This is a genomic window from Hymenobacter sp. GOD-10R (assembly GCF_035609205.1).
In the GTDB taxonomy this organism is placed as follows: Bacteria; Bacteroidota; Bacteroidia; order Cytophagales; family Hymenobacteraceae; genus Hymenobacter.
Genome location: NZ_CP141184.1, coordinates 1,266,211 through 1,323,881 on the forward strand (window position 1 = coordinate 1,266,211; position 57,671 = coordinate 1,323,881).

The window sequence follows — 57,671 nt, forward strand, 5'->3', positions numbered from 1 at the left end:
GTCTGGCTCGCGCTTATAACACGGTGCAGCCGGCTTCGGGCAAGATTCTATCGGGTGGTGTAGACGCCAACGCGTTGCACAAGCCGAAGCGCTTCTTTGGTGCAGCTCGTAACGTCGAGAATGGTGGTTCGCTCACCATCATTGCCACGGCGCTGATCGAGACCGGCTCGAAGATGGATGAAGTTATCTTTGAGGAATTTAAAGGTACCGGTAACATGGAATTGCAGCTTGACCGCAAGCTGGCTAACAAGCGCGTGTTCCCGGCCATTGATATTCCAGCTTCTGGCACTCGCCGCGAAGATCTGCTCATGGGCAAGGACGAACTCAGCCGTATTTGGGTACTGCGCAAGTTCATGTCGGACATGACCGCCATTGAGGCCATGGAATTCCTGAAAGACCGCATCAAAGGCACGAAGAGCAACGAAGAGTTCTTGGTGTCGATGAACGGCTAGGTTCTATAAGCTACTTGATACGCAGAAGCGCTACCCTATTCTCTAGGGTAGCGCTTCTTGTTTTTTGTGTTTACCTGTAAGCACAAGGCGTTCTAACCTTTTGCCTTTTTTCTAGTTTCTGGCTCATGGAACCTGAAATCGACCTACCCGACCTTCTGTACATCTACGACCCACTGTGCAGCTGGTGCTACGGCATGACGCCCGTAGTACAGCGCATTCAGGCGGAGTTCGAAGGGCGTGTAAACGTGTCGATACTTAACGGCGGCATGATGGTAGGCGAGCAAGTGGGCCCCATCCGCACGAACTGGCCGACCATAAAAGCTAACCTAGCTACGATAGAGAAAGTAACGGGTGTACGCTTCAGCAGGGCGTTTCGTCAGCTAGGGGAGGAGGGCAGCTACGTTCAAGATTCGGATTTGCCATGTCGTGCCTTAGCTGTTTTCCGCCAGCTAGATGTCACTCAGAAGCGCGCGCTCAATTTCGCGCATGTTATCCAGCGTGCATTGTTTGAAGATGGCAAAGACCTAAACAATCCATCAACTTATGATGCGTTAGTTACACCCTTTGGCATCGAGACAAAAACCTTCCAGCAACTGCTAGCTACTGCACAAAAAGCGGTGCGGCAAGAGTTTGCGGCGGTGGCGCAAATTGGCGTGAAAGGTTTCCCAACCTCCATCTTGCGCATGGGTAGTCAGGGCTACTTGTTAGCGCGAGGCTTTCAGCGCTACGAGGTGTTTGCCTCGGGTTTGGAAATAGCTTTGTTGCAGGCCAGCGAAGAGTAAAAGCGCCTAGCCGCCGGTGCTGCCTAGCTTTACGACTTGTTTCTTGAGTGGCGACCACGCAATACGCCGGGTTTCTTCCTTGCCTACTAGGTAGCGAAAGCTAGTCGCATCGGGTCGACGCTGTAGGTCGTCCCAGGTGGCGCGGTCGAGCTGGCCAGGTTGATACCGCTCCGACTTAGCTAGAGCGGGCTTCTGGAAGTTCTTATCAGCGAAGAATTCCTCCATTCGCTTCTTTACAAAAGCTTCGCGCTCGGCTTGGGTGGCCGAACTACCTTGCATTTCATACACCATCGACGCTTCCAAATCGGGGGCGGTGAGCACTTCGCGGAAGATAACCTGTCCGCTGGCATCCGTAATGGTGAAGCTAGCTTCGGCACTGAGCAGATTCGTCCCGCGGAGCGTGAGCATGAACTGATCAGGAGAGGAAGGGGAGGAGAACAGGTGCTTGCGCCGTACTACCTTCAATGTATCCGATTGGGCATTCACCTTGGTGGCCCGAGCGGTGTCCATCGGTTCGGCCGCCGTATTCGTATCAGTCGCGGCGGATGTTGTGCTCGTAGCTTGGCGAGTATCGGGCGACGACGAGCAGGCGGCAAACAGCGGTAAGGCAAAGAAGAAGGTAAAACGCATGAGCTGACAACGTTAAGAATGCAACAGTTGAGCTGAAGAGCTAGGTGCTACAAACGAAACACAAGCGCACAAGTTGCGAATCGGACTAAAGGCAAAAATCCCTTCCGCCGGGTGGCAGAAGGGATTGTAGGCCGGAGTTGGGTGGAAAGCGTTTGCTTCTGTTTATTGCAACGGGTCGAAGGAACCGCCGGGCCAACCTAGAGTCTGCTTCAAGCTGGGATTGTTATCGATGGCCTGCTGAGGCAGACCAAAGAAGTAGTACTTCGAATCCCATTTCAGAGTTGTTCTGGTGTCTATGTCCTTAAGGGTAACATCAAAATAATCCGTGTAGGCTTTGTCTAAGTTCACGTTATCACGAGTGGTTGTGAAATCAGCTGGAACACCTGTTGTTTTCAGCGCGATTTCGACTCTACGACGGCGTTTGTTGTTCAGCGTCGATTCAAATAGCTTATGACGACGCAAGTCCCAGAAGCGCTTGCCCTCGAAGGCAAACTCAATTTGCCGTTCGTAGAGGATGGCTTCGAGCATTTCGGCCTGGCTCATACCGGCTTTCAGGCCGTAATTGCCATCGGCACCTGCTTCGATGCCTGCTCGCTTCCGAATGGCTTTTAGCTGGTCGTAGGCTTCGGGCAAGCGGTTGATACCGCACGCACTTTCAGCTAGGTTTAAGAGCACTTCTGCGTAGCGAATCTCAATCCAATCGGTGCCGACATACTGCGCATCGCCGGTGGCTACGGTTGGGTTGATGGCTTTACGCGTGTAGAAGCCTGTGTTAGTAGCCGTCCGCTCTACGCTTTTGCCTTTCTCTAAGTACGTCCAGAGCTTGTACGAATTATTGCCGTTCAGTGGCCAAGTTGCTCCATTATAGGCAATGGTCTTATCGAAACGTGGGTCACGGTTCTTGTAGAAGAGCTGTTGAGAATAGCTGTACTTCGTCGATTGGCCAGGCTTTTTGCCATCAAGCATCGGAAAAGCACTTACGATGTCCCAAGTCGGCTGCCAGGAGCCACCACCCGTACCGGTGTAGGCTGGGCGGGCACTGTTATCGTAGCCGTTAGGTTTCCTTACTTGGTCGCCGGTGGCTGTGTTGAAGCCAGTGATCATCACTGCTTCTTGGTTGCTTGCGCTTTCCGTGAACCACAGCTGGTCGAAGGAAGGGTGCAGGCTGTAGCCATTAGCACTCAGGATAGTAACCGCTTGTTTGCTGGCGTCATAAGCGTCTTGCCACCGAGCAGAGTTGTTGGATGGGTTGAACTGCGGGCTAGCATAGTAAAGCAGCGTTCGTGCTTTAAACGCGGCGGCAGCCCCTTTCGTGATTTTGCCCCACTCAGCAGCGGTCCACCTACCCGGCAATAGCATGATAGCCGAATCAAGGTCACTTTTGATCAGCGCAAATGTTTCGGCGGTGGTGTTGCGGGGTAAGTAAGCCGCGGCGCGAGCATCTTCGCCTACGGCATCCAAGGGCTTCGTAATGAGCGGAACCCCACCGTAGAGGCGTACTAAGTCGAAGTAGCGCCAGGCCCGGAAAAAGTAAGCTTGGGCGCGTAGGCGGTTTTTAGTGCCCTGCAAGAGTGAGCCCCGGTTGGCATCCCGCAAAAAGGTGTTGATCAGACGAATCTTTCCGTAATTGTTGGTAGCGCTCAATCCGGTGCCAAAATCCTGGATGTCGTTGGGCTGTAACGAGCCTTCCAACAACTTAGCTTCGAGCGAAGAGGCGTTTGTGTTCGCGCACTCGTCCGACAGGTTGCTAGGATTGACGTTATTCAGACCAATGTTGCCCTGACCAGCCCAACCTGGCAGGTTTTGGTCGTAGATAACGCTGAGGTTAAGGTTGGCTAGGGTTGAGTCGCCAAACACCAAACCCGGGTTGGCAGCCCCTAGGTCAACTTTGTCGAGTACCTTCTCGCAACTGGTGAGCAGCATGAGCAAGGCAGCGCAAGCAGTAGCTGTACTTTTCAAGCAAATAGTCATTTCTATAAAAAGATTACAGGCCAACGTTCAAACCCAAAGACAGCGAGCGGATAGTGGGGTAATTGTCGTAGCCACCACCATACACTTTGTAGCTGTAGGGATTATAGAAATTGAGCGGATTCACGGCCACGAAGAACATCTTGATACTGCTCATGCCCACTTTGCTAGCGAGTTGAACTGGAAAGGTGTACGAAACAGTAGCGTTGCGCATACCAGCCGTGAAACCATTGCGAAGCCAGTAGGCAGAGTTCACATCATAGCTTTGCGAGTAGGCTGGGCTTGGATACTTAGCATCCGTGTGATCTGCCCGCCAGTGGTCAGCCCAGAAGTCCGGACGGTTCGACGTGACGGTGCCTTGCTTACGAGCGGCACCCTCCACCTGAGCTGGAGCACCAAAGGAGGCCCCCATAACCACTTGGATGTTCAGCCCTCGGTAAGTCATGCTCGGGTTGAAGCCAATGCTGTAGTTATTGTTCTGCCGCTTGGAGATATACTCCTGGTCCACTTCTGTGATGATGCCGTCGGGTTCCGTGTATTGGCCGTTAGCGTCCTTAGGCCCCCGGAGGTCTTGGTAGTAGAGCATGCCAGGAGCCGGCGCTTTTCCGAAGATGGTATAGCCTTTATGAGCATCTACGTAGTCTTTTACCTCCTGATCAGTGCGGAACATGCCGAGGTAGCGATATCCCTCAATACCTAGGTTGGTAGTGCGGCCGACAGGGTCATTCCACTGGCCGATCTTGCCTTTGTCTACGTCGATCTTAACGGACTTAGCGTCGTTCCAGGTTAGGAACGTGTTGATGCGGTACGACCAGTCTGCGGTAATTTTGTCGCCGTAGCCCAGTGAAATTTCATAGCCGTAAGCGTTTACTGTTGAGAAGTTTTCGGAAGGCAGCGCGGCGCCAATCAGCAGCGGAGCAGAAGCACTCAGGGCCGTTAGCATGTTGTAACGGTGGTCATAGAACGCATCGACCGTGAACGACAACCGATTGCCTAGCATCTGCATATCGATGCCTGCATTATACTTGATGTTATCGTCCCAGCGTGCTTCGCGGTTAGCAATGGCGTTTTTAGGTTGCACCCCTATGCCTTTGTCCGCGTTGTTGAATACGGCTCCTTTGCCTAGCAGAATATCGTAGCTCTGTAGCCATTGATACGCCTTAGTAGCATCACCACCGAGGTGACCAACCGAACCCCGGAACTTGAGAAAATTGATGGGGCGGATGTTGTTCTTGAAGAACGACTCGTCGGAGATGATCCAGCCGGCCGATACCGAGGGGAAGATACCCCAGCGGTACTCCGGCGCGAAGTTGGTGGAGGCATCGTAGCGTACCGATGCTTCAAGTAGGTAGCGGTTATCGAAGTTGTAGTTCAGACGGCCCGCATACGACAGGTTGGCGGTTTTAGCTTCGCTCTCCGTGGTCGTTGCAGTACCTAGGGCGAAGTTCATGTTGTCGTAGCCGCCTTGTACAACGCCTTCTTTCATCCCCGTCAGATCGTCGCGGTGGTACTCGGCTTGCTCAAAGAACGCAATAGCCGATACCTGGTGACGTCCAAACTTGCGGTCATAGTTGATGTAGCCGTTTACTTGATAGTTATCGTAGTAAGAGGGATTGAGGCGCACTCGATCACCGTTGTTCAGCGAAACAGCTCTCGGTGGCTTGCCATCAGCTGGGGTGCCATAGATGTGCTTATTGCCACCTAGCATGTCGAACTGATACACAGTGTATCGAGTGCCATACTGCTTACCAAAGGTATTATCCATGGTTTTGCTGTACACGGCTCGCACCTTCAAGCCTTTGATGAAAGGCAACTCGTAGTCGAGGGAGGCATTCAGGTTGAAGCCTGAGTTGCGCGTGAGGTTGTAGTTATTTAGCTTCTGTACCTCGAAGAAGTGGAAAGCATCCAGAGTATTAGTGTTGCTGCTATTGGAGAGCAATACTGGTAAGCCATCTACATAAGGCACGTTGAACTGCGGGGTGTAGAGCAAGCTCCGCATGTCGTTCTCAGGGTTTTCGGTACCCTGCTTGAGGAAATACATCCTCTTCTGGGCTAAGTCCCCGCTTAGGATCATACTGGCCCGCAAACCCCGCGTGATGTTTACATCGGTGCTAGCCCGGAACGTCCACTTGTTAGCATTGATATTATCAAAGTTGGCGTTCTGGTAGTTGTATGATACCCCCGCAAAGTAAGTAGCTCGCTCACTACCCCCGCTCACGTTTAGTGCGTGACGCGTCACGACGGCAGGCTTCCAAGCTGCCTTCAACCAATTGAAGTTGTGCTGCTTGAAGTAGTCAAGCTCATCCTGGGTGTAGTAAAGTTGTGAAGTAGGCGCTACACCGTTGGTGAAGTTGAGGTCGTTGAGGTAACCGGCTTGTTCGTACCCGCTCATCATGCTAGGTAGTTGTACGGCATCGGCAGCACCAGCCGAGCCGCTGTAGCTGAACTTAGGCGCGCCGGCTTTGCCACGCTTCGTAGTCACCAGCACCACGCCTTGGTTGCCACGGGCGCCGTAGATAGCGGCTGCCGCATCCTTCAGCACCGAAATCGATTCGACCTCTGATTGGTCGAGTACGTTGAAGTCGTCCTCCGTCCGGACGATGTTGTCGATAACGAACAGTGGACGTAAGGTGCCCCCGTCTTTCGATAAGATAACGGGGTTACGCACGGTGATCTGGCCGTTGTCTCCGGGGCGACCCGTACCACCGCTCACGCCCACGCCCGGCAATTGGCCCACCAGCGTAGTCGATAAACTACCAACAGGCAGCTCTTCAATGGCTTTCATATTTACCTGCGCCACAGAACCTGTCAGGTTGACTTTCGTTTGGGCGCCGTAACCCACTACCACCACTTCGTTCAGGGCGGCTGCGTCGTCTATGAGGGTAATAGTGACAATGGCACGGCCATTCACCGCAACTTCTTGGGTCTTGAAGCCAATGGAGCTAAACACCAAGGTTTCTTTGCCGGTCGTTAGCTCGAGACGGTAGGAGCCGTCGGGGTTGGTTACGGTGCCGTTCTTTGTGCCTTTCACCACTACCGTTACGCCCGGAATGCCAGCTCCTTTGGCATCCTTTACCGTGCCACCCACGCCGTTGGCAGCAGGCGTATCGGTTAGCAGGTGAGAAAGGGGCGCGTGAGAGCTAGCTGCATACGTGGTAGGAATCCCGAGCAGAAACCCGGCTAATAGCGCACAGGCTAAGCGGGTGGGAGGGCTTAGGGTAGGTGGAAGCTGCGCTTGTAGATGATGGATCATAGCAAATGGATGGGGAGTTAAAATCGTACAATCCGCTGGGACTAGTTACCGGGCGTTGCGGCACGGGCGCGACGCTCCGCCCAATCCTTGCCGGCCTGCTTCATGTCGACACCTTGCGCGGACAGGTAGTTGTTGATGCGGCCTTTATACTTGCCAAACCAAGCGTGTTTTTCCTTCGAGGAGCCAGCGTCCATGGCGTGTTCGCGCGCTTCCGTTAGCCAAGCCATGATTTGCGTTTTCTGCGCTTCGGTCAGATCCGGCAACATTTCCTGGTAGGCTTTCATCGTGATGGGCAGCACACCGTAAGTCATGCCGTCTTTCACTTGGTCGACCTGGCTAGGGGTGAGGGTGCGGCTGAGCTTGCTCAAATACTTCTTGTGCAACTTATCCCGCGAGGCAGCTACTTCAGCCTCTATTTTCTTTTTCTCAGCGGCTGTTTTCTCGTCTTGCGGCTTGGCTTTCAGAGCGGTGAGTTGCGCATCTTGCTTTTCCTGTAGCTCGCTGAGCTGCAGGTATTGACCGGCAATAGCATCCCGTACTTGTGGGGCTTTTTTCGCGTCTAAGCCTTCTATTTTTGCTACAATCTTATCCGCACGCTCGTTGATTGTGCGTGCATAAGCAGCTTCTTTCGATTCAGTGGGTTGCGCTTGGGCGAAAGCTAGGGTACTAGCTGACCCGGAAAGGATTGCGGCAAAAAGGAGGCTTCTAAGACGGTTGTGCATCGTGTGGTTGTAACTGCGAGAATGGTAGCAAGTTACACTATAGTGCTCAGCGCCTATATCCAGTTTTTTACCAACTTATTGTAGGAAATTACCATAGATGAAGCTGAGGTGAAGCCCTAATGATTATATATGCTAGAAGGATACCGCAAACGTTACCGATATTATTCAAAAAGCTAATACTAGTTCTATTGTCTTTCGACTACTATCTGAGCCTACTGCAAGCTTATAACAGCGTTTTCTTCAACAGCGACCGGTTTTCGCCGCCAATAGTTAGCTAGGATAGATCCAGAAATATTCATCCACGGGCTGAAGACGGCCGCTGGTAATCCCACGGTACCTAGCTTGCCCATGCTGCCTGCCAACCCCGACGCCATACCGCCATTCTGTAACCCCACTTCGAAAGCCACCGTACGCGCGGAGTTTTTGTCTAAACCAGCCAACCGGCTAAGCCAGTAACCAAAGAAGTAGCCCGCCGCATTGTGAATGACGGAGGTTAGGAACAGCAAGAAACCCACTTTGAGCAGATTGTCGCGGCCAGCGGCGGTGGTAACGGCGGTGAAGTAGATGATGCCAAACATCGATAGGTATGGCATGATGCTATCAAGCTGTTTGTAACGGTTTGTTAGCCAGTGATACAGCACACCCACTAATAGCGCCGCCGCCAGGAAGCCTACTACCCCGATACTCTCCAGTGCTTCGGAGCTAGCTAGGTGCGTTTCGAAGAATTGCCATAAGCCACCGGCTAGTGCTACCAACCAACTCACGGCCACAAAACACAGAAGTTGGACCGTGCGCCAACCCCGAGGCGAGGCGGTTTTTAGATAATCGTGGAGCAAGGCAGCAGAAATCGGAACGAGCACAATCTTGATGATTTCCATCATCATATTGACAAACTTGATTTCTATGAGTGTGCCGGCTAAGAGCTTCAGGAGCAGTGGTGTAAGAAAGGGAGCGGCCAGCGTAGCCATGGCCGTCACGACTACCGATAGCACCATGTTGGCCCGCGCCAAATACACCATCACGTTGGAAGCTAGCCCGCTGGAGCAGGAACCGATGAGGATGATACCAGCGGCAATTTCGGGCTCAAAATGAAACACCTTGGTGAGCAACAAACCCATCAGTGGCATCACCGAGAAATGGCAAGATAAGCCAATAAGCACGCCCTTGCCGGTAGAAGCTAGCCCCGAAAAATCGCGGATGCTCATCTGAATGCCCATGCCAAACATCACCAGCTGCACGACAACCAAGATGAGCCACTTGTTGCGCAGATCGACACTGCCCCAGTGCGAAAAAGCCGCCGGGTAAATCATGCCTGCTACAACGGCTACAATGATCCAGGCTGTGTATTGATAACTTCGCAGCAGCGGTATGCTCTTCATGCCCAAGGCAAAGCTCACAACTGCCACGATGCTCGCCGGTCGCCACAGCAGCGCGTTTTGCTGCATTATTCCTAGCAGTAAGGCAACTACCGCTACACCACAAACAAGCAAACATAGTTGGGCAATCCGGTTCATAGTGAGCAGAATAGCAGGAGAGAATAAGTAGGATAGAACGGGGGCTAAAAGCCTAGGCGGGCAATCCGTAGGACCATAACTAAGCTTGCAGCAGCTCTTTAGCTAGATGCTGGACGGCGATGCCGGGGCTAGCTAGGATGGGCACTTGCTTGTCGGCGGGCGCTAGCGTATCGACTACGCGGGCCATGGAGGCTTGCGCGAGCAGCACCACATCTACCTTCGTCACGAGGTCTTTGAGGGCGCCGGCTACCATAGCGTCGTGGGTGGCAGCGTCGCCGCTCATGAGAGCGTCGAAGGCACCTTCGCAGAGCACAGATACTAACTCAATGTCTTTGCCCGCGGCGGTGGCACGGCGGCGCACTAAGTCGCTGGTAGGACCTAGGGTAGTAGGTAGTGTGGCAATAACACCGATGCGCTTGCCCGTTTGCACGGCTTGGTCGGCCATGGGCTGATCGACGCGGAGCACGGGCACTTTGGTGAGAGCCGCCGATGCTTCTACGGCCGCCCCGATGGAGGAGCACGTTACCATGATGTAATCGGCACCAGCCGCTTCCGCGGAGCCCACGTAGTTGACGACACGCCGGGCGTTATCGGGGCGCAGCTCGCCGCACTTGATAACGTTTTTGATCAGGCTGTCGTCGACGATGTTGAACACTTGCACGCCGGGCAAGTATTCGTTGCAGAGCTGCTGAAATACCGGGACCAGTGTAGCCGACGTGTGAATGAGACCTAGGGTTGGGGTGGACATGGGATTGGATTTAATACTAGAGCGTGCCGTATCAACTTAGCGGCCCGCCGAATTCAAGACAGTTTGCCTTGGCGCAAGGCGCCGAAATAATTGGGCGAGCCGACCTGGCCGCCCTTAAAGTTGACTTCCACGCCGTGCAGCGGTGACCCGGGTGCCGAAGCTCGGCAGAGTGGTGCTCCTGGGACAAGCGGCGCAACCATCTCCACGGCCTCAATGCCCATGGCGCGAGCGGCGTAGCTAGACGTATCGCCGCCCGCCACCACCACCCGTTTTACTTTGGTTTGCTGGGCCACAGCGCGCGCAATTAACCCGAGGGCTGTGCCTAGCTTTTGAGAAGACAAGTTTTGCTCGGCCCGCGCCGTGCCGCCGTTGGTGTGCACAATCACGCTTTGGCCTTGCTCCATGTAGTCGATGGCGGCTTGCTTGTAGTAGCACAAGTCGAGTGCTTTTTCTGGCCGCCGGGCTAGCTCTTGGGCATTGAGCACTACCTCCGCAAAACCGTTTTCCTTGGCCCAAGCTACCTGCCCCGCCGTGACGGGGGAACAGCTGCCCGAAATCACCAGCAACGGATCTACGGCGTTAGGGGAGGGCCACTCGCCAACGGGCCGAAGCGCGCCGGTGTGCGCCCAGTAATTGCCCAAGGCCATTTCCACCCCCGACGACCCCACTGAAAATAGCGGCTTGTCGGTGGCGAAGTGGTCTAGTGTCTCACCGATGGCCAAGAGCTGCTCGTCATAAAGGGCATCAATCAAGATAACTTCAGCCCCCTCCTGAACCTGAGCAGCTAGGTTGGCTTGTATTTCCGCTTGCGGCTTCCCAATGGATAGGATATCGAGTAGGCCAATCTTTTTCGTGGTTTGCCTGGCTAGATGCAAGCGCAAGTCACTCTCGTCTGCGGGCGTGACGGGATGCTGGCGCATAGATGGGTGCCGATCTAGCCGGAAGATCACGCCTTGGCTGCCGATGCCCATGCGCGCAAACAGATTTCCGAAGGCGCAATAGCGACCTAGGGCCGGAGCGGCTACCAGCAGGGGCACAAAGGAGTTGGCAAAAATGGCTTTGCCCACGTCAATGGCTCGGCCAATGCTGCCCACAGTAGGCGACGAGTCGAAGGTGGAGCACACTTTATAATGGACATGCCGAGGACCTAGGTCGCGCAGCTCTGCGAAGGCGGACTGCAACGTAGCTGCCATGGTCTCGGGCGGCATAGACCGCGTGAGGCCAGCCACGCCGATAGCATCAAGTTCCGGGTAAGCCGCCAGTTGAGCCGCAGTAGGCGGCTCGATAAACAACGCCGTTTTAGCCCCTGCTCGGCTCAAGAATTCTAGTGCATCGGTCGAGCCGGTGAAGTCATCGCCGTAGTAGGCGAGGAGCAGTTGCTTCCTCATAGGCTGCCGAACTTCTTCACCGACTCCGCAAACTCAGGGTAGCGAGCAGCTATTTCTGGTATACCTAGGCCATTTACGGCGCCTTCCCAGGCTTGTTGCAGGGCCTGCACGCCCGCTTCGGGGCCCATCGGGTGCGCCAAGATGCCGCCGCCAGCCATGTACAACAAGTCCGTCGTTTGGGTGCGCCGGTAGGTTTCGGGCGCCTGCCCGCCCCACTGCCCCGATGACACCACGGGCAGCACTGAGTAGCCCCCAAGTAGCGGTGTGAGGCAAGCATTAATGGATTGTACCACGCTGTCATCCGACTCCCAAAACTTGTTCTGGATGCCGTTCACGTGAATCTGGTCGACGCCGGCTAGGCGCCACAGCTTCTGGTAAGCCGTAAACTCAATGCCGAGTAAGGGGTGCCGGGTCATCATGCCCCAGCCGTTGCGGTGCCCGTGAATGGCAAGGGCCCGCTGGTCACAGATTTTCTTGGCGCCAGCTAGGCCTACGCTGTTCAGGCTGACCATGGCGCAGGTGCCGCCGCTGCTCACCACTTTGTCGTAGCGGCGCAGCATCTCGTCCATTTCCCCACTGATGTTGAAGGCGTACATCACCTTCTTGCCTGTTTTATCAGCGTGGCGGTTGATAACGTTCATGATAGCATCCACCCGCGTCTCGAAAGGCGAGTTGGCAGCGGCGGCTTGTAGCTCGTCGTCCTTCACGAAGTCGATACCGGCTTCGGCGAGCGTGCGCACGAGGTCGGCAGTTTGCTCCGGCGTAAGGCCAATGCTTGGCTTGATGATGGTGCCGATGAGCGGCCGCTCGTATACGCCGGTGAGGGCACGGCACCCCTCAATACCGAACGCCGGACCGGCATACTGTTCGGCGTAGGAGCTAGGTACGTCGAGGTCGAGCAGCTTTAGGCCCGTAAACTGCCGAATCTCGTAGAGGTTGCCCTGCAACGTAGACACGAGCACAGGTAGGTTGTAGCCGAAGTTCTCCACCGACCACGACACTTTCACTAGGGCGCGGTGATAGAGGCCGCTGCTGCTGGTAGCACCAGGAATAGCGGGTTCCGTAACCGTTTCCAGCTGCTCCACCGATTCTACACGCGCCGCAAAGCGCTGCTTTAGTTCCGCTGTCTCGCCCGGCACCGCCACAAAGGTGCCTGATGACTGTTCGCCGGCTAGCACAGCCGCAGCGGCTTCTGGCTCAAAGGGCGTTTCGATGAAATAGGTGGCGGTAATGCGTTCCATGGAGAGAAAGCAGACTAGGCTATTAGGTGACTAGCTAGCTTGGAAAATAGATTTGAGATAAGCCGTGTTGGCGCCGAAGTTCTTCTTCACGTTGCGCGGGTCGTTGGCGTCGCGCGAGCGTTCAATCACGAGCCAGCCTTCCCAGCCCATTTCGGCTAAAGTCTGCTTCACGCGGTTCATGTCGAGGCGGGTGTTGTTTTGCAGCCACACACCGTCGTCGTCGGTGCAGTGGATCTGGCAAATGCGCTTGCTGCCGAGCGTTTTCAACTCCTGGTTTAGGTCGCGGCCGGCTTTGAGGGGGTTCGAGAAGTTGAAGTAGATCTGGACGTGCTTGGAGCCGATTTCGCGCAGCAGCTCCACTTCGCCCTTTGCGTCCAAAGCTGTTTCGATGCCGATGACCACGCCTGCTTTCTGCGCCATTTTGCCCACTACTTTCAAGCGTTCCACAATAGCGGGCCGCAGTTCGGGGTTCTTCACTAAGTCGCCTTGGGTACCTAGGGGCAGGAAAGCCACCTTCACATTCATGGCCTTCATCGTATCGATGCAGTCCTGTACCATGCGCTGGTAAGTGGGGCGCGTGGCGAATGACTGGGCGTAGAACCCCGTCATGGCAAGGGAGCAGATTTGTAGATTCAGCTCCTTCGCCTTGTCTAGAAACTGTTGCCGTATCTCTGGGTTAGCTAATTGGCTGTCAAATGTTTCCCGCTGACCTAGGCCACCCATGTCTACTTCTACGCCGTCGGCCCCGATGTCTTTCGTGAGTTGCAACGCACCTAGCTTTTGCCGCTTCAGGATCATCAGATCGACCACGGCAATCTTGTAGGTGAGCTTTTTAGCCTTGGCTGGTAGCACGTTCGGCAGCAGCAAGCCTCCCGTGAGCAGCAGGCTACTTTTCAGAAAAGTACGGCGGGTGAAGGGATGAGTCGTCATGGAAGTGGAAGGTAGAGGACGGAGGTAGCCCGCAGAGGGCGCAGAGGATTCCGCAGAAGACGCAGCGTTCAGCGTCGGCGGACTAAAGACGAACGCGCTACTTGCTCGCTTTCAATTCCACATCAGGCTTGTCGGTGCGGAAGGGGCGGGCGGGTAGGCCGGATTTCGAGAATAGGTTGGGTTGGGCAGATTCATCCCAGCCGAAGCGCACGGCCGTAGGTTGGGCCACACCAGCGGCCGTCACTATCACGCGCTGCCCTTTGATGCGGGCCTGCGCAGGCATAAAAACGCCATCGGAACCAGCTAGCATAAAGTCCGATAGGGGCTTGCCATCCTTGCTGACAAGGGGACCGCCGTTCGCGGTAAATGTGAGTGTAGCGGTATTGCCCTTCACTTCCATTTGTTGGTACACTGGGCCAGACGCGGCTAGGGTCTTGTAGCCGTAGGTATTCGTTAGGGCAAGTAGCGCCAGTCGGCGCCCGATTTCCCATTTAAAACCAGGATGAATGCCGCCTTCTGTATTCGCTAGGTCCGTCGTGACGATCATGCCGGTGCGCGGAAGCTGGAGGGCTAGCTCCTGCGCTTCTCGGAATTTCGGCAGCGTTTCTCTGGTCAACGGCACCTTCGTGTCTTTCGATTCGGAGTACTGGAAAGGAGCTAGCTGCACGTAGTAGAACGGCAGCTCTGGGTCGTGCCAAGCCCCACGCCAGCTTTGAATCAGCGTCTTCATCTTCTGGGCGTAGCTGGTAGTTTCGGCTAGAAAGCAGTTACTCTCGCCCTGGTACCACAAGAACCCCCGCAAGGTGAGCGGCACTAGCGGCCGGATCATGGGCTCGTAAAACTTGCCTGGTTCACCGTCTACTTTCTGCCCGGCAAAGCTAGGGTCGGCCTGAAAGGCTGCTTCCGAAATCCACGGCTCGATGCGACTGCCCGGCACGGCGGAGGAAATTACGCCGATGGGCACGTGCAGCTTATCATACAGCTCTTTGGCGAAGAAATAACCGGCTGCCGAAAACGACCGCAACGCCGAATCCTGAGCGATGCTCCAGCCGCGGTGCAGGGAGTCGGGCTTAGCTAGCTCCTTGCGGTTGACTAGAAAAATGCGAATAGCGGGGTTGTGGGCGTAGTTGAGTTCGTCGACAGGGTTCTGGCCCTTCACGGCAGGGCGCGTCACCTTGCTGTTCTTGCGCATGGTGTACTCCATGTTCGACTGGCCCGAACACAGCCACACTTCGCCCACCAAAATGTCGTGGAGTCGGATGGTGTTGGTGCCGCTAATCACAAGCTCAACGGGTTTGGCCGAGGCGGTTAGGGGCTGGAGCGTGACCTGCCAATTACCGGCAGCATCGGCCGTAGTGCTAGGTTTCTGCTTCGCAAACTCCACTGATACCGCTTCGCCCGGCGCTGCCGTTCCCCAGATGGTCAGGGGTTTGTTGCGCTGCAACACCATGTTATGCCCTAGCACCCGCGGCAACACGACCCTAGCTTGCGCCGGCCAAGCTAGCACGCAGAGCAATGCCCATAGCAGTACGTTCTTCCTCATTGTTTTACGTTTGCCACACTCCCGAATTAAAACTTCCCTGAAAATGAACGTGTCCTGCCGAACTAAGCAGAACACGTGCACGAAGGGTATGGTAAGTAGGTAGCTAGGTGCTAGCTTAGTTGCGGCTCAAGAAAGCACCCGAGGCCGTCGAGTTGGTGTCCTTACTCCGGTTTGATTTCTTGCTAAGCGACTTGGATGCGGAGGGCTGCACTTGCTTCAGTGGTACCACGCTGTTCAGGTAGTTCTCGATGTTGGTGTAACCCTCTTTGCCTTTCACCTGACTAGCATCACTTGGGTTTTTGGGGTCGAGGCCGTGCTTCTTCTCGTACGAATCAGGCATGCCGTCCTTGTCAGAATCTTCGTAGGGCGTGCCAGCGTAGGTCGGGTAGCCGCCTACTTGAATGGGGTCGGTGATGATACCAGTTTTGTAGGAATCGATGGGCAAACGGCGGTGCTTGAACTGCGTCGTGGGTAGCGGCACGCCTTCTTTGTAGGCAATCTTGCCCGTGCGCACTTGCTCAATTACGCGCGTATCAACAGGGTCACGCTTGGGCAGGGTCGCGCCAGCGTTTTCGAGCACGTAGTCGTAGGCCTTTTCAGTGGGGATGATGGTGATGTCGGGCATGGGCAACGGCTGGTTCGTCTTGATGTCAGCGGTGTATTTGCCGGCATTCGGCATTTCCTCCACTTGCACGCCACCGTTCCAGTTGTCTTTGGTCACAGCATCATGGCCTTCCATGATGTTGCCCGCCACGTATGCGCGGCCATATACCTGATACCCTAGCTTGCTGCGGCCCGATTCCGGCTTGAGGATGCGATACCCAATTGGCGAATCCTTCGGTGTTTGCGGGCCCGGCTTGTAGTAGTTGTTGATAATATTGTACATCGCCCGGTAGTCGCCGCCGTCGGTAGAGCGGTGCACCCAGTTGAACATGACGTTGTTGGCGAAGTTGAAAACACCGTTCCAACCAATCGACGGATTACGACCGGCGTTATCGGCCCACAGGTTGCGCATGAACGTGCAGTTCTCGCCGCCCAGCGTGCTGCCAAAGGCATGGTTCCAAGTATCGAGGGCCTCCGAGAAAATGGAGTTTTGAATCGTGATGTTCACCGTACCTAGCTTCTGTTCGGCAATGCCAGTGCTATCGTTGTACATGTGGCGGTACATCGACATGTTCTCATCGAGGCCCCAGCTCGCCGACACGTGGTCGATGATGATGTTGCCCACGGGGTTGCCGCCAATGGAGTCGTCGCGGCGCCCCACGTTGGTTTCACCCCGGCGGAAGCGCATGTAGCGGATCACCACGTCGTGGGTATTAATCCAGACCGACTCGCCCGCCACGCAAATGCCGTCACCGGGGGCGGTTTGACCAGCAATAGTAATGTAAGGAGCCCGGATAATCAGAGGGCTTTTCAGGCGGATAATACCGGCCACGTTGAACACAATCGTGCGGGCGCCACCCTGTTCGCAGGCTTCACGCAACGTGCCGGGGCCACGGTCTTCGAGGCTCGTCACCACGTATACCTTTCCACCCCGACCGCCGAAGGAATGTGCGCCACCACCTTCTGCGCCCGGAAATGCCAAGAGTGGCGACTGGGGCAAATCAATGGGGCGAGCAGCCCACGGAATGTAGGGCTTACCTTCGCGCGCCTCCTTTTTGATGATCGGATACGCCTTCTGCCAAGCAATATTAGACTGACGTAACTCCTCCTTCATCATGTCATTGGACGCCTTCTGAACATCCGGCGGGATCTGAGGATACTGCGCCAGTGCTACCGAAGGCGCTGCTAATGAAGCTGCTGAAATGAAAAGTGAGGCGGCGTATTTTTTCATGAACAGGATGGGTTTTTTACTGCGGCTAAGTAACACCACAATAAGGCCCAATACCTCTATCATTTTTTCGACCCTGTGTAGGATATTATCATTCCTGCGTATTCAGAGGCCGAGGTCACGCTAAATGTCTACCAAAAGGTCTTTTAGCCCTCCTAAGAATGCAGCGCGAAGCTCCTGCTCCGCGTATCGTTAAACGACGTGCGCCTGCCGGTCGGACGCCTGCACGAGTTAAGCCCACGAGCATTGTTCTTGCAGCAACCGGTCGGACGCCCTAGGTGTCCGACCGGCAGGCGCATGTTAAACAACCTAGTACAGGTGCTGCCACACTAGCATCGTGATAAAAGCCGCACTCAGGCACAAGGACGAAACCTGGTTCATGCGCATGGTGTGCTCGAAGTTAGCGGCAGCGGGGTTGCGCCATACTTGCCAAGCCCAGTTATTGAATAAGGCCACGACCGGCACAGTGGCTATCAGGAAGATGATAAGATTGCGCAATTCTTGGCGCTGCCAGTACGTGAAAGCCAGCACCATTGCACCTAGCAGCAAGCCAATGGCGGCAAATACAAACGTGCCGCGAATACCTAGCAACAGGCTCAAGGTTTGGTCGCCGCGCTGCCGATCTTCGGTGTGCTGGTACACTTGCGTGAGCGGGTAAGAGCCGCACAGAAACAGCGTGCTTACTAAGGCCAGGAGTAAATTGGTCGGCTGCGTCATTTGCGCATAAGCCGCACCCACCCCAACCTGCGTCATCAGAAACGTGAAAGCGCCCTGAAACACCACCACCACTAGCGTACTAACCAAAGGATACTTCTTGAGCCGAATACCTTCGTAGCTGTAGGCTTTAGAAATAGCTAGGTACACGGCCACCATAACAGCGAATGGCCAGCTCAGCAGCATGGCACCTAGCACGGCCAAAGCATCGAACAACCACACCAAATGAATGAGCTCTTCTGAAACTTTCGGCGGCTGCTTTAATCCACCAATACTGCCCTCGTCGCGGTCATAGTAAGAGTTGTAGCCGTTGGAAGCTGGATAGGCTAGCACGTGCAGCACGATAAACACGCCGACGGCTCGCAAGCCATCAATCGGTCCGCGTAAGGCGCTGAGCCCAAACCAGAACACAGGCATCAGGTAAACCGAGAATGGGATGCGTAGGAGCGGTAGCGCGCGACGGTAGGCAGCAAAGGACATGAGCGAAAGTACAAGGTCCTATCTACTTTGCGGTGCCCGTCTGCTTGGGCCAGCCCACCAAATACGTTACCTGCGAGCCAGACCAATGCCGCGCTTTGCCTGCTTGCCACTCGAAGCTCCCACCGGGGTCGGCGCGATGAGCCAGGGCTAGGAGCTGCTCGGGTGGGTACATGCGTAAAATTGACACGGTGCCATCCCAGATGGTGCAGAGTGGCACCAGCGGAACGATGTAGGTGAAGAAGAGCCGGCTGAGCCGGAAAGGGGGCATAAAAGGGGTAGCCAGCAACTGAAGCACCGGCAAAACTGTCCAGGCTAGCAGGAGTTCGTGCCAATGCTTACCGGCTCCCTCAAACACTCCAATACCCGAGCGCTGCCGAACAGCGTCGGCAAGCATGGCTTCAGCGGCGGGCGGCGCAAAATGATGAAAGGCTGAGAAAATGGTTCGAAACCCCGTGAGGTGTGGCGGCACGGCTAGGGCATCGACGGGCGCAGTTTCGTAGGCAATACCCGTGTCAGCCTGAGCTGCTAACTGCTGCCAGGCGTCGGGCTGTGGGTACAGATCCGTTAGCACCGTGCGTACGTCGTGCAAGTCGGGAGCCGTGCGCAAAGCCCGCGAAACACCTTCGGTGCCCCCGCCGGCTCCCGCACCTAGCTCCACAATTTGCCGTTGGCTAGTAGCGCGTAGTGCCTCTTGCAGCAGCGGTACAATGGAGCTATAGATGCGCAGATGACTGATCATGAAGCGCAAATAGTCCATCATACCCGCGCGTATTGTGCTGGGGAACCAGGGTAAATCCTCAAATTCGAAGAGATGGAGACGAAGTTTCACCCTCGAAAGTACGAGAGATGCCCTTGCTAGGTCTAAGATGCCAGTGCACCAGAAAGCCACTGACCTAGTTGCGCTGCCTGGCTTTGGCAAAAACGGTGGCCTGCCTACAACCTAGCTAAGCTGCAAGCAGGCCGCCGACAAAAGGCTATTTGAAGAAATGAGCGCGCTGCTCTTCAGTCAGCGTGAAGTAATCAACGTTTGGTGGGCCCACCGGCAGGGGCAGTACGATGCGGTACAAATACGTGATGGTGACAATGGCCGAGAGCAAATAGGGGAAGGTCAGCTCCATCACGCCATCCAAGGTGCCTAGGGGAAAGAAGCACAGCAGCAGGATGTTTGCCATAAAGTAGAATAACACGCTACCCGACAGCATTACCAGGTATTGTACCCGGCGACATTCGACGCAGTTGATAGCCGAGAAAAATGGAATCCACAGCGGCAAAACAAACAAGGATAGGACAGCGGCGACACACCCACTTACCAGGGCGATAATAACATCGTCGAGCCGACCTAAAGAAAACTTAATAGCTAAAATAAGAGTGCCACCTAGGTTACTGAGTACCCAAAGTGAGAGGGTGTGTTTTAGTGAATCGCGGGTGATTTCATAACGCTTTGCCATAGGGGAGGGCAAAATTGAAGTGAGAGATAAAACACGGCTTTGCAGGTAAGTAATGAGATATAAATAAGGTAGCTGACCAGCGGAGGATAGCTTCGCGCTAGTCAGACATACATACGGGAGTAGCCGACGAAACGGTTTTCCTGCTAGATAAAATATTTTGCATTTATAATAATTGCTTATTGCTGCCGCAACAGAAAGCACTTAGTACGACACTATTGCCGGGAATAAGCAGAAATAAATTTGCTGAGACCAGTTGCAAAAGCGATAAAATAGAATCAGCTTTGTACCACAAAGTGCTTTTTAAATATATGAAGCCTGCCACCGATCCACTTGCCCAGCTCACAGAGATTCGCGCCATCATGGAGCGCTCTTCCCGGTTTATTTCGCTCAGCGGCCTGTCGGGGGTAGGAGCGGGGGTAGTTGCCTTGGTAGGCGCTGGTATTGGACATTTGTACTTGCGCGAGCAATATGGTGAGCAAGGTTTTTACCGTCTCCTAAACAGCGACCAAGGCCAACGCATGGTGGCTTTGCCGTTTCTGCTGGGGCTTGCTACGGCCATCATTCTGTTTGCGCTCGTGGTGGCGTTCTACTTCACCCAGCGCAGAGCGAAGCAAGACGGCGCTGTGCTGTGGAGCAGCCTAGGTCGGCGCTTAGTGTTGAGCTTAGCCATCCCGCTGGTGGCGGGTGGTTTGTTTTGCCTACAGCTCTACTTGAAGTCAGCGCTGGGCATGGTGGTACCGGGTATGCTGCTGTTCTACGGAGTGGCTTTGCTCAATGCCAGCAAGTACACGCTCGACGAAATTCGGCTGCTTGGGCTCACCGAAATTGCCCTAGGTTTGGTGGCAACGTTGCTGCCCGGCTTCGGATTGGCGTTCTTTGCCCTCGGCTTTGGCCTGTGCCACATCGGTTACGGCCTGCTCATGTACAATCGTTACGAACGCATCGCTCAATCGTGAAGCACCTCATTCATACGCTCAATAAGGCGTTCGACCACCGCGTACGGTTGGGCGTTATGGCGGTGCTGATGGCTAACGATACCGTGAGCTTCAACGACTTGAAAGACGCCCTCGACCTGACAGACGGCAACCTAGCTAGCCACGTGGCGGCGCTGGAAAAAGCTGGCTATGTCACCGTCAGCAAACAGTTTGTGGGCAAAAAGCCCAACACCACCTACACCGCCAGCACGGAAGGTAAACAAGCCTTCCAAGAGCACCTGAATGCCCTTGAAAAATTGCTGAAAGGAGAAAGCTGATCTTTTTTTTGCTTCTAAACTTTGAAATACAAAGTACTTTAAAATAATTCTATGCGCTTTCCACTTACTTCTTTGCAAAAACTGTTGCTGCCTCTCGGCGCAGTGCTGTTTGACTTTCTATTCTGGCAGGAGCAGACAGGCCTCAACTTGCTGCTATACACCCTTTTTGTGGTAGTGGCAGTGGTGGCTACGTTGCCGCGCCATGCACCTGTGTGGCGCTCCGGCTACTTCCAGATGGCGCTCGTGGGTACGCTGCTTAGTGCCGGGTTGGTAGCGCTCTACGGCTCCTTTGTGGCGAAGCTAGCCTGCGTGGCATCGCTGACGATGATGCTGGGCTACGTCAACCAACCGGATGTGAAGCTGGTAGCTTATGCACTATTCACGGCGCTGGGGAACCTAGGCCGTGCTGTACCAGCCGTAATCAACCAGCTGGAGCCACCGCAATCTACTAACCTGTGGATGAGGCGAGTACGGTTTTATGCACGGCTGTTTTTGATTCCTGTGGGGCTGTTGGTGCTGTTTCACGTGCTGTTTAGCCTCGCCAACCCGCGTTACGATGCCCTGACCGCTAGCTTCCTCGCCATGGTAGGCGACTGGTTTGCCTGGGTGTTCGAGCAGCTTTCCGTACCGCACGTGTTGTTTTTTCTGCTTGGCCTGGGCCTCACCACAAGTGTGCTCATCATCGTGCCTATCCATTTCTTCGCCGATCATGAGTCGCGCTTCGGCGAGTTTGTGCGGCGGCAGCGCAATCGGGTGGCATCCTTCGCTGTGCGTCAGCCCGATTTCAACGCCAAGCGTTTCCACCTGCTCGATCTGCGCAAAGAGTACCTAGCTGCCTTGGCCGTGTTTGGGCTGGTAAATGTGCTGCTGCTTGTTGAGAACCTCGTTGACATCAATTGGATCTGGTTTGGCTTTGAGCCGGAGGCTGGGTTCAACCTGACGCAGTTTGTGCATGAGGGCACGTACGTGCTCATCCTGAGCATTCTGGTGGCGATGGGCATCGTGCTGTGGTTCTTTCGGCGCAACCTCAACTTCTACGCGCCGGGTTTACGTTGGCTGCGCCTCGGGGCTACGGTGTGGGTGGTGCAGAATGCGGTATTAGCTGTGTCGGTTGGGCTGCGTAACTATTACTACATCCTGCACATGGGCCTGGCTTACAAGCGCATCGGGGTGTATGGCTTTCTGCTGCTGACGTTGTTTGGGCTAGGTACTATTCTGCTTAAAATCTGGCAGCGTCGTTCGGCTTATTCCTTGGTGCGCCTCAATGCGTTGGCCACCTACGCGGTGCTCCTGCTCCTAGCCGGTGGCAACTGGGAAACCTGGATAGCTCGCTATAATCTGCAGACGCGCTTTAGCACGTTAGACCTAGGTTTCCTGCTGAACATGCCCGGCCGGATGCTGCCCGAACTCGTGGAGAAGCGGGCTGTGCTGGCCCAGATTCCCAACCTGCGGCGGGAAAACGCCAGCGGAACCGTTGATTCCGTGAGTGCCCAACAGGCTCAGCAACTATTGGATCAGCGGGTGGCCAACTGGCTACACGACTACCGCGCTGAGCATACCTGGAAAAGCTGGATCTACGCCGATGCCCAAGCCTACGATGTGCTGCGCCGTCACGACCTAGCCACGAAGCCGCGAACCTCTAGCCGGACTGCCCACGCTCAGCTAGTGCTGCCAACCGCTATGGCGGAGAGCTTGCCCAAATAGGTCTGACGTTCTTTAACTAACTGACTCCATGACTTTCCAAGACTGGGCTGCGTACTTCCGCGCCAACCAAAACCATCTCGACGACCTAGGGTGGGACGATTCTTACGAACTCACCGACCGCGAAAAGCGCGCTGTTCGCCGCTCTATTCAGCACTTCCAAAAGGGGGAAAGCTCCGAAGGAAAGCATTTTCGCCAGCAAGCGCAGCAGCTAGCCGATGCCAGCTACGCCTCGACCCTCGATTTGTTCCTGCAAGAGGAGCATGACCACGCCGCCGTGTTGGGCACCTACCTAGACCGGGAAAACATACCGCGTCTGCAAGCACATGGGCTTGATCGGGTTTTCCAGTGGCTACGGCGGCAAATCAACCTAGAAAACACGGTGCGCGTGATTCTCACGGCCGAACTCATTGCCTCAGTGTACTACCGCGCCTTATTCCAGGCTACGTACGCGGGCTTGCTCCAACAGATTTGTCTGCGCATCCTAGCCGATGAGGAGATGCACCTCAACTTTCAATGCTTCACACTCCACCAGATAACTCAAGGGCGCAGCCGGTTTCGAAATTGGCTGGTGCGGAAAGCTTACGGCGGGCTATTGGCCGGCACCATCGTGGTGGTGTGGGTGAGCTACTTCCGCACGATGCGGGCGGGCGGCTACGGCTTCTTCACCTTCGCCAACGCAGTATGGAGCAAATGGCTTTGGGCCGAGACCATGCAGCGGCAAGTGGAACGCATCACCATCCGGGGCCAGCAACCCATCGTGCTGGCGGAGCAACCTAGGGCTAGCTGGAGTGCCAGCCAACGCGTGCAACCTAGCTGGGCCCAGTGAGATGGCGCTGTTTTCTTCCTTGTCAAAGAGCAAGCAGGCCCAAGCGCCGCTGCCTGGCCTGAGCCTAGGTGTGCTCGTCGGCAACATAGCTTTGCTGTGGGTATGGGCACAGATTCCTGTTTGGTACCGCTCCGGTAGCGCCGACCTCGATGCCTACGCCACTTTCTGGGATGCTTGGCTAGGGGCAGCGGCCATCAGCGCCATGTTACTGCTGACCAATGCGGCTGTACTGTACTGGGCTACGCTGCCATTGGCTTTGCCGCACTTAGAAGAAGCTGGCCCTGTCGATAAAGCCCAGTTTTGGAAACACCACTTTGTTTTCTGGCTGTGCGTGTCCTTTCATTTGGTTTGCCTAGCATTTGCCGGTTGGCTCGCCCTAACCATTCTAACCAAAGGCTGGCACTGGCCTTTTTGACGTTGCTGCCATGAAAACGACGATAACCGAAGCGTCCGTACCCGTTTCCACTCAGTTAAGCCGGTTTCTGCAACGAGTGCTGCGCCTGACCCCTGTTGCATTCTGGTGGCTAGTCGCCGCGCTGGTATTCGCCGTAGCGAACCTTATATTAAAGAAGGAAGTCTGGCCGAATACGCCACATGCTGAGCACTTTTTCGCTGGAGCTGCTTTGGCTAGCCTAGCTTCCTTGGCCTGGATGGCCGCGAACCTAGCTTGGCGCGTAGCCAACACCATCAGCTGCGAGCCGTGGAATACCACGTGGCGGTTGGCCGCAATCCTAGGTTTTATGGGAGCTACTGGGGCTACGGCCGCTGCTGCGGTAGGTATTGGCGTGCTAGTAAGCGAAGCATTATTTTGATACCCCAGCAAAAAATGGAAGAACAGGTCATGCGTAATGTCAGGGCGCTCCCCGAAAGAAAATACTACCTTCTTCCAATCATTCTCACTACGCTGCTTGGCCTAGCTTCCCGGAAATACGGCGCCTTCTTGCCCACCTTCATCAGCACCTACGCCGGCGACACCCTGTGGGCGACGCTCGTGTTTTGGCTGATCAGGGTTGTATTCATCAAGAAACCTAGCCGCTGGGTAGCCAACAGGGCGCTTGTTTTCGCGTTTAGCATCGAAATTAGCCAGCTTTATCATGCTCCCTGGCTCGACTGGCGGCGCAACACAACGCTTGGTAGCTTGGTGCTTGGGCATGGCTTTCTGTGGAGCGACCTAGCGTGTTATAGCGTGGGAGTAGCGCTCGGTTTTGGGATAGAGAAAGAGTTGCAGGTTAGGCTTGGCAGAACTCTATTGCGTTAGTTGGAGTAACGGAAACTGTTCGTTAGGTCTTTGCAGTTTAGGGGGACTATTTGCGTAAGCTAGCTCCGGAAAAGTCGCGACCCGCAGCTAACTGATATATTTGCCCCTCCGTTAACGGAGCTTATGGCTCTGGCTGGCTCCCAACACGTTCTGCATGTCTGCTCCCAATACCTTGAAAACAGATGAAACGCCCAAACGGCGTTGGCCTAATAGACTTTCGCGCGCTGTCTGGGCCGCGTTTGTGATAGGGGCCGGCTTGTTTCTGCTATATCCTATTCTGGTAAGCACCAACTTCTTGTTCCTGTTCGGCAAGTCGCCGAGCTTGGAGGAGTTGGAGAACCCGAAAGTCGAGCAGCCTTCCGAGCTGTACACCTCTGATAATGTGCTGATTGGTACCTACTTCCGGGAGAACCGCTCGCCAGTGCCGTACAACCAAATTTCGCCGCTCCTGATTAAGGCGCTCATTGCAACCGAAGATATCCGCTACTACAAGCATTCGGGTATCGATCCACAAGCAATTCTGGGCTCCGTATACGCCGTTTTGCAGGGCGACAAGCGGGGCGGCAGTACCATTACGCAGCAGCTAGCTAAAAACCTCTACAAAACCCGCCGCGGCGAGACACGTGGCGCCCTAGGTCATATTCCGGTTGTGAGCACCCTCATCAGCAAAACCAAAGAATGGTTGACGGCTGTCGAACTGGAGCGGCGCTACACCAAGGAGGAAATCCTGCGGATGTACCTCAACACCGTTGAGTATGGTTCCGAGGCCTTCGGTATTAAAGTAGCTGCCAAAACATTTTTTAACACCTCGCCCGACAGCCTCAAGCCCGAGGAAGCGGCCATGCTGGTGGGCGTGTTGAACAACCCCACAGCGTACAATCCCAAGTTTCACCCCGAAAGCGCCCTGAAGCGTCGCAACGTGGTGCTGGAACGCATGGGGCAAGCTAGGTTCCTAAGAGCGGGAGCCGTCGACTCGTTGCAGAAGCTGCCCATTGCCCTAGATTATAAAGTAGTAAAGCACATCGACGGTCCTGACACGTACTTCCGTGGGGCGGTAGGACAGTTTGTAAACGACTGGTGCGAGCGGAATGGGTACGATATGTACCGCGACGGTCTGCGCATCTACACTACCATCGACTCGCGCATGCAGGAGCACGCCGAAGAAGCCTTGCAGAAGCGCATGAAGGCGTTGCAACAGCAGTTTGACCGGTTCTGGCGCAACCGCGGTGGCAACCCTTGGGTAGACGATGACGGCCACGAGATTCCCAACTTCATCGAAACCCAAATCAAGCGCACTGAGCTCTACAAAGAGCTAGCTGACCGCTATAAAGGGCAGCCCGCCCGCCTCGATTCGGTCCTGCATGCTAAGCATCCCATTAAGGTGTTCACTTGGAAAGGCGACGGCGATACAACGCTGGTGATGTCACCCCTCGATTCGTTGGCTTACTACAAGCACTTCTTGCACGCAGGCATGATGACCATGGACCCCTTCACGGGGCAGGTAAAAGCGTGGGTAGGGGGGATCAACTTCCGCTTTTTCAAGTACGACCACGTCAAGCAAGGCAAGCGGCAGCCCGGTTCTACCTTCAAGCCGTTCGTGTACCTCACCGCCCTTGACAATGGCTACTCGCCCTGCGACCGAATTCGGGATGAGCGCGTGACTATCAAGTACATCGAGAACGGCAAAGACATGGAGTGGCAGCCTAAGAACGTAACGCGTTCTTACACCGGCACCAACATGACCTTGCGCCACGCCATGGCCCGCTCCGTCAACTCCGTCACGGCCCAATTAACCGAGAAAGTAGGCTGGGACAACGTGGCCCAATACGCGCATAAAGTTGGTATTCAGAGCAAACTGCTCGATGTGCCGAGCATTGGCCTAGGTTCGGCCGGCGACGTGAGCGTGTACGAAATGGTAGATGCCTATAGCACCTTCGTCAACGGTGGTTTCCGCAGCGAACCGCAGTTCATTACCCGCATCGAAGACCGCAACGGCAACGTTATCAAGCAGTTTGACCCCCGCCAGAAGCGTGCTATTTCGCCCGAAACGGCGTGGCTCATGCTCTACATGTTGCGCGGCGGTATGGACGAGCCTGGCGGTACCTCGCAAGCGCTGTGGGAGTACGACCTTTGGAAGAACAACAACCAGATTGGGGGCAAAACCGGCACCACTTCCAACTATTCCGACGGTTGGTACATGGGCGTCAGCAAAGACCTAGTAACCGGCGTGTGGGTTGGAGGCGAAGATCGGAGCATTCACTTTACCAACTCGCAACAGGGGGAAGGTGGCCGGATGGCGTTGCCCATCTACGGCACCTATATGGAGAAGCTCTACCAAGACAAGTCGCTCGATATTACTATGGGTCCCTTCCCGAAACCATCGGTCAAAATCACGAAGAAGTATAACTGCGTGTCGCCTGCCGAGCCGCGTCAGCGCCGTAGCGAAGCTGTCGACTCTATTGTGACAGACAACTTGCTGGAGCGGATTAATAGCGGCGCTATTGCGGTGCCGGACAGTATATAAGGTTTGCTCATAAAGCAAAGTGCGGCCTAGATCGCGCTTTGCTTGCGAAATAACTCCTACATGTCCGAAGAGCTAGGTTTGCGGGAAAGCAAAAGCAGGATGATAAGTGCCCCTATTGCTAATACCGCTGAAAGTACCTGAAAGCGGAACCGCCAGTTGTTGGAGCTAGATAGGGATAGGGCCCGATTCACTTCCAACGAGTTACTCCACGCAATAAAGGCATCGGCTATAGGTAACACGCCGAAAATGTATTGTTTCTGCCCTCCACTCCGCAGAGGGATGCCGAAAGCTTCCACGCTATTGCGCAGACCAAGAGCCGTGACCGTGTCACCGTAGAGCTGCATGGTACGTCGCCCTACAATGGAAGCTTTCGGCATCCCTCTGCGGAGTACAGGACCAGAGTCAATATCTTCTGCTGCTACATGATCCTGGGCCGACTCTCGCAAACCCGGTAAGCCGAACCTAGAGGTAAGAAAATGGGATCTGTAGATCTTGAAATGATGACGAGCGTAGGTTGAGTCAATCTCAAATAGAAAATTCAGAAGCTGACTTTGTGAGGAACCCCGTGCGGCTTCTATCGTCTTACCTGTTAAAGCATCAGTTTGATGCGGAATCATTCCTAGCGTATCAAGATGGGTTCGGACGTTCGCTAACCAATCATGAGTAGCACGTTGATAGCGAGGTGCAAACATTCTGTCGTGCCAGGCCAAAGCTGCTACACACATCACTCCATCCGCCGGCCAAGCGGCGCCAGCGTACGATTCAAGGTAAGGTGTTGGGCTTTTAGCCAAGGCCTTGGCTATCTGAGCGCAGTGCTGCTCAAACAACAATACATCAAGAGGCGCCCGCTGCTTTGGTGTTTGAGCTGCCAGATGCCGCCCTAGCAGGTAGGTAAACCAGCCTTGATAATAAGCACCATATGGCAAAGGCAAATCCTCGTCGAATGGCATGCGGCCCTGTGGCGAGTTGATGGCTTTGATAGCCCAAGCCGACTCGCTAAGTGCTTCTTGGTGCAAAGGTGTTGTCGGTGCAACCCCGCTGGCCAATTCTATCCAAGTCAGACCGTAGAGGACATTGGCATACACAAATCCTTCTGGGTATACCTCCTGCATGTCCGCAGCAGCACCTTGGTGCAAGCGTTCTTTCAAGAAGTATAGTTGTTGAACTAACTCTTGGTTGAGCGGCCGGCCTACTACTTCTGTAATTCGGGGTTGGTAGTATAGCTTACAATTGAGGTAGAGTAGCCCAATGAGTGCCCCAACCAACATCACGCGTAAGAATACCCTCATAGTCCGGCACCTACCTACTCTTCTTGCCCGTAAAAGGACTCTAGTGCTGGTTGTAAGTCAGGATATTCAAACTTGAAGCCTTGGTGTAGTACCTTTTCGGCACTCACCCGCTGACTATACAGCACAATTTCACTCATCTCACCCATCATGAGTTTCAAGCCAAAAGCCGGAACCTTGGGCAAGACGAGAGGGCGATGCATCACGTTGGCCAGCGTCTCTGTGAACTCCTGATTGGTGACGGGGCCAGGAGCCACGGCGTTATAAATGCCATGCCACTGCGGTTCCTCTAAGGCTTGAATGAAGAGACGGCAGACATCATCTAGGTGAATCCAGGACATGTATTGCTTGCCCGAGCCGAGTACTACCCCGGCCCCTAGCTTCATCGGGCGCGCTAGCTGCGGCAAGGCGCCTCCTTCAGGGCTCAGCACAATACCTAGGCGCATAACTACCGTGCGAATACCTAGGTCATGCACTTTCATGCCCGCTAGCTCCCACTTATAAGAAACGTCCGCCAGAAAGTCCTCCGAGGGAGCAGGCGCTGTTTCCTCGTCTAAGAGTCGGTCGCCACTATCCCCGTAAATACCAATAGCCGAAGCCGAGAGAAATGCTTGGACGTGGTGGTTATTCTTGGCTAGCTCCCGAAAAAGTAAATTGGTGCCACCCAAGCGGCTGTCCATAATGTCACGCTTGCGCTCGGTGGTCCATTTTCCTTCCGATACGCTTGCCCCAGCTAGGTTAATGAGATAATCGGCGTAAGGAATAGCTGCTTCGTCGATTGTGCCGCGGCTAGGATCCCAGCGGAAGCTCCGGTAGCGCCCCGTATTCGCTTGACGACTCAGTAGGGCTACGTCGTAGCCTGCATCAATGAGCATGTCGGCCAAGCGGGAGCCAATAAGGCCCGTACCCCCCGTAATAAGAACTTTGCGCGTCATTCTTTTCTAAGCCAGTGGGTTATTGTGCTGTTCTGATGAGTAGCTAGCTGTTCTACGGAATAGCTTGCGGAAAAGTGAACCGTGACGCAAACTAACACAAGACAGCAATCTGCCAACTACGCAATGCACTCAACCTAAAAACTGGCGGTCGATCGGCAGACTACTTACCAATCATGCGCAGGAATTCACTACGCAGTGCGTCGCTCTTGCCAAAAGCGCCGCCGTATTCGGCCGTAAGTGTACTGCTGCTGGTGTCGTTTACGCCGCGGCTCATCACGCACAGGTGGTCAGCTTCAATGAGTACTGCTACGTCGTCGGTACCTAGGGCTTGCTTAAGCTCTTCCGCAATTTGGCGGGTCAGACGCTCTTGCACCTGCGGCCGCCGCGCGTAATACTGCACCACACGGTTTAGCTTCGAGAGACCAACCACATGCTCGCCAGGTAGATAGGCCACGTGCGCTTTGCCAATAATGGGCACAAAGTGGTGCTCGCAGCAAGAAAACAACGTGATGTCGCGCTCCACCAACATCTGCTGGTACTGATACCGGTTGGCAAAAAGCCGCACGTCAGGCCGATGAGCTGGGTCTAGCCCCTTGAACCACTCGTGCACAAACATTTTTGCCACGCGCCGGGGCGTGCCACTCAAGCTGTCGTCGTTGAGGTCGAGGCCCAACAAGTTCATGATTTCGCGAAAGTGCTCGGCGATGCCAGCAATCTTTTCTTCTTCGCTCAAGGCAAATGCATCAGCACGAAGTGGCGTGCGTAAGTCGGGAGCAAGGTGAGCGTCAACTGGGACAGCAGAGCCGTCCGTAGCCGCCGTGGGCACGGATTTATCCATGGTATTCTACAGAGTTACGGTCGGTTTCGTACAGCGTGACCGATAAGGCGAGGTGCGGAGCTAGGTGTGGCCGCAACCGCTGCCAAATCACGATAGCAATATTTTCGGCCGTAGGGTTGAGGGCACGGAATTCTTCCGTGTCAAGGTTCAAATTTCGGTGGTCAAAGGTATCCAGAATCTCGCGCTTCACCAGCTTGCTCAGATTCTTCATGTCGTAGACGTAGCCCGTGTCCGGATCGATTGGGCCCGTCAGGCGAACAGTCAGTTCATAATTATGACCGTGGTAATTGGGGTTGTTGCACTTGCCAAATACCTGCTGGTTTTGCTCTGCGCTCCAAGCGGGATTGTGTAGACGGTGCGCAGCGTTAAAATGCTCGGTGCGACAAACAGTGACTTGCATAGTCGTTTCTGAACCAATAGATAGCTCTTTTGTTCGAGCGGCCTGCAAGTTACGGTCAATTTCAGCTCTTAGTAAATAAAGACATAGAAGGAGGCTGCTGTGCTGGCTACGCACTAGAAATATGATAGGCCTCAAAGCCTAGCTACCCTGGGTGTGGTGCCCCAACGAGACAGGCAGCTAAGCAATATAAATGGTGAAAAGAAAAATCGCCGTTTTTTGGACTTATAATATATGCGTTGTAATGAATTTAATAAAATTCCACTGTCTAGGGCAAAAGCTGTTACTAATGCACATACGTGGCATGAGTATGGCTAAATCCGAAAAGAAGTCCTCCTGAATGAAGACCTAGCATTCTTTGCAACTAACTTTCAATCAATTACTTAAATTTTTATGAAAAAAGGCGTACTCCTCTCTTTTCTGGTGTTCGTGCTAACGGTAACCGGCTACGCACAGAAGTCACCCGTTGATGAAACGGACATGGCAGTAAAAGGCATCCCTCGCAAAGGACAACGCGTTACCATTCAGTTGGATAGCAAGCGAGTGGACGAATCTTGGCAGAAACAGCTGAACACGCAGTTTGGTAGCAAGCTAAAAAGCGATAAAGGTATTTATAGCCTCGATGGTATTGTAATTGAGGATATTTCTAAGACACCAATTCGGGTTATCAGCAAGGTAGATGCGCAGCCAACAGGTACGTCGGTGTGGTGGTCTATCGACCTAGGTAACGCTTACCTGAGCAAAGAAGCCACTCCAGTACAGTGGAAAGCCGGTGAGAAGTACCTGAAAGATTTCGCCCGGATGCTCTACCGTGAAGACTTGGCTGTTCAGGTAGCCGAAGCCGAAAAGCAGATGGTAGCTTCGCAGAACAACCACATTGCCGTTATTGCTAAAGCTGAAACGATCAAGAAGGACATCGAGAAAAACAAAGCACGTAAAGTTGAAATTCAGCAGCAGCTAGCTCAGAACGCAGCCGAACTGCTCCAATACAACAACCAGATCGATGCTAACCTGAAAGAGCAAGAAGCCGCTCGCGCCGACATTGTCAACATGCGTGTGGCCTTGGAAGCTGTTAAAGACCGCGCTAATAAGATTGAGTAATTAAAAGCTAGGTTAGGTTACGCTATACTTATCTATACAAGAAGCCCCGCCATTATGGTGGGGCTTCTTCCTTTTAGGGCTAGTTGCGGGTTATTGCATAGCCTCGCGCACCTGCTGCTCTGCGGCGTGCTCATCTTTCCACCCCACGATATGCACTGCGCCCAACTGACCATGATGCATAAACCACAGGCGCAAACTAGTCTGTACGGCTGGGTAGTGCTGCCGTAGGGCGGCCCATGTTGTAATATCTGGCAGAATCTGCTGACTAGGCCGGGAAGGCACCGCTAAGATTACTTTTTCCAGCACGCCACCTTCTTCCAGTATTAGTAACCCAATGGGAAGTATTTCCAAAACAGTACCACTAGGCTGGCTTTCGGTAAGCACAAGAACCGACTGTGGCTTGCCAACTGGAAAGCTAGGTGTCGGCGTGGTGTAGGTGCCTGGAATGAAGCCGTAGTTGCCAGGAAAAGGCAGGAACTCGATGACGTAGTCGGTGCCAGCGTGCTGACGGCTTCGAAACTCTTTGCTGGCCGGATCATACATCATCTCATGATTGGTACCAGCAGGCGTTTCGATGACGGCTTGCAGCAGCTTGCGTTCTGGCGAGAAGGTAGGCAGATTGACGTAATCGGGCTGGCAGCCAACCAACCCGACCATCGTCACTACAAGCAAATTCCGAAGCGTAAAACTCCGCATAATTCTACAGCACCTACTGTGCGAGCCCCTCATCTAGCAAACGGAAGGGGTTAAGCCGATCGAGGCGCAGCAGGAAGCGAATGTTGTTGGTGAAAGTCTGGCGGCTACTGGGAAATCCATTCTGGTACTGAGAGCCTGCCACTGGGAAATAAAACTGCAAAATATCGCTGCCGATTGGTAGCACTAGTCCGGCATCGTAGAACAGCCGCTGGCTGCCCCGGCCTGCTACGGCAAGCTGCTTCTCTTTAGTAGCTCCAAAATCGGCGAAGACTGCCAACGGCGTGACCGGTAAGTCGGCTTGCAGATTGAGGGTGCTCATCCAGCGCTGACTCTGAACGGGTAAGTAGGCTTTGAAGGCGCCATCGCGTCCGTCCGTTTGGTGAACCTGCGCCGTAAGGGCGTCCGAAATCTGTTGCCGATCTAGGAAGACGGTCTGACGGCGGTAATCAGGGCTCCCGCTCAGACCCATGACAAATTCAGTAGCGTTGGACTGTTGCAGAAAGCGTCCGCCAAACAGTCGAATTTGTACCCGCTTCTTAGTAGTATACAGCCGTTCGTAGGTAGCCGTAGCGCGCAGCAGCGTCGCTTCACGAGAACGGTTATCCTCCGACAAAGTAGGTATCAGGTGGTTCAACTCTAGGTGCGCCGTCCATTTCTGAAGCGCATTGCCACCACGTACCCCATATTCGGCCGTCTGGATGCTGGAAGTGCGGTTCAAATCCTGGTTGCGCACGGCTGTGTTCGTAAGCTTCACGAAGTGCTGCGGAGCATTATAAGCAGAATGCGGAAGCAGTAACGTGAGGCTAGGTTCGGCTTTGCTGTAGCGCTCAAAACGCTGCACCGTGATGCCGACCACCACCTGGCGCGAGACGCGGCGCGGTAGCACGTTCAGATTTAGTGTGCCAATACCGTTTAGCTCCTTGCGGTTGAAGCTGTACATCGGCATAGCTAGGTAACTGAAACGCTTCTGGATGAGTGCGCTATTGTAGAACGCCGCCCCCAGCATAAACTTGTCTGATGTATTAGCTCCTATTACCGGTAGCCAATTAACCGTCGCTTTGTCCCAACGCTCTACACTAAGCAATGGCTTAAGACGCAGCGGCTCTACTTGCCGCAACGAGCCGGTAGTTTTCATGCGGTCGTCGCGGCGGTTCAGCTGGGGCGTGACGTACGTCGGATCAATCACAACGGCAGCTACTCCCTCACTTCGGAAGTTGAGTTGCGTTTCTACCTCGTCTTCGCCGGTACCAATAACTGGTGTCCATTGCGTTTCGAGCACCTTGCCTTGCGCATCTAGCGTGGCTACAGGAAACGCAAAGGGCGCGGGTGATTCATTGCGCACCAATACCTTCACCTGCGAATCAGTTACTTGCAAATCGGAGACGGTGGCATTGTACCGGTTGGTTGTACCAAGCATATCTTGAAAAAACCAACCTAGCTTTTGTCCCGTCGTTTCCTCGAATACCGCCTGCATGTCTTCGGGGTACGGGTGGCGGAACTGCCAGTGCGTATAATAAGCGTGCATGGCTTGATCGAACTTTTCCTGACCCAGGTAAGCGGCTAGGTAGTTGAGGAGCGTCGCCGTTTTTGTATAAACGATAGTGGGATAATTGCTCTTACCATAGTCGCCTGCCATCACGCCGCTCACAGGTTGGTCAAGACCACGACTAGCGGTAGCTTGGTAGGGCACCTGATTAAGTGTGGCCGAGGTGAGGCCTTCCAGACCTAGGCTACCCGCTACTTTGCCTGATTTCAATAAAAACCCAAACTCACCGGCTGTTGGGTCTTCGCGCGAGGTCACTCGATTTTCGACATAGGAGTTTACTCCCTCATCCATCCAAGCGTACGCGCGCTCGTTGGACGCTAGCACGCCATAAAACCAGTTGTGACCCACTTCGTGCACAATGGCCATGGGCATCGTCACGGTTACCATTGGGTACTCCATGCCCGAGCCAGCACTAAGGGCGCCATCTACCGCCGTAGCGGAGGCATAAGGATACTCGCCCACCCATTGGGAGTAGTAGGTAAGGGCATCGTTTACGTCCTGTAAGCCTTTAATCCACCGCGTAGCCTCTTTGTTCGTGAACAGCACCCAGGAGCTAACCTGCTTACCCGAAGGCAGCGTAACGCCGCTCTTTAATACATTAAAACGCTTATCGGCAAACCAGGCAAAGTCGTGCACACGGTCTTGCACGTAGCGTAACGTTTTGGTTTCGGCGGCAGAAGCCGGAAACGAAAGGTCATTGCCGAAGTCTTTGTCTGTCTTCTTCTGAGCCGTAGCAGCAGCCAGCTGATCCATGCGTTGTTGCTCCTCCATGTTTTGCAGCACACCCGTGGCCCCCACAGTGTAATTAGCAGGCAGGGTAATGCGCACATCAAACGAGCCGAACTCCGAGTAGAACTCACCTTGGTCAAGGTAGGGGAGAGGGTGCCAGCCTTTGTGGTCGTACACGGCCGGCTTGGGGTACCATTGCGTAATCTGGTACGACTGCTCCACGTGGCCGAAACGGGAAAAGGAATCTGGAATCTTCACCCGAAACGGCGTTGTAATCGTCACCTGCGCGCCAGGGGCTAGGGGCTGTGGCAGCAGGAGCTTGGCAATGTCGGGGTTCAGCGGATCGTACTCCAGCCGCACTGATTGGCCGTTAACCTTGAAGTCAAGCTGATCGATGTAACCTCGCTGCTCGGGTTTGGCAAACTGAAACTTAGTGCTACCGTTGCGAAGCTGCTGCTTGGCAAACGCTGTGGTGTTGTCGCGGTAAGCATTAGGCCACAAGTGGAACCAGATGAACGTAAGCTGGTCCGGCGAGTGGTTGACGTACTGTAGCTCTTCCTGCGCCGTGAGCATATGCTGCCGGTCGTCGAGCGTCACCGCAATGGAATAGTTAACTTCTTGCTGCCAATAAGTGGCTGAAGTTGAGGATTGCCCTAAAGTAGTGAAAGACAGAAGTGCCAGCGTGAAGATAGCTAAGTAGTGTTTCATGTAGAACTGAATGCAAATACGCCGAGTAGATACGCTGCGAAAGTACGTTTTCAGCTCCGAAACATTCAGCTACAATAACCTTTGTGGAGTTTAGCCCGTTTGCCAAGACCATATTCTCACTACCCGCCCTGGCGGATTCATACCCTTACCGACATGTCATTCCATAAACAGCCCAAAGACGATACCCAACACCAGAACCACCTCGACGGCACGGCCAAGATTCTGGGCAGCGACTTGCAAGAAGAGGCCACCCGCTCAGGGCTGGATAATACGCTTCAGCGCTGGATTGAAGACCTGAAAGACGTTAACAATCCTGAGCTGCACCAAATCGTAGTGGACTTGCAGGAGCTAAAGGCTCATTTCGGCTCGGGCACGCTCGATGGTAAAGTAATCGGCCGTCTGCTAGGTCGCCTAGGTGAAAACACCATCAAGGCAGCTGTTTTTGCAGAAGGTAACACCAAGCCGCGCGTAGAAAACCTAGGCGAAGCATTGCTGAAAGCTGCCAAGTGGGTACAAAGCCCAAATACGACACCAGAAGAAGATCTGGCCAACTCGAACACCAACAGTTAGTCTAGCTACAATAGAAGCACAAAAAAGCCGGCTCTTGAAAAAGGCCGGCTTTTTTGTGCTTGTTGCGAAAGGCTGTAATAGCCTAGCCGCGCTTTTCTTTGATCTTGGCAGCTTTGCCAGCCAGACCACGCAGATAGAACAGACGAGCGCGACGTACTTTACCGCGACGGATCAGTTCGATCTTGTCGATGTTAGGCGACAGCAGCGGGAAAATACGCTCGGTGCCGATCTGGTTTGAAATCTTGCGAACGGTGAAAGTCTCGCCGTTGCTGTTGTTGTTTCTGCGCTGAATAACAACGCCCTGGAACTGCTGAATGCGCTCCTTGTTGCCTTCGCGGATCTTTACGTGCACATTAACTGTGTCACCGGCGGCAAAGGCAGGGAAGCTGGCGCGGCGCTCCTGGGATTCCTGCTGGATAAAATCGAGTAGTACGCTCATGGCTGGAAAAAACTTTGAAAAGGACGGCGCCGCCGCCCAGATGATTTTTGGCTAAAGAGGCGCAAATATAGCGCTCTGTTTTTGTGAATGCAAGTATTATCGAGTAATTGAATAGCAGAGTTAGCAGAGGAAGCTAAATAGGGGTATTAGTCAGCTGCTCAGTCACTCAGTTACTCTTCCGAAAGAAGATCGGGCCGACGTAAACGGGTGCGCTCAAGCGCTTGTTCGTGTCGCCAAACCTCAATTTTAGGCGTGTTGCCCGATAGCAGAATTTCCGGTACTTGTTGCCCCCGCCATTCGGATGGCCGCGTGTACACAGGAGGAGCTAACAAGTTATCCTGAAAAGAATCGCTCAGGGCAGATTCTTCGTTGCCGAGTACGCCTGGCAGTAGCCGAACGACTGCATCAACTAGAATAGCCGCTCCTAGCTCACCACCGCTTAGCACGTAGTCTCCTACGCTGATTTCGTGAGTGATATACGCCTGCCGGATTCGCTCATCTATGCCTTTGTAATGACCGCAAAGGATGATCAGGTTGCCGGCCAACGACAAGCGGTTGACGAGCGGCTGGCGTAACGTTTCCCCGTCTGGTGTCATATAAATGACCGCATCGTAGGAACGTTCGGCTAGCAAACCATCCAAGCAGGCCGCAATCGGCTCTACGCGTAAGACCATGCCCGCGCCGCCGCCAAACACATAATCATCAATCTGGCCGTGTTTGTTGATAGCAAACTGGCGCAAATCGTGCACATGAATTTCCGCTAGTCCTTTTTCTTGCGCTCTTTTTACAATAGAGTGCGCGAAAGGGCTAACTAGTAAATCCGGCTGACACGTGACAACATCAAGACGCATGGCAAGGGCGCAAGCTAGCAAGTAGAAGAGGAAGGCTAGGTTCTCGGCAACGGGCTACTGCTCGTCAGGTTCATCTCGCTCGCGGGAACCGGGGCTGAGGTAAACGTCGAGCAGGCCTTCGGGTAGATTCACGTGGAGTTGACGGGTTGCTTCGTCGGCGCGCGAAATCAACTCATCAACCACCGGAATCAATACCTCCTGACCTTGGTAACGCATAGCCAACACGTCCTGCTGTGGCAGCTCGTAGAAGGTTTCTACAGTACCTAGCTCTCCTAGCTGCTCATCAACTACGGTGTAACCAATCACGTCGTGGAAGTAGAACTGATCTTCCTCCAACTTCGGCAACTCATCAAGCGGACGGTATAGATTGGCATTGCGTAGCGGCTCAGCGGCTTCCACCGTATCGACCCCTTTTAGCTTGAGTAAGGCCCGATCGGTTGTTTGCGGCTGTACTCGCTCAACGACAAATTCTGTCAGCTTACCCGGAGTAGTCGGCATTTCTAAGTACACCGATTTCATCTTGCGGTAAGTATCTAGGTCGTCTACATCCAAGAAGGCAACTACGAACCCGCGGAGGCCGTGTGGCTTCACTACGGAACCAAGCTGGTAACAATCGTCAATCGTCATGGCAGGAGAACATAAAAGGTCATTAAAAAGCTGGGGAGCTTAAGAGCTAGCCCTTTCAGAATCGGCTTGGCTCCTAAACTCCCCAGCTTAATAATTGCAAACTTAGGAAGCGGCTTCCTCGGTTGTAGCCTCTGTTGCTTCGCCTTCCGCAGCAGCTGGTGTAGCAGCAGCTACTGCTGCAGCTTGCTTCTGACGGATAGCTTCGGCACGAGCCTCGTTTACCTTGGTTTCGGCAGCAAGCTGAGCTTTGCGAGCTTCTTCCTTGGCGGTACCTAGGGTTGTGCGCTTGCCTTCGATCTTCGCATCTTTCTGCTCTTTCCAAGAAGCGAAGCGCTCATCAGCAACATCTTGGGCAATGGCGCCCTTGATAACACCTAGTTGAAGGTGCTTGCGGTACAACACACCACGGTACGACAACATAGCGCGCACAGTGTCGGTAGGCTGAGCACCCTTCATGATCCAGTCGAATGCTTTGTCAGCGTCGAAGTTGATCGAAGCGGGGTTGGTGTTGGGGTCGTAGGTGCCAAGTTTCTCGATGAAACGGCCGTCGCGGGGTGCGCGAGCGTCGGCTACTACGATGTCAAATTGCGCGGCTTTCTTGCGGCCACGGCGGGCGAGGCGGATTTTAACTGCCATAAACCTAGTTGGTTATGCGACGCATCCCGTGCGTCTGGTTGAAAAGTGAGGCGCAAAGGTACGAAAAGATCATAAAAGATTAATACACAGTAATAATTATCCAGCAAGAAGAAGCTGCTACCAAAAAATAAAAGGATAAATAGAGTGTTGTGTTTTTGAAAGGTTGCAGCAATTTGATGATGCATTTGATAAATTTATAATAAATAACTCATTGTGATAATAAATTTTTAATAAAGGATAAGATTTCATAGCTTTTGAATGTAATCGATGCTCCTACACCTTGAAAGCTTTATCACGAAGAGATTTTCTAACCAAAAGCGCCATCATCGGGGCCGGAGCTTATCCGGCTATGTTGGCGCTGAACCTGTTGCCAGCTGCACCGGCCCACGCTTTCAACTTGCAGGGAAGCGGCAAGGGAAAGCACATCATTATCCTAGGTGCTGGGTTAGCCGGCATGACGTCGGCGTACGAGCTGACCAAGCTCGGCTACCAGTGTACCGTGCTCGAAGCCCGCACCCGCACTGGCGGACGATGTTGGAGCATTCGCAATGGTGCCACGGCCGCCGAAACCAACAACCCCCAACAGACGGCACGCTTCGACAACGGACTGTACTTCAACGCTGGTCCTTCGCGCATTCCACACCACCACCAACTCACGATGCACTACTGTCGGGAGCTAGGGGTACCCTTGGAGGTCTATAACAACGTCAACGAGAGCACTTATTACTACGCCGAAGGCAAGGGGCCTTTATCCAACAAGAAAGTACGCGCCCGCGAAGTGCACAATGATATGCGGGGCTACATGAGCGAGCTGCTCGCCAAAGCCGTCGACCAACGCAAGCTCGATACGGGGCTGACCCAGGAGGATGCCGCCAAAGTATTGGAGTACCTAAGAGCTGAAGGAGGATTGGATATTGATAAGCTCTACAAAGCTTCTGCCCGCCGGGGCTACACGGAAGCGCCGGGGGCGGGCACTCATGCTGGTAAGCTAGGTGACCCACTAAAGCTGGCAGAAATCATTCAGTCGGGCTTGCTTGACCCCGATTTTTACAACGTCGCCGAGTACACCTACGAACTTCAAATGACCATGTTCCAAGCCGTCGGCGGCATGGATCAGATTGCAAAGGCGCTGGAGAAAAGAGTAGTTGGAAACCTGAAGCTAGGAGCCGAAGTAACGGCCATTCAGAACCAGACGGAAGGGGTGAAGATCACCTACAAGGACCAGAAAGGCACGCACGAGCTAATCGGCGACCTGTGCATCTGCACGCTGCCGTTGCCGGTGCTGAGCAATGTCAACCACAACTTCTCCTCCGATGTAAGCCGGGCTATCGACTTCGTGCCTTACATCCAAACCGGTAAGATCGGGCTTCAATTCAAGCGGCGCTTTTGGGAGGAAGACGAGCAGATTTTTGGGGGAATCACGCACACCAACAACGACTTAACGCAAATTTTTTATCCTTCCTACGACTACCTAGGTAAGAAGGGCATCCTCATTGGCTACTACAACTTCAATGAGAAGGCCAAGAAGGTGGGGGATCTGACTTACCAGGAGCGGGAAAAGCTAGCCTTGCAAAAAGGACAGCTTATTCACCCGCAGTACCCCAAGGAGTTCGAACAGTCATTCTCGGTGAGTTGGCACAAGCTGCCTTATAGCCTAGGTGGCTGGGCCTTGTATAACTCCGACGAGCGCAAAACGCACTACGCAGCACTGCTGAAGCCAGAGAAGAACGTGTATTTCGCCGGTGAGCATACCACATACCTCACCGCGTGGATGGCTGGCGCCTTTGAATCGGCGCGCAGTGTGGTGGCTGCCGTGCATGGCCGCTTGAGTGAGCAGCGGTTGAGCTACCCCAGCGTGGGCAGTAACTAACATTCCAGTATGACAACTTTCTAACTCCAACTACCATGGAAACTTCTATGAATCGGCGTAACTGGCTGAAGTCAAGTGCGCTGCTAGCCGGTAGCCTGACTTTTCTGCCCTCAAAGCTTTCGGCGCTGGCGGCCAATCGTTCGGCTGCTCCTGCGTTTGACCTAGGTGCGCCCTTGACCGACGAAGCTGCGGCACTAGCGGGCCCACCGGAAATGAAAGCACGCTTGTTGGCAAACGAAAATCCGTTTGGGCCGTCGGAGAAAGCGAAGCAGGCGATGGTAGAAGCCATGTCGACGAGCTACCAGTACCCCTTTATGTACACGCGGGAACTGGTCAAGAAGATTGCCGAACACGAAGGCCTGACGCCTGAACACATCATGGTAGATGCTGGCTCTAGCCCACTACTGCAGGCCGCGGCTATTTACTACTCCCAAAAAGGTGGTGCCATCATCACCGGCGACCCGTCGTACCGCGACTTGCCCGACAGCGCGAAAGACCTGAATGCGACCATCGTAGAAGTGCCACTCACGAAGGACTACAAGTTAGACCTCGATGGAATGGAAAAGAAGGTAGGCGCTGGCACCGCACTGATGTACTTGTGCAACCCGAACAACCCGACGGGCACTGTGCTCGATACGGCCAAGCTGAAAGCCTTCTGCGAGCGAGTATCGAAGAAGGTGCCCATCTTCATCGACGAGGCCTACATCGACTACGTGCCTGACCCACAGGCCACCACTATGATGGATGCCGTGAAGAAAGGGCAGAACGTCATTGTGGCGCGCACCTTCTCGAAGCTGTACGGCTTTGCTGGCTTGCGCGTGGGGTATATCGTGGCGCAGCCCGAAACCATCAAGCTGCTAAGCAAATACACTGTAGGCGGCATGAGTATTTCGGCGCCGGCTATCCGCGGGGCCTTGGCCACTTACCAGGATCAGGCGTTCATGAAGGATACTTTGCAGAAGACCCTAGCTTCTAAGCAGTTCTTATATGAGACGCTTAAAAAGGAGGGCTACGAGTACATTCCTTCCTCGACCAACTTCGTGATGTTCCCGCTGAAAATGGAGGGCAAGCGCTTCGTGGAGGAAATGGCGCGGCGTGGCGTGGGCATCCGCAACTGGAAGTTCAACAACCAGGAATGGTGTCGCGTGAGCATCGGTCGCATGGACGAAATGCAAGCCTTTGCCGATGCTTTCAAGCAACTATCCTAGCTCTCAGTACCCGACCATATCATTCACAACCATGCACAAACGCATACTAATCCTTGCTTTCTCGCTGCTCAGCATAGGCACTTTGCAGGCGCAAACCAATCCGCGCCCGCTTACCCTCGATGAGTACAAGAAAGCCAAAGCTTTTCAAATCAAAGACCCGGATACCGAAACCTATGTCAAGTTCGAAAATTCGTACATTCTCGACCGGTATGAGATGCGCAAACCGTATTTCATCACTGGTGATGACGGCTTGAAAAAGCGCATGGACCTGTACAAGCTCATTGCCAAAGACGGTATGCAGGAGCTAGGTCTGGTGGTGTTCTACACGAATGAGAAAGGCAAGCGCTACCAAACGCTGGTACCCGATTTCACGGCCGATGGCAAAGTGTGGGAGCAGTACTTTGAAGACATTCACGCCATCGACAAGGAAGAGAAGAACTTCGTGCTGAAGCTTTCCTATGTGCTGTCAAAGGAGATGAGCTATCAGCAATACAAGAACATCAACCAGGGTAAAGACCTGAAGCTAGAGTCGGCCACGTATGGCAATGACATTTGCTTCCCCGGCGACCAGGAAGTGGCCATGGCGAGTGGCGGCAAGAAGCTCCTGCGCGACATTCGCCCCGGCGACCGAGTAGTAACCGTTGATCCTAAGACCAAGCAGGCCACCATCACGCAAGTGAAGGAGTTGGTAGCTCATGACGCCAGCAACTACGCCATCACGCGCCTGGTAACCGTCTCGGCCCGTGAAGTAGCTAGCCCAAAAGCTACGGAAGTACACTTGACCAGCCAAGTGCTCGAAGCTACTCCCAACCACCCAATGATGACCCGCGAGAGTCAAAAGAAGATGGGCGAAATCCGGGAAGGCGAAGAGGTGTTGTGCCTCAACAAAGTCACCAAAACCTACGAGCCGTACACAGTACTACAGAAGAAGGATTATGCTGGCGGCGTACAGAAGGTGTACAACATGGTTGCCGCAGAAGGCACTACGTTCCTGATGAATGGCGTAATGGTGATGCAGAAGTAGAGGTACCTACTTGTGTTTCTTGTTGAACGACTAACGTCAGAACGAAACCTAGGTGTAACAAAAAAGGCGGCTCTGCAAAGAGCCGCCTTTTTTGTTGTGATAGAAGCTAGATAAGCTAGGCAGCCATGCGCGCCACTGCTTTTTCCTTGCGCTTAATTTTCACGATGCCCACTTTATCCATCGACCAGATGAACATGTAGGTTGGGTCAAATTCCCACCACTTCACGCCGAAGTTGACGCGCATTGGCAGCTTGTGGTGGTTGTTCTGGAACAACTCGCCAAAAGCTAGGAAGTCCAGCGCCAGGGTGTTCTTGGAGTGGTCGTGGTTGTCGAAGTTCTGGTAGCCATACTTGTGGCCACCCCAGTTTACGATAGCGCCGTGCAATGGGCCCATTAGGAAGTGAATGGGGAGCAACAGGTACATCCACCAAGCCGTAGCAAAGTTGATATAGAACAACACGTATGCTGTGCCCCAGGCGAGGCGTGAGTACCACTTGTCGCCTATGTTTTCAATCAGGTTCCACTCCGGATAATCTCCTTCGAAGCGCTCCGCTAGCTCATACTTGCGGTTCAACACGTCATTGTAGATGTTCTTGGTCTTCCACATCATCGTGAAAGCATTCGACGAGAACAACGGTGAGTGCGGGTCCAGCTCCGTGTCGGAATAGGCGTGGTGCATGCGGTGCAGCAGCGCGTATGCCCGAGGCGAAAGGAACGATGAGCCTTGGCAGATGTAGGTGAACAGGAAGAAGAACTTCTCCCAGAATTTGTTCATCGTGAACATCTTGTGGGCCGCGTACCGGTGCAAATAGAACGTCTGCGTGAACAGTGAGAGGTAGTAGTGGGCAACGAAGAAAACAAGTATAGGCATGGGCCAAAAAGATTAGGAACGCAAGAAGGTGCAGCGAGTGCGTGCCCGCTAAAGCCAAATAGGGCCAGAGAAGTTCACATCCTCTTCACAAACCTACGGCCAGCGCTGCGGGTGTTCAATATATAGAGGAAAAAGACCAAAATCTTATTCAGGACCTACTCCGGTAAAGTGCTATCCGCGCACAAGAGCGTGTAGACGGCTGCAAACAAAGCAGAAGGTCTGCCTAGCCATACAGCTCACGCGCCGCTTCCCAATGGTTCATATCGGGCACCGGAGCCTCAAACGTCATTTGTTCCTTCGTAACTGGATGCTGAAACTGTAGGCGGCGCGCATGCAATGCAATGCTAACATCGGGCAGGGGAGCCAAGAAGCCATATTTCACATCGCCTACGATGGGTGTACCTAGGCCTGTAGAGAGCTGTACTCGAATCTGGTGCGGCCGACCCGTGATGGGTCTCACCTCAATAAGGTGGCGGTTACCTGCTTGGCCGAGCAACGCATAATCCAGTTCGGCACGTAAGCCTTGCGGGTGGGGTTGCGAATAGGCCTTCGTGACGTTGCGAATCGGGTCTTTCACCAGCCAGTGTACCAAATGTCCTTGCTCGGGCTCGGGACGTTTGCCCACTAAGGCCCAATACGTTTTATGCACCGTGTTGTCGCGGAACATTTCGTTTAGGCGGCTCAAGGCTTTACTCGTTTTGGCCATGGCTACCACACCACTCACAGGCCGGTCGAGGCGGTGCGCTACGCCAATGAAGGCAGCGCCAGGCTTCTTGTATTTGAAGCGTAAATACTCGGCAGCTTTCGTCGACAGCGGTTCGTCGCCGGTTTCATCGCCTTGCACGAGCAAGCCCGCTGGTTTATTGAGAATCAGCAAATGATTGTCTTCAAACAGAATCTCTTTCTGCTCAGACCACAAATTAGGACGGTTCACTAGATAGCAATGAACAATTAAGAATGAGCAATGACCAATTGTCAACCTAGGAAGACAGCCGCAATAAATTGCTCACCGCTCATTGACAATTGCTCACTGAATTTAATAAGCTTCTTGCTGGGTTGGGAAATCCCGGCTTTTTACATCTTGAACGTAATGTCTCACGGCTTCGCTCATGATTTCGTGCAAGTCAGCGTAACGACGCAGAAAACGCGGCTTGAACTCCTTATTGATGCCAAGCATGTCGTGTACGACCAACACCTGCCCATCTACATCGGGCCCGGCACCAATCCCAATTACGGGAATAGTGAGTTCTTCGGTTACTCGTTTAGCTAAGGTCGAAGGAATTTTTTCCAGTACCAGGGCAAAGCACCCTAGCTCTTGAAGCAGTTTCGCATCTTCGATAAGCTTTTGGGCTTCTGCGTCTTCCTTCGCCCGCACGCTGTACGTACCAAATTTGTAGATGCTTTGCGGCGTAAGACCTAGGTGACCCATGACCGGAATGCCAGCCGTGAGAATACGCGTGATAGATTCTTTGATCTCGGCGCCACCTTCCAGCTTAATGCCATGCGCTCCCGATTCTTTCATGATGCGAATAGCAGAACGTAGCGCTTCAGACGAATTGCCTTGGTAAGAGCCAAAGGGCAAATCCACCACTACAAACGCTCTTTTTACGCCTCTGATTACGGAAGAGGCATGGTAGATCATTTGATCTAGCGTGATGGGCAGCGTCGTTTCGTGGCCGGCCATTACGTTGGAAGCCGAATCACCTACGAGCAGCACGTCGAGGCCCGCACCGTCTAAAATAGTGGCCATCGAAAAATCGTAGGCCGTGAGCATCGAAATTTTTTCGCCGCGCTGCTTCATGGCCAGCAGTTGGTGCGTGGTCACGAGCTTAACTTCTTTGTGCTGCGACATGGTAATAGGGCTTTAAAGTCTTAGGAATCTTGAATTCGTGAAGGATGCCAGAAATCGGCGGCCAAAACTGGCGAATTTCTAGCAAACACTCCCGCCTGTGCTCTTTGCTCGTGACATACTGCAAAGAACCTAGGCCTCCTAAGTCTTACCTGTTCAAGAAGCTGCGGTTTCGGTTGAGTTTCAAATCTTGCAGCAAGCTCGACTTCGCCGCAATGGTAACGTTGTAGCCGCGGGTGTAGCCAAATGGGCGCCAGTTGCCGCTAATTTGCCAGCAGTGCAAGTCACGGTAGAAGTCTAGTGACGTGAAGGTGACCGTTTTATTTTTGAAGTCATAGCCGCTGCTATAGCCCAAACGAAAGTTCTCTGTCAGCTTCACAGAGCCACTCACGTTGAGTGCTGCCACCGTAACGGGTATAGGCCTTAAATAACGGTTTAGCACGGTCAGGCGGCTAGCGCGCGGACCTGGGTCGGTGTAAGAAGCACCAAACGAAGTGCTTAGCTCCCATGGAATCAGGAAGTCTACGTAGTCTTCGTACGGATCGGCTTGTTGCGGTGCTCCTAGCACTGGGTCGTTGGTGGGTGCCACTTCCCGCGCAACGTTCGACTTTTTCTTGGGCTTGGCAGCGGGGTTGAATTGGTAAGAGAGCTGAATGCTAGCTGAAGAAAGTCGAGCTACACGCCGCTGCTCGAATAGATACTTATTGATGAGCGTGCCACTCGAATCTCGCTGATAGAATTCAAAGGTGCCGTTGATATTGATGTTGAGCTTACGTGCAATCTGCGTGCGGAACACCGCTGATAGTGGAGCTAGGTTTAATGAATCCGCGGCAAAGTTGTACCCGGTGCCAAAATCAAGTCCATCTAATAGGCTTACCTTCTTAAAAGGATTCGTACCAGTAGTATCTTGTGTATCCCGCACTTTCATCTCCAATGAGTTCTGAAGGCTGAAACTAATCTGAGATACTCTAGCACCACCTGGTTGCCCAAATGCAAAGCCGTTATAGTTAGAAATGGCGTAGCTGGCGCTAGTAGGATTTATAATCTGTTGCGCTCCTAATGCTCGGTAATAGTCTAGCAACACATCTGTGTTGTAGTAGTTGCTATTCCTGTAAACATCAGGAGAAAAGCTGTAACTAAGGCTAGGTGTGATCTTGTGCCGTATAGCCTCTACTTTCTTGCCTTTGATAGGCAGGATACCATAAATGGTAGTGCCTAAGCTAGCACCAGCCGAAAAATTACTGATCGGGCTAAACTTGCGGAGTGTATCAACACGTATCGCACGGGCCGCTTCTACATAGCTGTACTCAAGGCGTTTGTTGTACCAAGTGCTGCTGTAGTTGACGTTAGGCGTGAAGCTTAAATGTTTAAGAACAGTGTAACTGCCGAGCGAGATCTGAAACTGGTGCTGAATACCTGATTGCGAATTGCGCAGGATAGTACTCAGGTTTGATAAATCGAAAGGAATGTAGCGCCCTGCCGTAGTACCACCAATGAGCGGAAGACTGTTCAAGGAACGCGGTGCTTCGTAGTTGGAGACGTTGTTCTTGGCGTTGCCGGTGTAGGCAATGGAGAATTGCTCATAAAAGCGGCCGCGCGGCGTAATACCTAGCCACTCGTACGGATACTGCCGGGCAACACCTACTGTAATATCCGGTAGCACAAACGTCATAGAGCCGGTAGTGGTGTTTTGGCTCTGCGAAAAATTGATGGCGTAGTTAACAGGCGAATTGCGGATCTGCTTTTGATAACTTACTGAGGAGCTAAAAGCAGGAGTTAAATAACGCCGCGCATCAAATGAGTTTTGGGTGTTATAATCGTTGCTACCGGCTTGCACGCTAGCAGAGAAGCGGCCGCCCCCAGGCTTCTGCACCGGTGAGTGACTCCAGTTGATCCAGATGGTTTTGGGGGAGCGAGGCTTGCGGTATGCAGCATCGGTTGAGGCAGTATTAGAGGAGATAATCTGCGAAGGCGGCCGTTGGCTGTATTGCAGGCTCAAGCGGCCACTATATGCATAGCGTTTGATATACTGCATCTCGCCCGTTAGACCAAAACCGCCAAAAGCTTCCGCATTGCCGGAGTAAATATCACCCGTCAGGCGCACGCCGATGTAGTCGTTGGCGGCCCAGTAGTAGCCTCCATTACGTAGGAAAAAGCCGCGGTCAGTGGTTGATCCGAATGTTGGGATGATTACCCCCGACGCGCGGCCACGGCTACTCGTCATGGGGAAGTAGCCGAACAAGAAACCTAGGGGCGTCGGTATGTCGCCAATGACCAAGTTAAAAGGTCCCGTCACGACCTTTTCGCCCGGAATCACCTTCATTTTAGTGGCATTGATGTAGAAGTGCGGATGCTCTAGGTTACAGGTCGTATAGCGCCCGTTGCGCCCGTACATTTCGTTCAGCGCGTTCTTCTTGATGGTTTCCGCGTGGATGTAGCCTTCCCCTTCGTTGGTGATAGCCTCCGCAATCTTGCCCTTCTTCGTTTTGAAGTTATAATTGATAACGCCAGCGGAGTACACGCCACCTTCGTTGTTGAACACCGGCTTGCCCCGCACTTTGCCCGTCGAGTCAGCTATACCTTCGGCTTTGACGACGTTGGTGCCATAGTCAACCGTAATTAGGTCGGCCTTCAAATCCATCTTGCCGTAGTTGACATCGGCTTTGTTGTAGAGGTAGGCTTTTTTGCTCTGCACCTCAAAACGAATGGAATCTTTGGCGACGTATTTTACCGTCGTTTCCAAAGCACCTTTGCGCGGCGTAACCCGGAGCGAGTCAGCGGTGCGCGCTGTATCGGCTACGATGACGGTACCACCGCGGCTCGTGTTGTTGTTAGGCAACGGAATACCCGCGCGCCCATCGGGACCTAGGCGGGGTACGGCGGCGGGCACCGTTGCCTCCTGCGGCCGTTGTTGGCCTTGAGCAGTAAAAGGCAGACCAAGCCAAACCAATAGCAACGGCAGCATCGTGGCGAGCCGAAGCACGTGGGGCAAGTGGCGGAAAGTGGAGGGGCTGAACAGCGCGGACAAGGCCACGTAGTTTTATTCGTTTAGTTTTGTGGCGGTTTGCAAAGGTAGCGGGTAGCTACCCCAACTAACGAACTCTGTGCGGAATATTGTCGCTCTTTGTGTTTTTGGCCTATTATTTTTCGCTGGGCCATCGAGGGCCGTGGCACCTGGCACCCCAGGCGTACCACGGGCTAGGTATCATCTGCGTACAGTTGTGCTCGATGCGGGCCACGGTGGCAAAGACCGGGGCTGCGTGGGGGTAAGTGCCCGCGAAGCTGATGTGGCGCTGAAGATCGTGCTAGAAGTTGGCCACATGATCGAGGAAAATATCCCTGACGTGAAGGTTATTTACACTCGCAAGACCAATGTATTTGTTGAGTTGGCCGACCGGGCGGGTATCGCCAACAAGCATAATGCTGACCTATTCATCTCGGTGCACTGCAACTCTGGTCCGACGGTGGCGCACGGCACTGAGGTCTGGACAATGGGTACAGCCAAAACGGCCGCCAATTTGTCGGTTGCGAAACGAGAAAACGCCGTTATTTTACAAGAGGATAACTATAAAGAGCGTTACAACGGCTTCGATCCGAACTCGCCCCAGAGCCATATTTTGTTTTCTCTCTACCAGAGCGCACACGTGCAAAATAGTTTGCGGTTTGCTCAACGTGTTGACCAGCAATTCCGTACGAAGATCGGCAGAGCTTCGCGCGGTGTAAAGCAAGCCGGTTTTCTGGTGCTCTGGAAGTCAACAATGCCTTCGGTATTAATCGAAGCAGGCTTCCTGACCAATCGCACCGAAGAGAACTACCTGAACGATAAATCAGGACAGACGTATATGGCTTCAGGTATTTATCGCGCCTTCCGGGAATACAAAGATGAGCTGGAAGCCATGAACGGAGAGTAGTACAGTTTCGTACACTTCGTTGCTCATAAGTACGTGTTAGTCAAAACTCAACCTCTTCCTCCGCCCCGTTGTGTCGAAAGAAATAAAAGTTGCCCTATTGGCCATTGTAGCCTTAGTGGCTTTGTACCTCGGATTTACGTTCCTGAAGGGAAGCAACGTGCTGTCTTCGAACAAGACATTCTACGCCAAGTATGATAACGTGGATGGTTTGGCAGTGGGTAACCCTGTCATTCTGAATGGTATCAAAGTGGGCCAGGTGAAGGAGATGCAGCTGTTGCCGCAGGAAATGAACCGCGTAAAAGTATCGGTGGAGCTAGGTAAGGAAGTAGTAGTGGGCGACTCAACCGTAGCGAGCTTGTCGGGTTCGTTGCTTGGTAGCAAAACTATCACACTGTTTTTGGGTAAAAATTCCAAGATCTACGACGGTGGACAAGAGTTGAAATCATACACGGTGGCCAGTATCACCGACGCTTTTCAAGCTAAAGCGCTGCCCGTGCTAGGTACTGTCGACTCGACGTTGATTAAGGTAAATGGCTTCTTGAGCAAAGATGCCAAGGTAAGCATCCAGCAAACGCTGCTGAATGCGCAAGGCTCTACTGAAGCGCTCAAGAACCTGCTGCTGATGAACCAGCGCAACATCAATCAGATTACAACCAACATGGCACGTTTGAGCGGCGACCTAGCTGTTACGAGCAAGAAGTTTGACCGCATTGCCTCTAACTTTTCCCAACTGACCGACTCGCTGAAAGCTGCTCCCGTAGGGCCAGCGCTGCGTCGCATGAACGTGGCCGTAGGTGAAGCCCAAACGGCTATGAGCACGCTCAACAAGTCGCTCACTAGCACAAACGGATCGTTGGGTAAGCTGATCAACGATGACTCTCTATACAACAACTTGAGTGCTACGGCAGCTAGCTCCAATAATCTATTAGTCGACCTCAAGGAGAACCCTAAGCGTTACGTTCACTTCTCGCTGATTACGTTTGGTGGGAAAGACAAGACCAAGAAGGAAATGACGAAAAAGCCGAATGGCGAAATCGAGACCGAAATAAAGACGAAGAAGGACCAAAGCACTACCCAAGTTGTAACGCCTACCGACACGACGAAGAAGGACTAGCTTGTTGCCGAACATTCCTCTTAGAAATCTTACCTTTAAAATCCGCCTTTGGGCGGATTTTTTGCTTTCCACCCACCTAGAGTGACTGAGTAGCTAATTGACGGCGTGAGCGTTCTACTACCTAGGTCTGAACGATAACGCCGTCACTCAACTACTCAGGCACCCAGCCACCCAGTCATCATGGACCTTGAGTTCAACAAAAACGAAGACCAGCTAAAGCAGCTAACTTATCAACTGCAGCACCGCCTACAAAAAGTAAAGCTAGGTGGCGGTGAAAAACGCATTGCCGCCCACAAAGCCAAAGGCAAACTCACTGCCCGGGAGCGGATTGAATACTTGTTGGACAAGGGTGCTGAAGCCATAGAGATCGGCGCTTTTGCTGGCGAAAACATGTACCCCGAGGAAGGAGGTTGCCCTAGTGGTGGGGTCGTCGTGATGCTGGGCTATGTACAGGGCCGGCAGTGCGTGGTAGTAGCTAATGATGCCACAGTGAAGGCCGGGGCGTGGTTTCCGATTACAGCAAAGAAAAACCTGCGGGCCCAGGAAATCAGCATCGAAAACAAGCTTCCTATTATTTACCTCGTCGATTCGGCGGGGGTATACCTGCCCATGCAGGACGAGATTTTTCCGGATAAGGAGCACTTCGGCCGCATCTTCCGCAACAATGCCGTGATGAGCAGCCTAGGTATCGTGCAGCTAGCGGCCATTATGGGGCCTTGCGTGGCGGGCGGCGCCTACTTACCCATCATGAGCGACGAAGCCATGATTGTGGACGGCACAGGCTCGGTGTTCCTAGCAGGCTCGTACCTAGTGAAGTCGGCTATCGGTGAAAGTATCGACAACGAGACCCTAGGTGGTGCCACCACGCACTCGGAGATTTCGGGCGTGACGGATTACAAGTTCAAGAGCGACGAAGAATGCCTCAACCACATTCGCAATATCTTCGATAAGCTAGGTGCTCAACCTTCAGCTGGCTTCTCGCGCAAAGCATCTGCGCCGCCGGCCGAAAAGGAGCAAGAAATCTATGGCCTGCTGCCCAACGACCGCGCCAAGCCTTACGACATGATGGACATCATCCGACGGCTGGTCGACAACTCGGAGTTTGAGCCTTACAAAGACCTGTATGGCCAGACGCTCATCTGTGGCCTAGCTCGCATTGATGGCTGGGCAGTAGGCATCGTAGCCAATCAGCGCAAAATCGTGAAGACGAAAAAAGGCGCCATGCAAATGGGCGGCGTCATCTATTCTGACTCGGCCGACAAGGCCGCGCGGTTCATTATGAACTGCAACCAGAAACGCATCCCGCTGGTGTTCTTGCACGACGTATCGGGCTTCATGGTAGGGTCGCAAAGTGAGCAGGGTGGCATTATCAAAGACGGCGCGAAGATGGTCAATGCCATGAGCAACAGCGTCGTGCCCAAGTTCTCCGTTATTATTGGCAACAGCTACGGGGCCGGCAACTATGCCATGTGTGGCAAAGCCTACGACCCGCGCCTTATTGTGGCGTGGCCTACTGCCCAACTGGCCGTAATGAGCGGCGCTGCCGCCGCCAACACGCTTTTGCAGATTCAGGTAGCCGCTGCTGAAGGCAAAGGTGAAAAGCTCTCGGACGAAGCCAAGAAGGAGATGTTCGACAAGATTAAAGCGCGCTACGATGAGCAACTCTCGCCCTACTACGCGGCAGCTAGGTTATGGGTCGACGCCATCATTGACCCGCTGGAAACGCGCAAGGTGATTTCAGAAGGCATTGCCATGGCGAATCACGCGCCGATCGAGAAGGCGTTTAATGTGGGCGTGATTCAGGTGTAGTGAACTATCACCAAAAGACAAAGTAGCTTTTGTAGCGTTATAAGCTGGTTAACATCACAATATGGAGCACCTGTCCTATGCCTTAAAAGCTTTCCGCAAATGGTTATTCTCATCCAGCCTACAAAATGCCAATGCCATTGTGCATCCTAGCTTTATTCAAGATAACCCAGGCGAATGGAAATATATTTCCAATGATTGGCGAATTGTAGCACGTTATACACTGATTACTCCCTTTACTTCATTCACATTGGAGCAGTGGAGCAATAAAATTTATACGCACTTGCGGTTAAAGGCTGATGACGCGAAGCAGCTATACATAGAATTTCGCTCTACTTGGCCGGCAAATGTCTATTTTGAGATTGGTAAGTTGCAAACAACTGATGAAGACGCAGCTGCTCGCAACGGAGTGTACCTAGCTAGCTTCGAAAGGTATGATGATGGTACAGCGAGGCTAGTTTTAAAAGAGTCGCCCAGTATTGTCGGTTACATCAGTTTTGATCTAGAAGGCATCATGGAGGACGAGTATCAACTTCTAAAAACCTCGGTGACACATGCATACAACTTCTAGATAATTGGTCACTCAGAGTAAACAGCAAAGTATGCTTACAACATGCCTGTGTTTGGCTGCGAATGCCAAGTCGTCGCGTACAACAGAAGGGCAGGAGTTAACCTGTATGAAAATGATAGATGTAAGGCTGCTTTATAGATAAAGCAAATGCCGAAGGAAAATCTATGATAATACCTAGGGTTATTCTGAAATGAGCTACTTACGATAATATTCATATTGCCATTCCTAACTTTTTCTACCTTCAACCTGTAGCAAGTGCGTGAACGATACCGCGCTTTTTAAGTGTTTCTGGAGTATGAAAGCCAAACCGGTTTCGCGTCTGAAAGGCATGAAACCGGTTTTTCCTATTTCAACGTACGATGAATCAAGAATAAGGCAGGAGGTAAGCCTGCCTAGCTAAGTGAATGACGAACAAAGAGATTAAAGCCCTTATTTCCTTACTCGACGATCCAGAGGTTGCGCCCCAAATTCAGGACAAGATTCAGTCGTTGGGGGAAAGTATTATCCCCTTCCTGGAAGAGTCGTGGGAGGAAAGCCTAGATCCTAAGCAGCAGGAGCGCTTGGAAGATCTAATTCATAACCTGCAGTTTGAGGCCTTGCAGCAGCGCATGCGCGTGTGGCGCGACTCGGGCGGTGAGAACCTGCTGGAAGGTATGTGGCTACTCAACAGCTATCAATACCCCGATGCTGACTTTCAAGCGCTAAACCGCGCCATCGAGCAGTTGCGCTTTGAGGCTTGGACGCTCATGCGCCCCGATATGCACCCCGCCGATCAGGTGCAGGCGTTGAACCATGTGATGTTTCGGGGGCACCGTTTTGCCGCGAATACCCAAAATTTTCACTCGCCGGCTAATTCCATGTTGCATCTCGTGCTGGAAACACGCCGGGGCAATCCGCTAACGCTATGTGTGATTTACCTGCTGGTAGCGCAACGGCTGAATTTACCTGTTTATGGCGTAAACCTGCCCAACCTGTTCGTGCTCACCTACCGACCCGAAAACCGTAAGGTGGAGCCGTTTTATATCAACTGCTACAACCGGGGACTTATCCTGTCGCGCGCCGACATTGAGCATTATGTGTCGCAATTGAATCTATCGTCCAATGATATCTTCTTCGAGCCTTGCTCGCACCTCGATATTGTACGACGTGCTTTGCGCAACTTAATACTGAGCTTCGAGAAGATGCAGGAACCAGCCAAAGCAATCGAAGTAGGTAAGCTACTTGCTATTCTCACGGATGACGCCGCACCTGCTCCCGACGATGAAGACGAATAAGCTAGCCTAGCGCAGTTGAAATGAAAAGCCCGTCTTACTATGCTTAGCAGACGGGCTTTTTCGTGTGATGCTCTCAGGCTTTACTAAGGTTGCTTGATCAAGCAGCCCGCAGCTCGCTTGTCGGTTACGCTCGTCGAGCGGCCCGCCAATACATCGTCGAGCGCCGTAGCTAGATAGCGCTCCTTCACGAAGCCCTCCACTTGAGGGTTGTCGTCGATGGCACCTTTGTAGCGTACCGCAAACCCGTCGCCGACGGGTTGGAGCAGCACCACCTCGGGTGTTTTCGTGACGCCAAGTAGAGCGCTTACTTTTTGCCCTTCATCAATAAAGAAGGGGAGTGAAGCGGCATCGCCGGGGTCAGTGGTATGGCCGTCGGCTAGGTTGATGGGAGCGTTGATAAAAATGAACTGCACGCCACGGTCTTTGTACGTAGCCGTTAAGGCGCGAAACCGCTCGCGATACAGCTTAGAAAAGGCGCAGCTAGGATTGACGAACGCTATAACGACAGCTTTGCTACTTGCGTAGCTCCGCAAGGAAACCTCCGTGTTGGAGGCGTTTTTAAGGCTGAAATCATTGACGGAGCGGTTGCTTTGAGCACTGGCTACACCAATAGCTACCGTGCAGAATAGGAAGGTAGCAGCAGCAATAATCGACAGACGACGAACAGACATGAAGGTGGGTCAGGAGGGTAGGGGCAAGGGAAGATCCTCGTAGCAGTAAGTGAGGACGTAGCCAGTGGCTGGACAAGTATAGTAAATCTGGTGTTGGCTGCGGAAGTTTTCTAGCAGCAGGTGCCCCGTCAACACACCTGCGTTCCGCAGCCAAAACGGGTCAAGCATAATTTGCTTCTTAAACACCAGACCCCGGCGACTGTGCAGCTTGTAGAGCGTTTCTTTGGCGCTCCAGTAAAGACTATACTTGGTCGTTTCGTCACCGGCATTGGCCCACTCAGCTTCTGACAAAAAACGAGAAGCTAACTTTTGGGCCTTTGAGCGTACTATTTCAATATCTATGCCAACACACCCTTGTGTAGCAACTATGGCCGCTAGCCATTCGCCTGAGTGCGAGAGCGAAACGGCATACTGCGGAAGCACAGGAAAGAATGGTCGACCGTTCTCATTGTTGTGCAACACGGGTATCGCCGTTGTGAAAGTCGGCAGGAGCCTATGTACCAGTACTCGGCCTGCCCACCACTGGGTCGTGCGGGCAACATCCCGGCCCAGGGGTTGCAGTGCGGCGTATTGTTCCGCGTGAGGCAACTGTTCCTTGAGTTCCGAGGCGGATTCCTGCAGGTGCCATAGTCCTAACACTACCGAGCTGGAAAGAGACGTAACAGAATGGAGAGGCATGCAGAAATAGGTTAGCCGTACTGAACCCGAAGTAAGCTCTAAATTTGTCCCTCATCTAATCCGCTTACCGTATGCCGCCGCTTTTTCGCCCAGAGGTGCAAAAACTAGGTACCCTCACTGGGCACCGCGACTGTGTGTACGCCTTGGCGGGTAGCCCTGGCGCACCGACGTTTTACTCAGCCGGCGCCGATGGGTTTGTAGTTGGTTGGAACATCGACGATCCGTTGCAGGATGGCGAGCTGATTGCCCGCGTCGAAAACTCCGTGTATGCCCTGCGCTACCTTCCTGAGCGCGACCTGCTGCTGATTGGTCATAACTTTCAAGGGCTGCAAGCCATTGCACTAGCAGATAAGAAACTAGTGCACGCTACTGCCTTACCGCCCTTTGCCATCTTCGACCTGGCTTACTCTGCGAGGCGGCGGCGCCTTTACGCTGCCCTCGGCGATGGGACGCTGGCGGTCTTGCGAGCCGACGATTTTCGGGTGGAACAGCTGGTGCGCGTCACTGACAAGAGCTTGCGCTGCCTAGCCTTGCACGAAGAACGCGGAGAGCTAGCCATTGGCAGCAGCGACGCGCTAATACGGGTCATGGATGCCGACTCGCTGGCCGTGAAGCAAGTGCTCACAGGCTCGACCAATTCGGTGTTCACCGCAGCGTACACCCCCGACAGCCGCTACTTGCTTACCGCAGGCCGCGATGCGCACCTGCGCGTTTGGGAAGTGGACGCTGACTACCGGGAGCAACAAGCTATTGTGGCGCACTTATTTGCTATCAACCATCTCGCTTTCAGTCCCGATGGGCTGTTGCTGGCTACGTGCAGCATGGATAAATCGGTGAAAGTGTGGGATGCCGAAACGTTCCGGCTGTTACGCGTCGTGGACAAGGCACGCCACGCGGGACACGGAACCTCCGTCAACCGATTGTTTTGGTCAGGACGGCAGAATAGGCTAGTTTCGTGTAGCGACGACCGTAGCCTCGCGGTTTGGCAGTTGACGTCTGCCAAGTAACAGGTCAGAGCGAGCAGCCTGCTTAGAGGGTTCGGCCTGGTTAGTTGCTCCTTGTCACTGTTAACCACGGATTGTTAACTGTTAAATGGTCATTGGTACATGAAGATAACTGCGCTCGATATTCGGCAAAAGACGTTTGAAAAGGCTTTCCGGGGCCTAGATAAGGACGAGGTTCAGGCTTTCCTGCTCACGCTTTCCCAGCAGTGGGAGCGAATGGGTGACGAGAACCGAGAACTGCGCATAAAGCTCGAACATGCTACGCATGAAGTGAGCAAGATGCGAGAAGTGGAAACCTCGCTTTATCGCACCCTCAAAACGGCCGAAGACACGGGTAATAGCATCACCGAGCAAGCACAGCGCGACGCTGAGTTGCGTATTCGCGAAGCTCAGCTGAAAGCAGAGCAGCTGCTTAACGAGGCGCGGCAAAAAGCGCGCAATGTGGTAGATGATGCCTACAAGCAGGCCGAAAAGACGGTTGCTGAGATGAAGGCCGAAGTTACTGGCCTAGGACAGGAGTGCCAACGGCTAGAAAATCAACTGGACGGCCTCGTGCGCGACTTGCATCATTTGGCTTCCGACGCCTTGGATAAAGTAGAAAAAGCGAAAGCTCGGCCGAAAGCCGCCGTAGCTGCCATCCTTTCGCGGGCGGCTAGCGTAAAGGTGAACAGACCCGATCCTTCACCTGAAACTGACGTTCCCATGTTTGTTAACACTTCTTCTACTTCGTCGAGCGCTGCTGTAGCTGGTGCTTCTGCTGCTACGTTTGGCGGTTCCGCCGCCACGGCAGCACGCTCCATCGGACCGCAGCCGGGCAGCTACAATCCTAAGCCGGGTCAGCAGCCTGACCCTCGTAACCCTGATCAAGCACCTGGCCCGGACATTCAACCCGTTCCGTCGCCCCTGGAAAATCCAGGTATTTCGGAGCCCTCGCGCATCTACCAGCCTGGCCCGGCGCAAGTTCCTGAACCCGACGCGCCCAATGTTGAGCCCATCGCGCCTGATATTCAACCTATAGGACCTAGCCATCCAGAGATTACGCAGCCTTCACCGGCTACGCACCCCGGTATGGTGGCGGTAGCCGCCGAAAAGTCGTTTTTCGATGAGATATAGCTTCCATGCACTGTTGCATAGCTAGCTTACAAAAAGGCCCACAATGTACTATTGTGGGCCTTTTTGTAAGCGGATTTTTATAAACGCGAGTAGTCTCGCAAGTATCATAATACCAAAAGACATGGGTCAAATAGCGTTAG

53 protein-coding genes (2 of these 53 only partly in view) are annotated in these 57,671 nt (G+C 53.5%); 23 read left to right on the forward strand and 30 right to left on the reverse strand.

Going from position 1 to position 57,671, the window contains the following annotated elements:
- Both rho and SD425_RS05260 read left to right on the forward strand, forming a co-directional pair.
- Positions 1–452 carry the 3' end of a transcription termination factor Rho gene (rho, locus tag SD425_RS05255; RefSeq protein ID WP_324676140.1) on the forward strand. It extends 1,807 nt beyond the left edge of the window, so only the last 452 of its 2,259 coding nucleotides appear in the window; its start codon lies beyond the left edge, outside the window; it ends in the stop codon at positions 450–452.
- A gap of 125 nt (positions 453–577) precedes the next feature.
- Complete coding sequence (locus tag SD425_RS05260; RefSeq protein ID WP_324676142.1) at positions 578–1,234, forward strand: DsbA family protein; 657 nt, start codon at positions 578–580, stop codon at positions 1,232–1,234.
- A gap of 6 nt (positions 1,235–1,240) precedes the next feature.
- On the opposite strand, the gene SD425_RS05265 is transcribed toward SD425_RS05260, so the two are convergent.
- From SD425_RS05265 to SD425_RS05330, 14 genes are all read right to left on the reverse strand, one after another.
- On the reverse strand, positions 1,241–1,864 hold the full coding sequence (locus tag SD425_RS05265; RefSeq protein ID WP_324676144.1) for a hypothetical protein: 624 nt from the start codon (positions 1,862–1,864) through the stop codon (positions 1,241–1,243).
- 162 nt (positions 1,865–2,026) lie between these two features.
- On the reverse strand, positions 2,027–3,787 hold the full coding sequence (locus SD425_RS05270; RefSeq protein ID WP_324676146.1) for a RagB/SusD family nutrient uptake outer membrane protein: 1,761 nt from the start codon (positions 3,785–3,787) through the stop codon (positions 2,027–2,029).
- 61 nt (positions 3,788–3,848) lie between these two features.
- The gene (locus tag SD425_RS05275; protein WP_324676148.1) at positions 3,849–7,085 is read right to left on the reverse strand and encodes a TonB-dependent receptor; all 3,237 of its coding nucleotides are present in this window, start codon (positions 7,083–7,085) and stop codon (positions 3,849–3,851) included.
- 41 nt (positions 7,086–7,126) lie between these two features.
- On the reverse strand, positions 7,127–7,807 hold the full coding sequence (locus SD425_RS05280) for a DUF3826 domain-containing protein (RefSeq protein WP_324676150.1): 681 nt from the start codon (positions 7,805–7,807) through the stop codon (positions 7,127–7,129).
- 212 nt (positions 7,808–8,019) lie between these two features.
- A complete protein-coding gene (locus SD425_RS05285) occupies positions 8,020–9,252 on the reverse strand; it encodes a bile acid:sodium symporter family protein (RefSeq protein ID WP_324676152.1) in 1,233 nt (410 codons plus the stop codon).
- Positions 9,253–9,400: 148 nt separating this feature from the next.
- On the reverse strand, positions 9,401–10,069 hold the full coding sequence (locus SD425_RS05290) for an aspartate/glutamate racemase family protein (RefSeq protein WP_324676154.1): 669 nt from the start codon (positions 10,067–10,069) through the stop codon (positions 9,401–9,403).
- A 53-nt stretch (positions 10,070–10,122) separates the two neighbouring features.
- The gene (locus tag SD425_RS05295) at positions 10,123–11,457 is read right to left on the reverse strand and encodes a four-carbon acid sugar kinase family protein (RefSeq protein ID WP_324676157.1); all 1,335 of its coding nucleotides are present in this window, start codon (positions 11,455–11,457) and stop codon (positions 10,123–10,125) included.
- Positions 11,454–12,698, reverse strand: coding sequence for a ribulose-bisphosphate carboxylase large subunit family protein (locus SD425_RS05300; protein WP_324676159.1), 1,245 nt, complete (start codon positions 12,696–12,698; stop codon positions 11,454–11,456). Before SD425_RS05300 ends, SD425_RS05295 begins: the two co-directional genes overlap by 4 nt.
- A 30-nt stretch (positions 12,699–12,728) precedes the next feature.
- Positions 12,729–13,628 carry a sugar phosphate isomerase/epimerase family protein gene (locus SD425_RS05305; protein WP_324676161.1) on the reverse strand — a complete coding sequence of 300 codons (900 nt, stop codon included), beginning with the start codon at positions 13,626–13,628 and terminating at the stop codon, positions 12,729–12,731.
- Between the two features lie 97 nt (positions 13,629–13,725).
- A complete protein-coding gene (locus SD425_RS05310; protein WP_324676163.1) occupies positions 13,726–15,171 on the reverse strand; it encodes a sialate O-acetylesterase in 1,446 nt (481 codons plus the stop codon).
- 115 nt (positions 15,172–15,286) lie between these two features.
- Positions 15,287–17,005, reverse strand: coding sequence for a polysaccharide lyase (locus SD425_RS05315; protein ID WP_324676165.1), 1,719 nt, complete (start codon positions 17,003–17,005; stop codon positions 15,287–15,289).
- 306 nt (positions 17,006–17,311) lie between these two features.
- Positions 17,312–18,196, reverse strand: a complete 885-nt coding sequence (locus SD425_RS05320; protein ID WP_324676167.1) for a UbiA family prenyltransferase — start codon at positions 18,194–18,196, stop codon at positions 17,312–17,314.
- A gap of 22 nt (positions 18,197–18,218) precedes the next feature.
- The gene (locus tag SD425_RS05325) at positions 18,219–18,956 is read right to left on the reverse strand and encodes a class I SAM-dependent methyltransferase (protein WP_324676169.1); all 738 of its coding nucleotides are present in this window, start codon (positions 18,954–18,956) and stop codon (positions 18,219–18,221) included.
- A gap of 214 nt (positions 18,957–19,170) precedes the next feature.
- A complete protein-coding gene (locus SD425_RS05330; RefSeq protein WP_324676171.1) occupies positions 19,171–19,644 on the reverse strand; it encodes a hypothetical protein in 474 nt (157 codons plus the stop codon).
- Between the two features lie 308 nt (positions 19,645–19,952).
- Between SD425_RS05330 and SD425_RS05335 the strand changes: the two genes are divergently transcribed.
- The 8 genes from SD425_RS05335 (at position 19,953) to SD425_RS05370 (ending at position 27,208) form a co-directional block, all read left to right on the forward strand.
- A complete protein-coding gene (locus SD425_RS05335) occupies positions 19,953–20,600 on the forward strand; it encodes a hypothetical protein (RefSeq protein WP_324676173.1) in 648 nt (215 codons plus the stop codon).
- On the forward strand, positions 20,597–20,896 hold the full coding sequence (locus SD425_RS05340; protein WP_324676175.1) for a transcriptional regulator: 300 nt from the start codon (positions 20,597–20,599) through the stop codon (positions 20,894–20,896). Before SD425_RS05335 ends, SD425_RS05340 begins: the two co-directional genes overlap by 4 nt.
- Before the next feature lie 51 nt (positions 20,897–20,947).
- Positions 20,948–22,600, forward strand: coding sequence for a DUF4173 domain-containing protein (locus tag SD425_RS05345; RefSeq protein ID WP_324676177.1), 1,653 nt, complete (start codon positions 20,948–20,950; stop codon positions 22,598–22,600).
- Positions 22,601–22,628: 28 nt separating this feature from the next.
- Positions 22,629–23,426 carry a ferritin-like domain-containing protein gene (locus SD425_RS05350; RefSeq protein WP_324676179.1) on the forward strand — a complete coding sequence of 266 codons (798 nt, stop codon included), beginning with the start codon at positions 22,629–22,631 and terminating at the stop codon, positions 23,424–23,426.
- A gap of 1 nt (position 23,427) precedes the next feature.
- On the forward strand, positions 23,428–23,841 hold the full coding sequence (locus SD425_RS05355; RefSeq protein ID WP_324676181.1) for a hypothetical protein: 414 nt from the start codon (positions 23,428–23,430) through the stop codon (positions 23,839–23,841).
- A gap of 10 nt (positions 23,842–23,851) precedes the next feature.
- On the forward strand, positions 23,852–24,238 hold the full coding sequence (locus SD425_RS05360) for a hypothetical protein (RefSeq protein WP_324676183.1): 387 nt from the start codon (positions 23,852–23,854) through the stop codon (positions 24,236–24,238).
- 14 nt (positions 24,239–24,252) lie between these two features.
- Positions 24,253–24,684, forward strand: coding sequence for a DUF2809 domain-containing protein (locus tag SD425_RS05365; RefSeq protein WP_324676185.1), 432 nt, complete (start codon positions 24,253–24,255; stop codon positions 24,682–24,684).
- Positions 24,685–24,838: 154 nt separating this feature from the next.
- The gene (locus tag SD425_RS05370) at positions 24,839–27,208 is read left to right on the forward strand and encodes a transglycosylase domain-containing protein (RefSeq protein WP_324676187.1); all 2,370 of its coding nucleotides are present in this window, start codon (positions 24,839–24,841) and stop codon (positions 27,206–27,208) included.
- A gap of 56 nt (positions 27,209–27,264) precedes the next feature.
- On the opposite strand, the gene SD425_RS05375 is transcribed toward SD425_RS05370, so the two are convergent.
- The 4 genes from SD425_RS05375 to SD425_RS05390 form a co-directional block, all read right to left on the reverse strand.
- Positions 27,265–28,497, reverse strand: coding sequence for a hypothetical protein (locus SD425_RS05375; RefSeq protein ID WP_324676189.1), 1,233 nt, complete (start codon positions 28,495–28,497; stop codon positions 27,265–27,267).
- Positions 28,498–28,511: 14 nt separating this feature from the next.
- Positions 28,512–29,429: a TIGR01777 family oxidoreductase gene (locus SD425_RS05380; protein WP_324676191.1), complete on the reverse strand. Its 918-nt coding sequence runs from the start codon at positions 29,427–29,429 to the stop codon at positions 28,512–28,514.
- Positions 29,430–29,589: 160 nt separating this feature from the next.
- Positions 29,590–30,267: a GTP cyclohydrolase I FolE gene (folE, locus tag SD425_RS05385; RefSeq protein ID WP_324676193.1), complete on the reverse strand. Its 678-nt coding sequence runs from the start codon at positions 30,265–30,267 to the stop codon at positions 29,590–29,592.
- A complete protein-coding gene (locus SD425_RS05390) occupies positions 30,260–30,667 on the reverse strand; it encodes a 6-pyruvoyl trahydropterin synthase family protein (RefSeq protein WP_324676195.1) in 408 nt (135 codons plus the stop codon). Before SD425_RS05390 ends, folE begins: the two co-directional genes overlap by 8 nt.
- Positions 30,668–31,057: 390 nt before the next feature.
- On the opposite strand from SD425_RS05390, the gene SD425_RS05395 reads away from it, so the two are divergent.
- Complete coding sequence (locus tag SD425_RS05395) at positions 31,058–31,765, forward strand: hypothetical protein (RefSeq protein WP_324676198.1); 708 nt, start codon at positions 31,058–31,060, stop codon at positions 31,763–31,765.
- A gap of 90 nt (positions 31,766–31,855) precedes the next feature.
- Here SD425_RS05395 and SD425_RS05400 read toward each other — a convergent pair whose 3' ends face one another.
- Both SD425_RS05400 and SD425_RS05405 read right to left on the reverse strand, forming a co-directional pair.
- A complete protein-coding gene (locus tag SD425_RS05400; RefSeq protein ID WP_324676200.1) occupies positions 31,856–32,422 on the reverse strand; it encodes an inorganic diphosphatase in 567 nt (188 codons plus the stop codon).
- Between the two features lie 52 nt (positions 32,423–32,474).
- Positions 32,475–35,444, reverse strand: a complete 2,970-nt coding sequence (locus SD425_RS05405; protein WP_324676202.1) for a M1 family metallopeptidase — start codon at positions 35,442–35,444, stop codon at positions 32,475–32,477.
- Between the two features lie 153 nt (positions 35,445–35,597).
- Here SD425_RS05405 and SD425_RS05410 point away from each other — a divergent pair, with 153 nt between their 5' ends.
- On the forward strand, positions 35,598–36,014 hold the full coding sequence (locus SD425_RS05410) for a hypothetical protein (protein ID WP_324676204.1): 417 nt from the start codon (positions 35,598–35,600) through the stop codon (positions 36,012–36,014).
- An 82-nt stretch (positions 36,015–36,096) separates the two neighbouring features.
- Here the strand turns inward: SD425_RS05410 and rplS are convergent, their stop codons facing one another.
- The 4 genes from rplS to SD425_RS05430 all read right to left on the reverse strand — a co-directional run bounded on the left by rplS (position 36,097) and on the right by SD425_RS05430 (position 38,567).
- Positions 36,097–36,453: a 50S ribosomal protein L19 gene (gene rplS / locus SD425_RS05415; RefSeq protein ID WP_324676206.1), complete on the reverse strand. Its 357-nt coding sequence runs from the start codon at positions 36,451–36,453 to the stop codon at positions 36,097–36,099.
- Between the two features lie 170 nt (positions 36,454–36,623).
- A complete protein-coding gene (gene trmD / locus SD425_RS05420) occupies positions 36,624–37,304 on the reverse strand; it encodes a tRNA (guanosine(37)-N1)-methyltransferase TrmD (RefSeq protein ID WP_324676208.1) in 681 nt (226 codons plus the stop codon).
- Positions 37,305–37,358: 54 nt separating this feature from the next.
- On the reverse strand, positions 37,359–37,931 hold the full coding sequence (rimM, locus tag SD425_RS05425) for a ribosome maturation factor RimM (protein ID WP_324676210.1): 573 nt from the start codon (positions 37,929–37,931) through the stop codon (positions 37,359–37,361).
- Positions 37,932–38,033: 102 nt separating this feature from the next.
- Positions 38,034–38,567 (reverse strand): 30S ribosomal protein S16, encoded by a 534-nt coding sequence (locus SD425_RS05430; protein WP_324676212.1) that lies wholly within the window; start codon positions 38,565–38,567, stop codon positions 38,034–38,036.
- A gap of 280 nt (positions 38,568–38,847) precedes the next feature.
- On the opposite strand from SD425_RS05430, the gene SD425_RS05435 reads away from it, so the two are divergent.
- The 3 genes from SD425_RS05435 to SD425_RS05445 are packed head-to-tail and all read left to right on the forward strand — an operon-like array spanning position 38,848 to position 42,669.
- Positions 38,848–40,437, forward strand: a complete 1,590-nt coding sequence (locus SD425_RS05435) for a flavin monoamine oxidase family protein (protein ID WP_324676214.1) — start codon at positions 38,848–38,850, stop codon at positions 40,435–40,437.
- A gap of 35 nt (positions 40,438–40,472) precedes the next feature.
- Positions 40,473–41,645, forward strand: a complete 1,173-nt coding sequence (locus SD425_RS05440) for a histidinol-phosphate transaminase (protein WP_324676217.1) — start codon at positions 40,473–40,475, stop codon at positions 41,643–41,645.
- A 31-nt stretch (positions 41,646–41,676) separates the two neighbouring features.
- On the forward strand, positions 41,677–42,669 hold the full coding sequence (locus tag SD425_RS05445; RefSeq protein ID WP_324676219.1) for a Hint domain-containing protein: 993 nt from the start codon (positions 41,677–41,679) through the stop codon (positions 42,667–42,669).
- A gap of 115 nt (positions 42,670–42,784) precedes the next feature.
- Here SD425_RS05445 and SD425_RS05450 read toward each other — a convergent pair whose 3' ends face one another.
- The 4 genes from SD425_RS05450 to SD425_RS05465 all read right to left on the reverse strand — a co-directional run bounded on the left by SD425_RS05450 (position 42,785) and on the right by SD425_RS05465 (position 48,417).
- Positions 42,785–43,540 (reverse strand): acyl-CoA desaturase, encoded by a 756-nt coding sequence (locus SD425_RS05450; protein ID WP_324676222.1) that lies wholly within the window; start codon positions 43,538–43,540, stop codon positions 42,785–42,787.
- 223 nt (positions 43,541–43,763) lie between these two features.
- Positions 43,764–44,474, reverse strand: coding sequence for an RluA family pseudouridine synthase (locus tag SD425_RS05455; protein ID WP_324676224.1), 711 nt, complete (start codon positions 44,472–44,474; stop codon positions 43,764–43,766).
- A gap of 102 nt (positions 44,475–44,576) precedes the next feature.
- Positions 44,577–45,392, reverse strand: coding sequence for a 3-methyl-2-oxobutanoate hydroxymethyltransferase (gene panB / locus SD425_RS05460; protein WP_324676226.1), 816 nt, complete (start codon positions 45,390–45,392; stop codon positions 44,577–44,579).
- Positions 45,393–45,537: 145 nt separating this feature from the next.
- Complete coding sequence (locus SD425_RS05465) at positions 45,538–48,417, reverse strand: putative LPS assembly protein LptD (protein ID WP_324676228.1); 2,880 nt, start codon at positions 48,415–48,417, stop codon at positions 45,538–45,540.
- A gap of 76 nt (positions 48,418–48,493) precedes the next feature.
- Here SD425_RS05465 and SD425_RS05470 point away from each other — a divergent pair, with 76 nt between their 5' ends.
- The 5 genes from SD425_RS05470 to SD425_RS05490 all read left to right on the forward strand — a co-directional run bounded on the left by SD425_RS05470 (position 48,494) and on the right by SD425_RS05490 (position 54,065).
- The gene (locus tag SD425_RS05470; RefSeq protein WP_416381024.1) at positions 48,494–49,300 is read left to right on the forward strand and encodes an N-acetylmuramoyl-L-alanine amidase family protein; all 807 of its coding nucleotides are present in this window, start codon (positions 48,494–48,496) and stop codon (positions 49,298–49,300) included.
- 70 nt (positions 49,301–49,370) lie between these two features.
- The gene (locus SD425_RS05475; protein WP_324676231.1) at positions 49,371–50,414 is read left to right on the forward strand and encodes an MlaD family protein; all 1,044 of its coding nucleotides are present in this window, start codon (positions 49,371–49,373) and stop codon (positions 50,412–50,414) included.
- Positions 50,415–50,594: 180 nt separating this feature from the next.
- Positions 50,595–52,223, forward strand: coding sequence for an acyl-CoA carboxylase subunit beta (locus tag SD425_RS05480; RefSeq protein ID WP_324676233.1), 1,629 nt, complete (start codon positions 50,595–50,597; stop codon positions 52,221–52,223).
- A 61-nt stretch (positions 52,224–52,284) separates the two neighbouring features.
- A complete protein-coding gene (locus SD425_RS05485; protein ID WP_324676235.1) occupies positions 52,285–52,791 on the forward strand; it encodes a hypothetical protein in 507 nt (168 codons plus the stop codon).
- 404 nt (positions 52,792–53,195) lie between these two features.
- The gene (locus tag SD425_RS05490) at positions 53,196–54,065 is read left to right on the forward strand and encodes a transglutaminase-like domain-containing protein (protein WP_324676237.1); all 870 of its coding nucleotides are present in this window, start codon (positions 53,196–53,198) and stop codon (positions 54,063–54,065) included.
- 83 nt (positions 54,066–54,148) lie between these two features.
- Here SD425_RS05490 and SD425_RS05495 read toward each other — a convergent pair whose 3' ends face one another.
- Together SD425_RS05495 and SD425_RS05500 are read right to left on the reverse strand one after the other, a co-directional pair.
- Positions 54,149–54,736, reverse strand: a complete 588-nt coding sequence (locus SD425_RS05495; RefSeq protein WP_324676239.1) for a redoxin domain-containing protein — start codon at positions 54,734–54,736, stop codon at positions 54,149–54,151.
- A 9-nt stretch (positions 54,737–54,745) separates the two neighbouring features.
- Positions 54,746–55,414: a 4'-phosphopantetheinyl transferase superfamily protein gene (locus SD425_RS05500; protein WP_324676241.1), complete on the reverse strand. Its 669-nt coding sequence runs from the start codon at positions 55,412–55,414 to the stop codon at positions 54,746–54,748.
- A gap of 71 nt (positions 55,415–55,485) precedes the next feature.
- Between SD425_RS05500 and SD425_RS05505 the strand changes: the two genes are divergently transcribed.
- From SD425_RS05505 to folB, 3 genes are all read left to right on the forward strand, one after another.
- Positions 55,486–56,421, forward strand: coding sequence for a WD40 repeat domain-containing protein (locus SD425_RS05505; RefSeq protein WP_324676242.1), 936 nt, complete (start codon positions 55,486–55,488; stop codon positions 56,419–56,421).
- Between the two features lie 99 nt (positions 56,422–56,520).
- Positions 56,521–57,531 carry a DivIVA domain-containing protein gene (locus SD425_RS05510; protein WP_324676244.1) on the forward strand — a complete coding sequence of 337 codons (1,011 nt, stop codon included), beginning with the start codon at positions 56,521–56,523 and terminating at the stop codon, positions 57,529–57,531.
- Between the two features lie 121 nt (positions 57,532–57,652).
- Positions 57,653–57,671, forward strand: the start of a protein-coding gene (gene folB / locus SD425_RS05515; RefSeq protein WP_324676246.1) for a dihydroneopterin aldolase. The gene runs 359 nt beyond the window's last position; only the first 19 of its 378 coding nucleotides appear in the window; the start codon lies at positions 57,653–57,655; its stop codon lies off the right edge, out of view.

Bases quoted from the DNA above. Each gene is read 5' to 3' on its own strand.
- SD425_RS05485 (WP_324676235.1), top strand. From the start codon at position 52,285: ATGGAGCACCTGTCCTATGCCTTAAAAGCTTTCCGCAAATGGTTATTC.
- SD425_RS05335 (WP_324676173.1), top strand. From the start codon at position 19,953: ATGAAGCCTGCCACCGATCCACTTGCCCAGCTCACAGAGATTCGCGCC.
- SD425_RS05355 (WP_324676181.1), top strand. From the start codon at position 23,428: ATGGCGCTGTTTTCTTCCTTGTCAAAGAGCAAGCAGGCCCAAGCGCCG.
- SD425_RS05325 (WP_324676169.1), bottom strand. From the start codon at position 18,956: ATGATGGACTATTTGCGCTTCATGATCAGTCATCTGCGCATCTATAGC.
- SD425_RS05315 (WP_324676165.1), bottom strand. From the start codon at position 17,005: ATGAAAAAATACGCCGCCTCACTTTTCATTTCAGCAGCTTCATTAGCA.
- SD425_RS05510 (WP_324676244.1), top strand. From the start codon at position 56,521: ATGAAGATAACTGCGCTCGATATTCGGCAAAAGACGTTTGAAAAGGCT.
- SD425_RS05490 (WP_324676237.1), top strand. From the start codon at position 53,196: ATGACGAACAAAGAGATTAAAGCCCTTATTTCCTTACTCGACGATCCA.
- SD425_RS05320 (WP_324676167.1), bottom strand. From the start codon at position 18,196: ATGTCCTTTGCTGCCTACCGTCGCGCGCTACCGCTCCTACGCATCCCA.
- SD425_RS05300 (WP_324676159.1), bottom strand. From the start codon at position 12,698: ATGGAACGCATTACCGCCACCTATTTCATCGAAACGCCCTTTGAGCCA.
- rimM (WP_324676210.1), bottom strand. From the start codon at position 37,931: ATGACGATTGACGATTGTTACCAGCTTGGTTCCGTAGTGAAGCCACAC.
- folE (WP_324676193.1), bottom strand. From the start codon at position 30,267: ATGGATAAATCCGTGCCCACGGCGGCTACGGACGGCTCTGCTGTCCCA.
- SD425_RS05430 (WP_324676212.1), bottom strand. From the start codon at position 38,567: ATGGCAGTTAAAATCCGCCTCGCCCGCCGTGGCCGCAAGAAAGCCGCG.
- SD425_RS05260 (WP_324676142.1), top strand. From the start codon at position 578: ATGGAACCTGAAATCGACCTACCCGACCTTCTGTACATCTACGACCCA.
- SD425_RS05310 (WP_324676163.1), bottom strand. From the start codon at position 15,171: ATGAGGAAGAACGTACTGCTATGGGCATTGCTCTGCGTGCTAGCTTGG.
- SD425_RS05375 (WP_324676189.1), bottom strand. From the start codon at position 28,497: ATGAGGGTATTCTTACGCGTGATGTTGGTTGGGGCACTCATTGGGCTA.
- SD425_RS05390 (WP_324676195.1), bottom strand. From the start codon at position 30,667: ATGCAAGTCACTGTTTGTCGCACCGAGCATTTTAACGCTGCGCACCGT.
- SD425_RS05350 (WP_324676179.1), top strand. From the start codon at position 22,629: ATGACTTTCCAAGACTGGGCTGCGTACTTCCGCGCCAACCAAAACCAT.
- panB (WP_324676226.1), bottom strand. From the start codon at position 45,392: ATGTCGCAGCACAAAGAAGTTAAGCTCGTGACCACGCACCAACTGCTG.
- SD425_RS05400 (WP_324676200.1), bottom strand. From the start codon at position 32,422: ATGGTCGGGTTGGTTGGCTGCCAGCCCGATTACGTCAATCTGCCTACC.
- SD425_RS05450 (WP_324676222.1), bottom strand. From the start codon at position 43,540: ATGCCTATACTTGTTTTCTTCGTTGCCCACTACTACCTCTCACTGTTC.
- rplS (WP_324676206.1), bottom strand. From the start codon at position 36,453: ATGAGCGTACTACTCGATTTTATCCAGCAGGAATCCCAGGAGCGCCGC.
- SD425_RS05440 (WP_324676217.1), top strand. From the start codon at position 40,473: ATGGAAACTTCTATGAATCGGCGTAACTGGCTGAAGTCAAGTGCGCTG.
- SD425_RS05345 (WP_324676177.1), top strand. From the start codon at position 20,948: ATGCGCTTTCCACTTACTTCTTTGCAAAAACTGTTGCTGCCTCTCGGC.
- SD425_RS05305 (WP_324676161.1), bottom strand. From the start codon at position 13,628: ATGACGACTCATCCCTTCACCCGCCGTACTTTTCTGAAAAGTAGCCTG.
- SD425_RS05380 (WP_324676191.1), bottom strand. From the start codon at position 29,429: ATGACGCGCAAAGTTCTTATTACGGGGGGTACGGGCCTTATTGGCTCC.
- SD425_RS05275 (WP_324676148.1), bottom strand. From the start codon at position 7,085: ATGATCCATCATCTACAAGCGCAGCTTCCACCTACCCTAAGCCCTCCC.
- SD425_RS05445 (WP_324676219.1), top strand. From the start codon at position 41,677: ATGCACAAACGCATACTAATCCTTGCTTTCTCGCTGCTCAGCATAGGC.
- SD425_RS05365 (WP_324676185.1), top strand. From the start codon at position 24,253: ATGGAAGAACAGGTCATGCGTAATGTCAGGGCGCTCCCCGAAAGAAAA.
- SD425_RS05285 (WP_324676152.1), bottom strand. From the start codon at position 9,252: ATGCAGCAAAACGCGCTGCTGTGGCGACCGGCGAGCATCGTGGCAGTT.
- SD425_RS05270 (WP_324676146.1), bottom strand. From the start codon at position 3,787: ATGCTGCTCACCAGTTGCGAGAAGGTACTCGACAAAGTTGACCTAGGG.
- trmD (WP_324676208.1), bottom strand. From the start codon at position 37,304: ATGCGTCTTGATGTTGTCACGTGTCAGCCGGATTTACTAGTTAGCCCT.
- SD425_RS05370 (WP_324676187.1), top strand. From the start codon at position 24,839: ATGTCTGCTCCCAATACCTTGAAAACAGATGAAACGCCCAAACGGCGT.
- SD425_RS05495 (WP_324676239.1), bottom strand. From the start codon at position 54,736: ATGTCTGTTCGTCGTCTGTCGATTATTGCTGCTGCTACCTTCCTATTC.
- SD425_RS05360 (WP_324676183.1), top strand. From the start codon at position 23,852: ATGAAAACGACGATAACCGAAGCGTCCGTACCCGTTTCCACTCAGTTA.
- SD425_RS05295 (WP_324676157.1), bottom strand. From the start codon at position 11,457: ATGAGGAAGCAACTGCTCCTCGCCTACTACGGCGATGACTTCACCGGC.
- SD425_RS05265 (WP_324676144.1), bottom strand. From the start codon at position 1,864: ATGCGTTTTACCTTCTTCTTTGCCTTACCGCTGTTTGCCGCCTGCTCG.
- SD425_RS05480 (WP_324676233.1), top strand. From the start codon at position 50,595: ATGGACCTTGAGTTCAACAAAAACGAAGACCAGCTAAAGCAGCTAACT.
- SD425_RS05280 (WP_324676150.1), bottom strand. From the start codon at position 7,807: ATGCACAACCGTCTTAGAAGCCTCCTTTTTGCCGCAATCCTTTCCGGG.
- SD425_RS05410 (WP_324676204.1), top strand. From the start codon at position 35,598: ATGTCATTCCATAAACAGCCCAAAGACGATACCCAACACCAGAACCAC.
- SD425_RS05395 (WP_324676198.1), top strand. From the start codon at position 31,058: ATGAAAAAAGGCGTACTCCTCTCTTTTCTGGTGTTCGTGCTAACGGTA.
- SD425_RS05505 (WP_324676242.1), top strand. From the start codon at position 55,486: ATGCCGCCGCTTTTTCGCCCAGAGGTGCAAAAACTAGGTACCCTCACT.
- SD425_RS05330 (WP_324676171.1), bottom strand. From the start codon at position 19,644: ATGGCAAAGCGTTATGAAATCACCCGCGATTCACTAAAACACACCCTC.
- SD425_RS05405 (WP_324676202.1), bottom strand. From the start codon at position 35,444: ATGAAACACTACTTAGCTATCTTCACGCTGGCACTTCTGTCTTTCACT.
- SD425_RS05290 (WP_324676154.1), bottom strand. From the start codon at position 10,069: ATGTCCACCCCAACCCTAGGTCTCATTCACACGTCGGCTACACTGGTC.
- SD425_RS05500 (WP_324676241.1), bottom strand. From the start codon at position 55,414: ATGCCTCTCCATTCTGTTACGTCTCTTTCCAGCTCGGTAGTGTTAGGA.